This window comes from Nocardiopsis sp. NPDC049922 (assembly GCF_040660275.1).
In the GTDB taxonomy this organism is placed as follows: domain Bacteria; phylum Actinomycetota; class Actinomycetes; order Streptosporangiales; family Streptosporangiaceae; genus Nocardiopsis.
In genome coordinates this window covers 513,629-571,299 of the sequence record NZ_JBFAME010000002.1, presented here as the reverse complement: position 1 = coordinate 571,299, position 57,671 = coordinate 513,629, and the positions used below count along the sequence as shown (strand labels likewise).

The window sequence follows — 57,671 nt, the reverse complement described above, 5'->3', positions numbered from 1 at the left end:
CGCCGTTCTTCTCCGGGCTCGCGTAGTACACGCGCGGGTACCAGCGCCGCAGCAGCTCCTTGATGGAGGACACGTCGACCATCCGGTAGTGCAGGAAGTCGTCGATGCGTTTCATGTCACGGGCCAGGAAGGTGCGGTCCGTCGCGATCGAGTTGCCGCAGAGCGGGGCCTTGCGCGGCTCCGTCACGTAGCGGCGGATGTGTTCGAGGACCCGGTTCTCGGCCTCCTCGAGGGACACGCCCTTGTCCAGCTCCGCCAGGAGGCCCGAGGTGGTGTGCATGTCCCGGACGAAGTCGCCCATCTGGTCCAGCGCGGCCTGCGGGGGTTTGACGACGACGTCCACACCCTCGTCGAGGATGTTCAACTCGCCATCCGTGACCAGGCACGCCACCTCGATCAGCGCGTCGCTCTCGAGGTCGAGCCCCGTCATCTCGCAGTCGATCCACACCAGACAGTCGTTCATAACGGCCAGCTTAGGCCGTGTCGGGAGTGCCGGGGATGGCGAAGGGCGGCCGGACCCGGGTGGTTCGACCGCCCCTGGCGTCCTTCAGAACCAGACGAACTGGCCTGGGAAGCCGACGGCGAAGATCTGGTACATCCAGTCGTACACGCCCCCCAGTTGGAGGTAGGCGAGGACGCCGAGGGCAGCGAGGATCAGGAGGAATGTGGTGCAGCCGCACCCGCAGCCGCCCTTTTTCTTCTGCCTCGCCTGGGGCGGAGGGTGGGGGCGCTGCGGCGGCTGCTGACCGCCTCCCCCCGACCTCTTGCGCCGACCCCACCGCGGACGGCGGGGGGCGTTGCCGGGCTGCCCGCCGGGCGCACCCTGGGGCGGCGGACCGGCCATGGGGGGCTGTCCGGGCGCGGGCGGTGGGTAGGGCGGCGGCGCCTGCTGGGGGTAGCCCTGGTGCGGGCGCCCCCGGGGAGGACGGTTCGCCTGGTGCGGTGGCGGGACGGGCGGCCCCTGCGGCGGGCGCCCCGGGGTGTTCGGGGGCGCGGGCGGCGGGTATCCGGGCGGGGCGTTGTACGCGCCGGGGCGGGGAGCGTTGGGCTGCTGGTACTGGGGGTAGCCCTGTTGATACGGACCGGGCTGGGGGTAGCCGCCCTGCGGTGGGCCGTAGGGCGGCGGGGCGCCGCGTCCCTGCTGGGGGCCGGGGTAGGGCTGCTGCGGCGCGCTCGGAGCCTGCTGCTGGTACCCGTGCTGCGGGGGGTAGCCCGGATGCTGCTGGGGCGCGGCCGGAGGGTAGGCCGGTTGCGGACCCGAAGGCTGGCCGGGGTGGGGCGGGTACGCCTGCTGGGGACCGGACGGTTGGTTCTGGTACGTCGGTTCGGGGCCCGAGGGCTGGTTCGGGTGGGGCCGTTGCGGTCCGGACGGCTGGTTCTGGTCGGGCTGCTGGGGGCCCGGGGGTTCCTCGGAGCGCGGCTGCTCGGCGGGCTGCTGCGGGGCGCCCTGGCCCTCCTGCTGGGGAGCTTCGGCGGCCGGGGCCGCGGCCTGGCGCTGGGCGGCCTCCTCGGCCCGCTTCCTGGCCTCGGCCTCCTTATGGGCGCGCTCCGCTTCCTCCTGTTTGCGGCGCTGCTCGCGGCGCTCCTCGCTGAGGTCGGCCCAGCCCTCCTTGAGGCTGCCGAGGAAACGGTTGAACCGGCCGCCCTTGTGGTCGGAGGCCGGGTCGGTCTCGTCCACCGCGCCGGAGAACATCGGGTCGTTCGGGTCGAAGACCGCCGTGCGCGGCGCCTCCGCGTCCGTGCGGGGCGCCTGGGCGATCTCGTCCGGGTTGAACACGGCGGTGCGCGGGGTGTCGTCGATCCGCTGGGGGTCGAGCACCATCGTGCCCGGGGCCTCGCCGATCGCGTCGGTGATGTTCGAGGTGGGGACCTCGTCCTCGGACAGGTCGGCGGTCGGGAGTTCGTCGTCCACGGGCGGACGGGGCAGGTCGGCCGGGTCCACGCGCATGGTCGCGCCGACTCCGCTCAGGTCCGCGGTCGGGAGCTCGTCCTCGGGGGCGGTGGCGGACTGGACCCACGAGGGGTCGATGCGCATGGTGCTGGGTTCGTCGTCCACGGGGGCGGGGGTGGCGCCGTGCACCCAGGACGGATCGATCCGCATCGTGCTGGGCTCGTCGTCCACCGGCGAGGACGCGGTGGACGGGCCCAGCCGGACGGTCCCCTCGTCGCCGGTGGCGGTCTCTCCCCTGTCCGACGTCTCGGCCTCGCCCTGGAGTTCGCTCAGCGAACGCGTGTGCCGCGTCCACGCGTCGCCGTCCCACCATCTGAGCGTCTGCGCGTCGCCGTGCGGATCCGCGTACCAACCCGGCTCGATTGTTCCACCCATGGCCGACAGACTAAGGGGTCGTAGCGTCGGGAGAGACCACTGGCGTCCTGTTCGTCACCCTCGGGAGACGGCCGTCGGCTGCTGCGCGGGCGGTCGTGGTTCGGGCGGTGCGGGCACGCCGGGATCGGCGGGCGCGGAGAACAACCGCGCGCCGTCCAGCGGCCCCGGGCCCTGGGACGGTGAGCCGGGCACCTGGTCGTGGCTGAAGTGTCCGCCCCGCGACCACGCGCGCGCCAGTTCCTCGGCCGGGGCCCCTCCGTGTCCCGGAGGGCCCGCGGGCCACCGGCGCGGAACGTCCCAGGAGTCCAACCACTCCAGGATCGGCGACAGGCCGAGCATCGGCCCGCTCGTGAAGGGTTCCTCCGCACGGGAGACCACCGCCACCGCCAGGCACACGCGACCCTCGTTGCCGTGGTCGACGTGGAGCGCGTACCGGTAGGTGCGCCCCAACGGCATCCGGCTGCGGCGGGTGGCGGCCAACGACTGCACGACCTCGCCCGTCAGAGGGTTCCACACCAGGTGCACCGAACGGCCCTCCTCGACCAGCCGCCGCGCCTCCTCCTTGGCCGACCACACGTCGGGGCCGGATCCGGTCACCGTCCACACCGCGCGGGGTGCGCCCATCCCCGAGGGTCCCAGGGCGTGGCCTCCGTCGATCCGTTCGGCACCGGGCATCCACGCGTCGAACATGGCAGTTCCCCATCCGGTCGTCATGCGTCCGGCCACCGCGCGACCGGTCGGCTCCCGGTCGGGCCTGGTCCTCCACTGAGTACGCCAAGTCGACCGAGAAGTCCATAGCCTCTGTCCGCGCGGACAGGGTCATGTCACCTTCTGGTTCCCGGAACCGGTTGGGGCGGGGGCCCGCGGCCACGCGGGGGCGGCGGTGCGACGCCGACCGCCCCCGCGTGGAGGCGGCTACTCCTCCTCGCCCTCCGTGATGCGCAGCGAGAACGCCTGGAGGAAGATCTCCCCGATCTCGGTCGGGTCCTCCGTCATGTAGGCGGCCCCGCCCGTGGCGGCCGCGATCCGCTGGAGCGGCTCCAGGTTCTGCACGTCGGGTCCGAAGGCGATGGTGATGATCGGGATCGGGCGCGACGGGCTCGACATGCCCTCGATCTGGGACAGCAGATCGTCCAGCTCCAGCCCGCCCGGGTTGTCGTTGTCCCCGTCCGTGAGCATGAGGATGACGTTGGTCCGGTCGGGCCGGTAGGTGCGCGACATCTCCTGGTAGGCGGCGAGGTAGGTCTCGTACAGCGCCGTGTCCCCCTGCGGAAGCGGCGTCAGCCCCGCCAGCGCGGTGGCCAGCACGTCGCGCTGGGCGGTGCCCTGCTCGTCGGTCGCCTGGAGTTCCCGAACGGGCGCCAGCTCCGCGTAGTGGAGGTCGTTGTTGACGTTGGTGGAGAACTGCCACAGCCCCAGTTCCGAGGTGGGCGTGAACATCTGGAGTCCCTCGGTGGCCGCGGCGCTGGTCACCCGCATGCGGGTCATCCCGGTTCCGGGCACCTCGGCGAGCATGGAGCCCGAGACGTCCACGATGGTGAGCACCCGGGAGTCCATCTTCAGCTGGTTCCAGGTGCGGGTCAGCTCGGTGACCGACCCCTCGGGCGGCGTCGGCAGTTCCTGCGGGGCCCGCGCGCGGAAGCCGACGTCCTCGGTGAGCACGGAGGCGTCGATCTCCCCCTCGGGGCCGCGGAAGCCCTGGGCGAGCAGGGTGGACCGGGCCTCGTCGGAACGCACGGCGTTGCGGAACACCTCGGCGGCGCGGGTGATGTCGCTCTCCTCGCTGCGCACCACGTAGGGGTAGTCGAGGTAGTAGGTCCCGCCCTCCAGGTAGCTGGCCTGGGCGCTGGCGTCCTGGTGGGCGGCGTTGTAGCGCCACACGGCCTGCTCGGACATGACCATCACCGGCGGGGCCTCCTCGGTGCCGCCGCTGAGGGCGAGGAAGGCCGCGTCCTCGTCGGGCGAGGCGCCCTGGTGCAGCGCCTGGAGGGCCGCGGTCATGCTCGCGTTGTAGGCGTTCTCGTCCGCGCTGGCCTCCTCCAGCGCTCCGCTCAGCAGGTAGAGGGTGCCCAGTCCGGTGGAGCTGCGCGCCGGGTCGACGATGCGGACGGTCCGCTCGGCCTGCTCGCCGGGGGCGGTGGTGGGGACGACGTCCGTCCAACTGCGTTCGGCCTCGCCGTCCGTGAGTTCGGCGAGTTCGGCGATGACGAGCGGGGAGCGGGCGACCGACGTTCCGGTCTCGGTGATGACGGCGTCGCCGGACTGGTTCCGCACCAGCCGCGGCCACACGGAGGAGTCCGGGATCCACACGTCGGAGTCGGTGTCGCCCATGGTCGCGCCCGCGCCGGTGATGCCGAAGGCGACGTTGGCGGAGTCGACCTGGCGGATCTCGGCGGTCACGCACCGCCCGTCCACGGTGTTCTCCTGGGCGTTGAACTCCGTGGTGAGGGTGTCCAGGGCGGGCGCGAGTTCGGGGCTGACCGCCACGTCGAGCTCGATGTCCGAACCACGGCAGCCGTCGGCCTGGTCGAACATGTACACGCCCGCCACGGCCAGGCCGACCACGATCACCAGTGCGGCGGCCAGGGCGGCGAAGGCTCCGCCGCGCCCGCGACGGCGCCGGTTCCGGCGACGGTCGGGCTCTTCTGCGTATCTTCCGCGGTGACGTCCCACAGCTTTCCTCACGGGGGTGGTGTACGGACGGGGGTCGGGGTCGGCGACTGGTACGGGTCGCACACGCCCGGTGTCCGATGTGTCCGGACCGACCGGGTGTTACTGGTCGGAACAGTACTCAACCGGTCAGGTCGGGCGGCGGGCCGTCTCGGGCGGTCCGGTTCGGTCCCGGAGGTGCGTGTTCGGTGTGATCGGGGTCGCTGTTCCGGTCAGGCTGGGGGAATTCGGGTGGATCGGACGCGCTGGTGTGCCCGGGTTCGGGCGGACCGAAAAGTCCATCCGATACATAATCGCAACCGGTCCGCGTCCGTTCGGAACCAGAACGCGGGCCGGATGGTCAGTTGTCGCAGTTGGGAACGCACAACCGCCGGGAGATCGAACTCAGGAAGATGTCTCCGATCTCGTCGGGGTCGTCGGTCACGAACAGGGACCCGCTCGTGGCGGCCGCGATCTGGCGCAGCTCCGCCTCCTCGGCCTGCGCACCGAAGGCGATGATGAACATGCTGACCGGGCGCTCCGGGTCGAACCGGTCCTGCAACGCCGCGACGAGCTCCGCGTGCGAGATCTCGCTCGAACCGTCGTCCCGTCCGGCGGTGAGCAGGATGACGCTGTTGATCTTGTCCTCGTGGTAGTCGTCCCGCACCAGGTCGTAGGCGTCCAGGATGTTGTCGTACAGCCGGGACTCCCCGCCGCGCACCGCGATTCCCTCGGCGACGTCGATGAGCTCCTGGCGCCGCGTGGTGTCTCTCTCTCCGTCCGAGTCGCCCAGCCGGCGCATCCCGGCGGCCTCGTCGCGACCCTGGTCGCCGTACTCGTCCGACATCAGCCACAGACCCATGTCGGTCTCGTCGGGGAACAGGGACAGCCCCAGCAGAGCGGCCTGTTGGGCGACCTCCATCCGACTGGGCCCGCCGTTGAGGTCCGCGGCCATGTTCGCGGAGGTGTCGGCCAGCACCAGGGAGCGGCTCGGCATCGACAGCCGGTTCCAGTCGGTGACGGAGGCGAGCAGGGCGTCCCCGGTCAGGTCGTCGTGTGTCGCCGGATCCTCGGGGACGTCCCAGGGCTGCGCGGCCAGGACGGGCGGGGCGTTGCCCCGCGGGTCACGGAAGCCCAGGTCGCGCAGGCGCGTACGGTGCGCCTCCCCGCCCAGCACCGCGTACAGGTCGGCGGCGGCCGACCGGAGCGCGGGGTCGTCGGTGGCGGTGACGTACGGGTAGTCGAGGCTGACCGTGCCCTCCTCCGGGTAGAGGGCCGCCAACTCCGGAGCCGAGGCGGAGCGTTCGTCGTTGTAGGACGCGACCGCCTGTTCGGGGACCACGATCACCGGGTCCACGCGCTGGTCGGCGGCGGGCGAACCGGTGAAGAAGGTCGCCAGGTCGATCTCGCCGAACGCGCTGTCGAGCTGGACGTCGCGGACGAAGTCGGTCATCGCGGTGTCGGCGTCGTCACCGGTGCCCAGGAGGCGGCGGACCGCGTGCATGACGGTCATGCCGTCGGCGCCGCGGTTGGGGTCGACCATGACCAGGGGGCGGTCGGGTTCGCGCTCGCCGGGAAGGACGAGCTCCCAACCGGCGTCCCCGGGCTCCGGCAGCCCCTCGGTGCCCACGGGTGCGGCCAGGACCACCGGCGAACTGGCGAGCGAGGGCGGATCGGTCTCGATGGTGTGCGTGCCGCCCGCGGAGACCCGCGCGAGCTCGACCCACACGGAGGACTCGGGCACCCACACGTGCGGGGCGATGGTGGAGTCACCGCGCTGACCGCCGGACAGCGCGGACATGATGCGGTGCGGGGCGATCTCGTCGACCTGCGCGTACACGCAGTCGTCCCCGTAGCTGGGCTCGCGGTCGTTGAACTCGGTGGCCGCCTCGCGCAGGACGGGAGCGATGCTCTGGGTCGCGGACACGCGCAGGTACCGGACGTCGCCGCAGCCGAGCGCGTCCAGCCCCACCGGGACCGCGATCGCGGCGACGGCGATGAGCGCGACGGCGATGACGGTGAACCCCAGCGGAGACCAGACCGCCCTGCGGGCGGTGGACTCGGTCGGCGCGGGGAATCGGTGGCGTCCACTGGGCAACGGGCTTCTCCGGGGAGTGTCAGGGCGCGGCTCTCCGACGGGGGCGCCGGTGCGCCCGGCGGGTCGAGGTTCGGCACGGCGCCGTGCCGCCGGGACACCCGTGTGAGGAGTGCGAACCATCGTGGGGCGGGCGGCGTCTCACCGGACGAGTCACGAACGACCAGCCACATGTGGCGAACCTGTCTTCATCAGGACCTTACTCGTTGGTAATAGGAGTGCGAAAGAGGTCGGTCGCCGACCACGGGACGACCATCGACGCGAGACGTCCGGTCGGCCGACGGTGATCCCTTTGTTACCGTGCTCTCCGCAGAAGTACTCCGCTCCCACGGATAGGCTGGGGCCTCTCCCGTACCCCGCGGCGGCCCCCTTCCCGCATCCGTGCCGCGGACGTCCGTGTGACCACCGACCCCCGAGGGTTAAGGCATGTCCCAGAAGCACCGAGACCATCGGAACCGAGGCACGCTCGGCACCGCCCTGCTCGCCGGCGCCTGCTGCGCGGGCGCGGTGGCCTACGCCCTGCTCGCGGGCCCGGCGCTGCTGCCCGCGGAGGACGTGCAGGCGACCGCGGCCATGACCCCGGACCTGGTCGGCCCGGTCGCGGAGGACACCGAGCAGACCGTCGAGACCGGCCCGGTCGGACAGTTGCGCATCCAGGTCAGCGACCGCGACCGCGCGTGGGTGCGCACCCTCGACTGCACCGGAGACCTGGAGGGGGACCCCGAGGCCTGCTCCGCGCTGGCCCAGGTCGCGGCGGGGCTGGACGAGGTCTCCGAGGGGCTGTTCACCGAGGTGCGTGAGGGAATGGTGTGCACCGACCAGGTGTACGGCCCGCAGCACGCCACGATCGCGGGCACCTGGGAGGGGCAGGAGATCGAGACGACGCTGTCGCGGACCGGCTCCTGCGAGGAGGCGCGCTGGCAGCGGCTGCGCCCCCTGACCGAGCGGCTCGGCTGAGGCGGTTCCACCGGCCCCCCGAACGCGGGGAGCTGGGATCATGGTGTCCATGAGCGTCATCAGGATCACCGACCCCGCCGACCCCCGTCTGGCCGACTACACCCGGCTGCGTGACGTCAACCTGCGCCGCCACCTGGAGGCCGAGCACGGGCTGTTCATGGCCGAGGGCGAGAAGGTGATCCGTCGCGCGGCCTCCGCCGGGTTCGAGCCCCGCAGCTTCCTGCTCACCGAGCGGCGGGCCGAGGCGCTCGACGACGTGGTGGCCGTCGGCGCCGCCCCGCTCTACGTGGTCAGTGAGGACACCGCCCACCGGCTCGTCGGGTTCGACCTGCACAGGGGGGCGCTCGCCGCCTTCCACCGCCGTCCCCTGCCCGACCTCGACGACGTCCTGGCGAAGGCGCGCACCATCGTCGTGTTGGAGGACCTGGTGGACCACACCAACGTGGGCGCCATCTTCCGCAGCGCCGCCGGTCTGGGCGTCGACGCCGTGGTCCTGGCGCCGCGCTGCGCCGACCCCCTGTACCGGCGGTCCGTCAAGGTGTCGATGGGCGCGGTCCTCACCCTTCCGTACACGCGGTTGGACGACTGGTACGGCGGTCTGGACACGCTGCGGGAGGCCGGTTTCCACCTCATGGCCCTCACCCCCGGGGAGGGCTCCCTGCCGCTGCGCGACGCGATGGCCGCCCTGGAGCCCGCGGACCGGGTCGGGCTGCTCCTGGGGACCGAGGGGGACGGGCTCTCGTCGCGCTGGCTCGAGCGGGCCACGGCGCGCGTGCACATCCCGATGGCGGACCGGGACGTGGACTCGCTCAACGTCACCGCCGCGGCCGCCATCGCCTGCTACGAGCTGGTGCGGTCTCCGAGGTGACCCGATCGGACCCGCGCGGGCCAGGCTAGGGTGGCGCCTGACACGGACCTCACGGCGTGTTCCCAGGAGTGCGCCCACGCCACTCCGTGGGGCGCGCCGCAGCTGAGCGGAGGGAGCAGCCACATGGGCGGCCGAGCACTCGTGCAGTGGGAGCAGAACCGGACGAACGCCCCCGATCCACGGGGTGTGGACCTGTACGCGGGAGGGGCGGCGCCGGAGTCCGGCCTGGAGGAGGTGGCCTTCTACCAGGTGCCGTACACGCCCTCCACCCAGGGCGCCGACGCGCGTCTGGACATCATCGCGCGGATGCCCGCCCTGGAGGTCGTCCAGCTCCTGTCCTCGGGGTACGAGCACGTCCTGCCCTTCGTCCCGGACCACGTGACGCTGTGCAACGGGCGTGGGCTGCACGACGCCAGCACCGCCGAACACGCCCTCGCCCTGATCCTGGCGGCCCAGCGCGACCTGCCCCGATGGGCGATCGACCAGGGGGACCACCGCTGGGCGCCGGTTCCGCAGCGCTCGCTGGCCGACTCCCGTGTGATGATCATCGGCTACGGCAGCATCGGGAAGGCGGTGGAGAGCCGCCTGCTCCCCTTCGAGACCGAGGTCGTCCGGGTGGCCAGCCGTGCCCGTCCCGACGAGGACGTGCACGGCGTCGACGCACTGCACGCCCTGCTGCCCGGTGTGGACGTCGTCGTTCTCGTCACGCCGCTCACCGAGCGCACGCGCGGCCTGTTCGGCGCACGGGAGTTCGCCCTCCTGCGGGACGACGCGCTCGTGGTCAACGTGGGGCGCGGCCCGGTGCTCGACACCGGGGCCCTGCTGGCGCAGAACGGCCGTGTGCGGGCCGCTCTGGACGTCACCGACCCGGAACCGCTCCCGGCCGACCACCCGCTGTGGGACGCGCCGGGTGTCTTCCTCACACCGCACGTCGCGGGCGGGTCGTCCGCCTTCTACCCCCGCGCGCGTGCCTTCCTGGACCAGCAGCTGGCCCGCTGGGCCAAGGGCGAGCCGCTCGCGAACATCGTCCGCCCGGCGCGCTGATCCTCCCGGTATGGGGTCATTGTCGGTATCGCGGGCCACACTGGACGTATGCGGATAGCTTTGGTCGCCGACGGCGAGGGCGGCGGTTGGCTCCAGGAGCTGGGGGACACCTCCGGTCCGGTCCGCCGTGTCACCGACCTCGCCGACGCCGTCCGCGGCGCCGAGCACGCCCGCCCCGAACCACCGCGCTGGGTGTGGTCCGCGAGTGAGGACGTCTACCCCGACCTGGTCGGCGCCGGGGTGCGCGTGGCGCGCTGCCACGACGTCGCGCTGACCGAGGCGCTCCTCCTCGGGTACCACGGGCGCCACGACGAGGCGCACTCCCTGGGCGCCGCCTGGGCCCGGCTGCACGGCCGCCCCGTCCCCGACGACCCGGTGCGCCCGTTGGGGGAGGGCACCACCGCCCAGCCCGCCCTGTTCGAGGCCGACCGCTCGACCCTGCCCCCGGGCACCGACCGCCTGGCCGCCCTGGTCGAGGTCCACCAGGACCAGCGGCGCCGCACCGCCGAACTGCCGGATCCGCCTCGGATGCGGCTGCTGACCGCGGTGGAGTCGGCGGGCGGTCTGGCCGCGGCGGAGATGAGCCACGACGGACTGCCCTGGCGGCCCGACGTCCACGACGCGATCCTCACCGAGCTGCTCGGCCCCCGGCCCCCGGCCGGGCAGCGGCCCCGCGTCCTCGCCGAGCTGGCCGCCCGCATCAACGACGCCGTCGGCCGCGAGGTCAACCCGGACTCGCCCACCCAGGTGCTCCGGGCGATGGCGTGGATCGGCCACCCCGTCGAGTCGACCCGCTCCTGGGTGCTGGAACGCGTCGACCATCCGGTGGTCCCCCTGCTCCTCCGTTACAAGGAGCTCTCCCGTCTGCACTCCGCCAACGGGTGGGCCTGGCTGGACACCTGGGTGCGCGAGCGCCCCGGCCCGCACGGCGAACGGCTCGGCCGCTTCCACCCCGACTACGTGGTCGGCGGCGTCGTCTCCGGCCGGTGGGCCACCCGTGGCGGCGGCGCCCTCCAGATCCCCAAGGCCGTGCGCGGGGCGGTGCGGGCCGATCCGGGGTGGGTGCTCGTGCGCGCCGACGCCGGTCAGCTCGAACCCCGTGTCCTGGCGGCCGTGTCCGGGGACGACGCCCTGGCTGCCGCGGCGGCGGAGGACGACCTGTACGCCCGGCTGGCCGACCAGGTCGGCGGGGTCCGCGAACGCGCCAAGATCGGCATGCTCGCGGCCATGTACGGCCAGACCTCCGGCGACGCCGCGCCGCTGCTGAGCACCATGCGCCGCCTCTACCCCCGGGCCCTGGAGTACGTGGACCAGGCGGCCCGCACCGGTGAGAACGGCGGGACCGTCCGTTCGTGGCTGGGGCGCACCTCGCCCGCGCCGCCGTCGTGGTCGTCCGTCGTGTCCGCTCCCGGCGGCGACCGCCGCCGTCGCGCCCACGGCCGTTTCACCCGCAACTTCGTCGTGCAGGCCACGGCGGCGGAGTGGGCGCTCGTCCTGCTGGCGGCGCTGCGGCAACGCCTGCCGTCCCTGCCGGAGGGCGCAGGGATCGTCTTCTTCGTGCACGACGAGGTCGTCCTCCACGTCCCCCGCTCCATGGCGGAGGAGACCCTCCAGGCCCTCGCCGACGCGGAGACCCGCACCCGGATCACCCTGTTCGGGGACACTCCGGTCCGATTCCCCCTGGACACGGTCGTCACGGACGACTACGCACGACACTGACGGAAACGGGACACGCGGCGTTGCCTGTCCGCTACCGGACGGCGTGGACTTCTTGCAAACTTGCCCCGCTACGCCCATTCTTGGACGCGGACGTATCGTCAGCCCGCTGCCCAGGGGTGCCCCAGCCCCTTCCGGCGGTACATCGGAAAGGGTGAGATCCCCCCGTGCGGAGCCGTTTCAGATCATGTGCGGGAACCACGGCCGCGTTCGCGGTCGCCTTCACCGCCCTCGGGGCGGCCCCCGCGTGGGCGGAGCCGGTCGTGGAGGACCGGCCGCCCGTCACCGACCAGTTCGCCAGCGGCGACCAGAGCCCCAGTGGCGTCGACCCGAGCGACAGCACCCCCGCACCCGACGTCGCCGACGCCGACGCGCTGGGACGTGACGCCCGCGTCGCCCCCTTCCGGGAGGCGCGCAGCGTCGAGTACTTCGCCGTGGCCCGCGAGAGCCTGCCCCGCGAGGTGGTCAGGGCGGTCCGCGACATCGAGGGCGTCGAACACGTCGTGACGGTGGACGCCGCGCGCGTCGGGATCGACGGAGAACCCACCTCCGTGCTCGGCGTCAACCCCTCGACCTTCCGCAACCACGCCCCCGCCCCGTCGGCGGAGTCGGACGAGATCTGGCAGGGCGTCGCCGAGGGCCGCATCGCGCTGTCGAACGCGGTCGGCACCGAGCGCGACCTCGAGCTGGGCAGCGAGGTCGGCGTCGCGGGCGGCCGCGGCCGGGTGGACCTGGAGGTGTGGACGCACGCCACCTCCGGCATCGCCGGGATCGACGCCCTCGTCTCCCGCGACCGCGCCGCCGAACTGGGGATGCCCGAGGGCAACGCGCTGCTCGTGTCCGCCCCCGACGCCGACCTGTGGGCGTTGTACGACGCCCTGTCGGACACCCTGGGCGAGGACGTCTCCCTCCAACTGGTCGCCGACGCCGACGCGCCGGCCGAGCCCGGCGAGACCGTGCCCTCCTCGGTCATCGAGCGGGTCATCGCCAACGCGGAGAGCCAGATCGGTGTGCCCTACGTGTGGGGCGGCGAGACCCCCGAGGGCGGCTTCGACTGCTCGGGGCTGCTCCAGTGGGCCTTCCGCGAGGCGGGGGTGGACATCCCCCGAGTCACGCATGACCAGTGGAACGCCGGGGAGCGCGTCGACTTCGAGGACGCCCAGCGCGGCGACCTGCTCTTCTGGCGCTCGGACCCGACCGCGCCCGACTACATCTCGCACGTGGCCATCTACCTGGGCGACGGCATGATGCTGGAGGCGCCGCGGACCGGTCTGGACGTGCGGGTGACCGAGGTGCGGACGGCGAAGTTCGCGGGCGTGGTGCGCGTGCGGACCTGACGCCGTGCGGCCTTCCTCGTCGGAGCACGAGAGCGGGCCGTGGTGCCACCGCGCTGGTGGCACCACGGCCCGCTCGTCTCTCCTTGCCCGAAGAACCCAGCCGGGAGGGGAAGGCAGGCCTCGGTTCAGGAGGGGGACAGGGCCGTCGCTGAGGGAGGGGGAGACAGCGCACGCACCCTGTTTTCGGTGGTATTGAGTTCTGACGGGACACACGACCGGTCGACACCGGGGTCCCGTCGCACAGGGTCTACATAAGCAGTGCCCGGGCGATTTGGCAAGGGGATCCGACCAGCCGGGATCACCCTTCGGACAGGCGCTGACGACACGTCGTTCGGAAACCGCCCGGGTGTTCGGCGACGTTCCCCTCGTGTTCAACTCCTCCCGCGGCGGTCGACTCCGCCGGCGGTCGACCCGGTCGGTGACCACCACTCGCCGGGTTCGCCCCGTGACGTTCAGCGGCCGGCCGCGTACCCCTGGGACGCGCGGGCGTCGGCGGCGGCACGCAGCTCGCCCGAGTCCGGGTCGCGCGCCACGGCGGCCAGACGGCCGAGCGTCCAGGGGCGGGCCACCTCGACCCGGTGCCCCCGGCGAAGCAGCTCGGCGATGACGTCCTCGCCGACGCCCGGTTCGACGATCAGGTGGCCCGGGACGGTCTCCCGCGGGTGGAAGGAGCTCGGGAAGGCGTTCGTGTGGAACATCGGGGTGTCCAGGGCCTCCTGGAGGTCGTCGACGCCGTGGAGGATCCGCAGCAGGGCGGTGAGCGTCCACTGGTCCTGCTGGTCGCCGCCGGGCGTGCCGATCGCCAGGACCGCCTGCCCGTCCTGCCGGGTCACGAGCGTGGGGGACAGGGTGGTGCGCGGGCGCTTGCGGGGCGCGAGCGCGTTGGGTGAGGCGGGGTCGAGCCAGAACATCTGCGCCCGGGTGCCGAGCGGGAAGCCCAGGGCGGGGATGACCGGGGAGCTGGAGAGCCAGCCGCCGCTGGGCGTCGCCGAGACCATGTTGCCGTGCGCGTCGACCACGTCCACGTGGCAGGTGTCACCGCGCAGGTCGGCGGGCGTGGCGCCGGTGGAGCCGACCGTGGGTTCGCCGGTGGTGCGGTCGGCGGGGACCGCACCGGGTGTGTGCACGGGCGGCTCGAAGGGGGTGCGTCCCGCGACCGGTCCGGGGCGCGGCGTCAGGCTCGCCCGCGCGTCGTCGACGAGGCCCGCGAGCCGCGCGGTGTGGTCGGCGCCCAGGAGCTCCTTGAGGGGGACGTCGACGTGGTCGGGGTCGCCGTACCAGGCCTCGCGGTCGGCGAAGGCGAGCTTGGCGGCCTCGGTGACGCGGTGCACGAACTCGGCGCTGACCCCCTCCCGCACGTCGTGGCCCGTGCCCAGCGCCTCGGCGATCCGCAACTGCTGGAGCAGGACCGGCCCCTGCCCCCAGGGGCCGGTCTTGTGCACGGTGTGCGCGCCGTGCGCGACGCTCACCGGTTCCTCGTAGGCGGCGCTCCAGTCGGCCATGTCCTGGGCGGTGAGCAGGGCCTGGCGGGGCACGCCGGAGCCGTCGGGCACGGGCGTCGAGAGGAACTCGCCCACGGCCTCGGCGACGAACCCCCGCGACCAGGCGCGTCGGGCCGCCTCGACCTGGGCCTCCCGGTCGGCCCCCGCGCGCTCGGCCTCGGTGACGACGCGGCGGTAGGTGGCGGCGAGGGCGGGGTTGCGCAGACGGGTGCCGGGTCTGGGCGCGGAGCCGCCGGGGAGGTACACCTCGGCCGACCCGGGCCAGTGCCGGGAGAAGACCGGGGCGAGGGCGGCGACGGTCTCGCCGATGCGCTCCAGGACGGGGTAGCCGCGCTCGGCCAGGCCGATGGCGTGGTCGAGGACGTCGCGCACGTTCATGGTGCCGTGGTCGCGGAGGAGCAGCATCCAGGCGTCGAAGGAGCCGGGGACGGTGGCGGCCAGCACCCCGTCGCCCGGGATGAGGTCCATGCCGGCGAAGGCGTCGACGGTGGCGGCCGCGGGTGCGACGCCCTGTCCGCACAGCACGCGCGGGGAGCCTCCGACGGCCTGGAAGATCACCGGGACCTCGCCGCCGGGGCCGTTGAGGTGGGGTTCGACGACCTGGAGGGTGAAGCCCGCGGCGACCGCCGCGTCGAAGGCGTTGCCGCCGCGTTCGAGTACCGACATGCCGGTGGCGCTGGCGAGCCAGTGCGTGGAGGCGACCATCCCGAAGTCGCCGCGGAGCTGGGGGCGCGTGGTGAAACCGGGCATGGCTCTCCTCGGAGGTCGGGGACGGCGATCCGGCGCGGCGACGCGCGGGGGTAGGGTCGCGCGCCGCACCGGTGCGGCCGTGGTCACCGGGGCTGACCGTCGATGCGACCGTATCCCACGAGAGTGCTCCGCGGAGCGTTGTCCACAGGCCAGGTTGTCCACAGGCCAGAACGCACCGTGCCCGGTTGTCCACAGGCCGATGGCCCGAGGCTGGCGTCACGCCCCACCCCCGGGCCACCATTGATTCGGGGGACCCCGCCTCCCCGACCGCTTCGTGCTGCCCGGCCGAACGCCCCGCGCCCCGCGCGACCGGGCACGCGCCTCGGGCAGCCATCCCACAGGTCACCTCGGGCGGTCATGTTCCCCGCAGGCCCCGCGAGTCACAGCCCTTGGTCGCGTTCTGCGGTCCCACACAGCACCCCCGATCGGTCGCGTCCCGTGGTTCCACACGGAACGCCCCGATCACGTCACCGGGATCATCCACGGGCCACGTTCCCGGATACGTCCTGCGGTCACCCCACGGGTCGCCTCGCACGGTGACGTCCCGCGGTGGTGTCGCTCGGACACCGCCACGGGTCACGCCGACCGCGTCAAGGGGTCTCGATCTCGAAGGCCCACGGCAGGGAGTTCCACAGCTCCTCCCACTCGGCGTCGTCCATGGGATCGAGGCCACCCACCCCGCCGAGGCCGGGCGCGAGCGTCTCGCTGGTGACGGTCACCTCGTCCATGCCCTCGGTCGCGTTCTCCTCGGCCTCCCGCACGAGCTGGGCGATCAGGTCAGCGATCTGCGTGAGCACGGACTCCACCTCGGAGCGCTCCACCGCGAGGCTGTCGGCGCAGTGGTCGGTCGCCGCGTTCTTCTCGTCCTCGGTGCTGTGGTACCAGACGGTGGCGAGCAGCTGGTCCCGCTCCCGGCCGGTCAGCTGGTCGCGGGTCAGCGGCTGCTCGACGCCCTCGCCCGGCGCGCGGCCGGTCCCCTCCCGGTCGGTGTCGTCGTACTCGAAGACCACGAACTCGTCGATCAGGCACTGCTTGACGCGTCGTGCGCCGGCACCCTCGGGCAGTTCGGACTCGGCGCCCACCCCCTCGGCGGTGTCGCCCTCGGCCGTCCCGGTGTCCTGCTCGGCGCTCTCCTCAGCCTCTTCAGCCGCTTCCTCAGCCGCTTCCTCGACCTCCTCAGCCGCCTCCTCAGCCGCTTCCTCGGCTTCCTCAGCCGCCTCCTCAGCCGCCGCCTCGGCCTCCTCAGCCGCCTCCTCGGGCGCGGCCACGATCGACGCCTCGGTCACCTCGAACGCGTCGCTCTCCGAAGTCTGTTCAGCGGCCTCGTCGCTCTCCGCGGACTCCTGCACCTCCGCTGTCACGCCCTCGGCCGTCTCGGTGTCCTGCTCGGCGGTCTCCTCGGACCCCTCGGCCTCCCCGGTCTCGCTCGCCTCACCGGCCTCACCGGCCCCGTCCTCGGCGTCCCCCTCCTGGGCGTCGCCCTCGGTCTCCTCCTCGACGTCCGTCTCGGTCAACTCGACCACCGACTCGGCCATCCGCCGGAGCTCGTCACCGTCCCAGCGCTCGGGCCGCAGGTGGGTGGCGACCGCCACCCCCGGCTCGACCATCCAGAACATGTCGCCCGTCGACTCGGAGACGTAGGCCTCGCGCTGGAGGTCACCCGACCCCTCCACGCGCTCCAGCCCCCGTTCGGGCAGGTGGGCGTACCGCAGTTCCCGCAGGTCCTCCAGCTTCTGGACCTGCTCCGAGCGCAGGACCATCACCCGCCCGTAGAGCTGGTCGGGTCCCTGCACCCAGGAGATCTGCGACTGGCTGTTGCCCCGCCGGTCCAACAGCGAGGAGGCGTTGATCCCGAATCTGTCCAGCCCGGGTGGCAGGTATCCGATCTCGAACCCGTCGAGCTTGTACGAGGAGACCGCCTGTTCGACCATCGGCCAGTTCATCACCCGCGGGTCCTTGTCGTCCGCCGCCACCGCCGGCCCCGCGAGGCCTGTCAGCCCGGTGGTCGAGAGCGTGGCGGCGCCCAGGAGCGCGACCCACCTCGTGTGGTGCTTGCGCATCGTCGTTCCTTCCCATCGACTACTGCTAGTGATGGTTTCAGGACTCTATGTGATTCACAGGGGGCTCTCCAGTCAAAACCGGCACATGACGTAATTCATGCGCTTCTTTGGGTGAAAGCGCGGGAAGGGTGTGACCTGCCTTGCACCAGATGATGGGTCGCCCATTACCCGACGCTCCGCGCACGGTCACCGGACGGTTACCATTCGCACTCACTCTGAGGAAGCAATCGGCCAGTCCACGCGAACTTGGGAGGTCCGGTGCGCCGCATCGGAATCGTCGTCGGAGCCGCTTCACTTCTCGTCACCGCCGGCGCCGGAGTCTCGGTCGGGGCGCCCGCCCCCGACGCCACGGGGTTCCGCACCGCCGAACCCGTCGCCGTCCAACACCCCGTCTTCGAGCGCCCGCTGATCGCCGTCGCCCACCGCGGCGCGTCGGGGCACGCACCGGAGAACACCCTCGCCGCCATCGACCGCGCCCACGAACTGGGCGCCGTGACCGTCGAGGTCGACGTCCAGCTGACCGCGGACGGCGAACCCGTGATCCTGCACGACACGACCCTGGAGCGGACCACCGACGTCGAGGACGTCTTCCCCGACCGCGCGCCCTACCGGGTCGCGGACTTCACCATGGAGGAGATCCGCGGGCTCGACGCCGGGTCCTGGTACGACGCCGAGTTCGCGGGCGAGCCCGTCCCCACGCTGGGCGAGGCGCTCGACCGCATGGAGGAGCACGGCCTCAACCTCCTGCTCGAACTCAAGGAGCCCGCGCTCTACCCCGGTCTGGAGCGCGCGGTCGCCGACGAGCTGGCCGCCCGCCGCGGCCACTGGTTCCGGCGCACGCCGCCCTGGCGTCCCCGCCGCCTGGTCGTCCAGAGCTTCGACTGGGGGTCCGTCCGCGAGTCCAAGGACCTGCTGCCCTCGGTGCCGCACGGTCTGCTGGGCGTGGTCCCCGAGGACCGGATCGCCGAGTACGACTGGGCCCACATGATCAACCCCAACCACCGGCGCATCGACGCCGACTACGTGGAGCGCGTCCACGACGCCGGATTGGAGATCATGCCGTACACGATCAACGACCGCGCCGTCATGGACGCCACGCTGGAGCTGGGCGTCGACGGCTTCATCACCGACTTCCCGGAGGTCGGCCGCGAGGCCATCGACGAATACGAGCGCCGCGAGCGCCGCGAGCGCCGCGAGCGCACGACGATCACGCCGCCCGGGTTCCCGATCGTCACCGGAGGCTGACACCCGCCCGTCCGCGCGCGCGGACGCCGGTGGGAGGATCGGACCGACCGACACCCGGCCCCGCCCCGGTCACGGCCCCCTGGGTCGCGTTCCGGGGCGGGGCCCAGCGCGCAGGAGGCGTGGACCGACCGTGACCGACCGGCTCGACATTCCCCGTGAGCACATCGACTGGCGGACCAAGGGGCTGTGGTGGACGGGCGACCCCGTCACCCTGGAGGAGTTCGCCGCCCGGCGGTTCGACCTCTTCACCGGACCGTTCACCTGGCCGCTCATGGTCCTGCGCTCCTCCGCGCTGGACCGCAACATCGCCGCGCTCGCCGCGTTCTCCGAGCGGCACGGCCTCCCGCTGGCCCCGCACGGCAAGACGTCCATGGCGCCGGCGCTGATCCAGCGCCAGCTGGACGCGGGCGCCTGGGGCATCACCGCCGCCACCGCCAACCAGGTCCTGGACTACCGCCGGTTCGGGGTCCGCCGGATCATCCTCGCCAACGAACTCCTCGACCGGCGGGTGCTGCGCTGGGTCGCCGACGAACTCGACCGCGACCCCGACTTCGACCTCCTGTTCTACGCCGACTCCGCCGAGGGCGTGACCGCCGCCGCGGAGGCCCTCGCCGACCGCCCGACCGGTCGCCCCCTGCGCGTGCTGGTCGAGCGCGGCGTCCCCGGCGGACGCACCGGCTGCCGGACCCGCGAGGACCTGCTCGCCGTGGCCCGCGCCGTCGCCGCCGCCCCCGGCCTGGACCTCGCCGGTGTGGCGGGCTACGAGGGGCCCCTGGGGGACGACGCCGACGCCGTGCGCGCGTTCCTGCGCGACCTGAGCGGCGACGCGGCCGCCCTCGCCGCCGAGCACGGCCTGGAGCGGCCGGTGCTGACGGTGGGCGGCAGCGCGTGGTTCGACCTGGTCGCCGAGGAGATCGGCGGCCGCGAGGACGTCCTGCCGATCCTGCGCAGCGGCGCCTACGTCGCCCACGACGACGGCCTCTACCGGCGCACCACCCCCTACCGCCGCCTCCCCGAGGGCCCCGACTCCCTGGAGGGCGCGCTGGAGCTGTGGGCGCAGGTCGTCTCCGCACCGGAGGAGGGACGGGCCATCGCCGCCCTGGGCCGCCGCGAGGCCAACCACGACCAGGGCTTCCCGGTCCCCCGTGCGCTGCGGCGCGCCGACGGCACGACCGTGCGGGCCACGGGCGTCGAGGTCACCGGCCTCAACGACCACCACGCCTACCTGCGGGTCCCGCCCGAGCTGGACGTGCGACCGGGCGACCTGGTCTCCTTCGGGATCTCCCACCCGTGCACGGCCTTCGACCGCTGGCAGGTGATCCCCGTCGTGGACGACCGGGACACGGTCGTGGACGTCGTCGCCACCTACTTCTGACCGTCGCGCCTCACCAGCCCCGGACGCCGGGCCGCGTCTGCCACGGGCGCGGCCCCTCCAACGGCCGGTACTCCACCCCGGCCGCCTCCAGCCGCTCCAGGTGCCGCCGCAGCCGCGGCTCGAACTCGGCGTAGTCGCGCTCCCCGGACGACCACACCTGCTCGGCGAAGGCGCTCGCGCGCGGGAACACCATGTAGTCCAGCCCGCGGGGCGTGTCGATGTGCTCGGTCCACACGTTGACCTGGGCGCCCAGCACGTGGCGCGCCTCGTCCTCGGTGAGCCCCTCGGGCACGGGCTCGGCCGTGTAGACGTCCTCGGCGCGCAGCAGCGTGCCCACCGGGACCGGTTCGTCGGGGGAGTCCGACTGCTTGTAGTCGAGGTAGGACGTGGCGGTCGGGGCCATGACCACGTCGTGCCCGGCGCGGGCCGCGGCCACGCCGCCCTCCTGGCCGCGCCAGGACATCACCGTCGCGCCCGGGGCGAGCCCCCCTTCCAGGATCTCGTCCCACCCGACCAGCCTGCGCCCCCGCCGGGTCAGGTGCTCGTCGAGCCGCCGGATGAACCAGCTCTGGAGCTCGTCCTCGTCGGCCAGCCCCTCCTCGCGGATCCGGCGCTGGGCGGACTCGCTCCCCTTCCACTGCGTCTTGGGGCACTCGTCGCCGCCCACGTGCACGTAGGTGCTGGGGAAGAGTTCCAGCAGCTCGTCGAACACGTTCTCGTAGAACTCCAGCACGCCGTCGGTGACGCCCAGGACCTCGTCGAAGATCCCCCACCGGGTCCCGACCGGGATCGCCCCGCTCTCGCCCAGCTCGGGGTAGGCGTGGATGGCGGCCTGGGAGTGTCCGGGGACGTCGATCTCCGGGACGACCGTGATGTGGCGGGCCGCCGCGTGGGCGACGATCTCGCGGATGTCGTCCTGGGTGTAGAACCCGCCGTGGGGACGCCCGTCGAACACCGGCGGCTCGCCCGCCCCGACCTGGCTCTCGGTACGCCAGGACCCGGCCTCGGTCAGCCTCGGGTACCGCCGGATCTCGATCCGCCACCCCTGGTCGTCGGTCAGGTGCAGGTGGAGGACGTTGAGCTTGTGCATGGCCAGCAGGTCGACGAACCTCAGGACCTCGCGCTTGGGCACGAAGTGCCGCGCCACGTCCAGCATCACGCCGCGCCACCGGAACCGCGGCGCGTCGGTGACGCGCACGGCGGGCAGGGTCCACGCGACCCCGTCCAGCGGTGCGGCGCGGTAGGCCTCGGCGGGCAGCAGCTGGCGCAGGGTCTGGGCGCCGTAGAACACCCCGGCCGCGTCGTGGCCGACGACGATGGCGCCCTCCTCGTCCACGATCAACCGGTAGCCCTCCGGGCCGAGCCCCGCTCCCGGGTCCACGCTGAGTCGGATCCGCGCGTCGTCCTCGTCTCCGGCCTGCAGGGGGAGGCCAGTGGACGCGCCGAGTTCACGCTGGAGCCACGCGCGTGTTCCCCGGGCCTCGGGGTCGGCGGACACCCTGGTGGCCGTGGTGAGTGTGAATCCGCCGGAGTCACCCGGGTCCGCCTGGTCGGGACGGGGGACGAGTGGCCGGTCGTCGAGGCGGGGGGAGGAAGTGTCAGGCACGGGCAGGTGCTCCTATCCGGTCTAGACCAATACCGGACATCCTGCCATGAGCGGGCCTCGGGACGCACCCCGGTCCGACGGAGCGACGACGCGGCGCGCCCGGTTCGCGGCCGTGTCCTGGACACCCGATACGCAGTCTTGACCGGTCCGATCCCTTAGGGCTCCCCGTCGCGCGGCACAGGTAGGAACAGGTGCCCCGACCTGGCTCGGAGCGTCGGTGGCGGGCGCGGGAGGTGATGCGGGACCCCTGATCCGGGGTGGGGCGAGCACCACCGCCGGACGGGGGCTGTCGGTATCGCCAACGCCGGCCGCCCGTCCGTAGCGTGAGAGCCACATCCGGAGCCGGCGAAGGGACGGGACCGAGTGTCAGGGGATGCGGCGATGCGGTCACGGCACGGAGCCTCGGCGTCAGCCACCCGGCGGTGGTGGTGATGGTGTGGTCCGTCCTCATCGCCGTGGCGGGGGCCTTCACCCTGGCACTCGGCTCGGCGCTCCAGGAGCGCGACGCCGTCCGGGCACCGGGGGAGAAGGTCGCCAGGGCCGGGTTCCTCCTCCACCTGCTGCGCCAGCCCCGGTGGCTGGTCGGCAGCGGTGCGGCGATCCTCGGCGCCTCCCTGCACCTCGTGGCGCTCAGCGGCGCCCCGCTCACCATCATCCAGCCGATCGGGGTCACCGGCCTGCTCTTCGCCATCGTCCTGTCGGCCCTGTTCAACCACCAGAGGGTCAGTGCCTGGCAGGTCACCGCCGGGGTGGCCGTCATGGTCGGCCTGGTCGGCCTCCTGTGGCTGTTCCCGCACGGCACCGAGACGCCCGTCATGCGGGTGGGGACGGCGCTGGCGCTGGCGGGCGCCACCCTCGGTCTCGGCCTGGCCGTGTACCTCACCGCGCACTGGACGCCCAGCGGTGCGCGTGCCCTGCTCCTGGCCCTGGCGGGCGGAGCGGCCATGGGCACCACGTCCGGGTTGGCCCGCGTGATCGCCGCCAACACCGTCGACGACTGGACGAACCTGTTCGGCTGGCTGACCCCGCTCGCCGTGCTCACGGCGGTCTTCGGCGCCCTGCTCATGCAGAACGCCTACCGGACCGGCCACTTCGCGGCGGCCTACGCGACGCTCCTCATCACCGACCCCGTCGTCGGCGTGGGGATCGGCGCCTTCCTGCTGGGGGAGGGGGTCCCCGAGACCACCGCCGCCCAGGCCGCGGCCGCGGCCTTCGCCGCCCTGGCGATCGCCGGAACCATCGCCCTGGCCCGGACCCGGCACCGCAACCCCGAGGCCCGGGAGGCCGGGGGCCCGGCGCCGTCCGACGCCCGTACCCGTACCCGTTGAAGGAGATCCCATGGCCAAGACCGACCGTGTGCTGCGCGTGCTCATCGCCACGGACACGTACCCGCCCGACGTCAACGGCGCCGGGTACTTCACCCACCGGTTGGCCGAGGGGCTGGCGGGGCGCGGACACCGCGTCCACGTGATCTGCCCCTCCGACCACGGGGACCCGTACGTGACCGTCAACGGCGGAGTGACCGAGCACCGGCTGCGGTCGTCCCCCATCCCGCTCCAGGAGTCGATGCGCATGGCGGTCCCGCTGGGCATCGGCGGGCACACGGCGCGGCTCGTGGCGCGCCTGGATCCGGACGTCGTCCACGTGCAGAGCCACTTCCCGGTCAGCCGGACCGCGCTCCGCAGGGGCCGCGCGGCGGGTGTGCCGGTGGTGCTCACCAACCACTTCATGCCGGACAACCTGTACGCCCACGCCCACCTGCCGCAGGGTGTGCACACGGTGGCCGGTTCGATCGCCTGGCGCGACATGGTGCGCGTGGCGTCCGCCGCCGACCACGTGACCACGCCGACGCCGCGGGCGGCCCGGCTGCTGCGGGAGAAGGGCTTCGCCCGGGCGGTGGAGGCCATCTCCTGCGGGATCGACCTGGAGCGCTTCCACCCCCGTGACGAGGACAGGGCGGCCGCGCGCGCCCGGTTCGGCCTGCCCGACCGCGACACGGTCGTCTTCGTGGGGCGGCTCGACGTGGAGAAGCGCGTCGACGACACCGTCCGCGCCCTGGCGCGCGTGGTGCCGGAGCGCGACGCGCAGTTGGTCCTGGCGGGCACCGGCCAGCGTGAGCTGGAGCTGCGCGCGCTCGCGGCCGAACTCGGGATCGCCGACCGCGTGCGTTTCCTCGGTTTCGTCCCGGACGAGGACCTGCCGCTGGTCTACGCCACCGGGGACGTCTTCGCGATCGCCGGCGTGGCCGAGCTCCAGAGCATCGCGACGCTGGAGGCGATGTCCAGCGGGCTGCCGGTCCTGGCGGCCGACGCGATGGCCCTGCCGCACCTGGTCGAGGAGGGCCGCAACGGGTTCCTCTTCCCTCCGGGCGACGTGGACGTGCTGGCCGACCGTCTGCGGACGGTCCTGGGGCCCGACGGCCGACGCCGTGCGATGGGTGGGGCGAGCCGGGAGATGGCGCTGCGGCACGACCACCGCCGGTCCCTGGAGCGTTTCGAGTCCGTCTACGCGAGCCTCGGCGCGACCGCGCCCACGCCGGTGCGCGTGGAGCGGGTGGTGGCCGCCTGATCCGCGGACGTCAACGGTTGATGTCCGTTATGTCACTTTCCGCATTCTTTGCGCGGTGGCTCGTGAACTCGGGTCTCATCAGGAAATACCTGACGATGTGTGGTTCGAGGGCATCAGCGGACGAGTCGGGGTCGGCCGACTCGTTCGCGTCGGCAACGCGACGGAGGGCCTCACCGATCGGCTGATCAGGGCTGAACGGGAGGCCCACACCCACGAGCGCGACATGTCCGAGTTCGAGCGAGAACGCATCGACCTGGAGCACCGGGTGGTGCGGATGGAGGCCGAACTCGAAGCCCTGCGCAGGAGGAGACTCGAGGCCTACGCGCGCTGGTGGCACGCCCGGGACGACCGCGACCGCGCCCTCCACGTCTGCCGGAGGCTGCGGCGGCGCATCAGTCGGACGCGCCGCCGGCGGTGGGGCGGCTGACCGTGCTCCGCCCCGCACGGGGGCGGGGCCCGCACGCACGTTCCGTGCCCGGGGTCACGCGTCCCGCGCGGACTCGCGAACGGTCGGGCCCGTCCGTGACAGGTGCTCCCCGACCTCGGCCGCCGCGTCCCGCAGCGCCGCCAGAGTGACCTGTACGGCCGGGCGCCGCAGCGTCGCCGGACGCAGGACCGCGTACACGTGCCGCACGGGCGCCGAGTCGGGCAGGCGCCGGTAGACCAGACCGGCCGGGGCCCCCACCATGGCCAGCGCGGGGACGGCCGCGATGCCGACGCCACGGGAGACCAGGCTCAGGATGGTCCCCAGCCCCTCGAACTCCCAGGCCGCGCCCGGCAGGCCGCCCACCTCCGCCAGCAGCCGGTCCGTGCCGTACCGCGACCGCTCCCCCGCGGGGGCCACGATCCACGACTCGCCGAGCAGGCGCTCCAGCTCCAGGGGTTCGTCCGGATCCGTCAACCGGTGGCCCTCGGGCACCGCCAGCACCAGCGGGTCGCGCAGCAGGTGGACGTGGCGCAGTCCGCTCTCCGGCCCGCGTCCGGGGTGCTGTCCGGTCCAGTCGTCGACCAGGGCGACGTCCACCTCGCGTGAGCGCACCTTCTGCGTGCCCGTGGACTGCGTCGTCTGCCGCAGCACCAGCTGCATGTTCTCGTGCGCGCGCAGGGCGGGGGCGAGCAGCGGGGCGAAGGCCACGGCCGCCGTCGGGAACGCCGTCACGGTCACCACGCCGATCGCGACGTCGGCCTGCTCGGCCAGGACCGCCTCGGTGGCCTCCACCAGGGCCAGGATCTCCTCGGCCTGGGTGACCAGGAGCCGTCCGGCGTCGGTCAGCTCGGCGCCCCGGGCCGAACGGTCGAGGAGCGCCACCCCCGTCTCCCGTTCGAGGGTCGCCAGTTGCTGTGACACGGCCGAGGGCGTGTAGCCCAGCGCGGTGGCCGTGGCCGCGATCGTGCCGCGTGCGCTGAACTCGCGGAGGAGCTGGAGCCGTCGAAGATCGAGCATAAGCTCAGCTTACGCTCACCATCGAAAAGACTCGCTTGTGCTGATGGAAGTACGCAGGCATGCTGGACAGTGACAGACCGTGACCCCATGGTGCGGTCAAGCGCCAGAACATGAGCCGGAGATGAGTCATCGATGACCGTCACTGTGTCCGCGACCCTCGCCGTCAACGAAGCCCTCGCCGAGAAGCGACGCCAGGGCCTGAGCGTCCTGCCGCTCGGCTTCGGTGAGGCCGGGCTCCCGGTTCACCCGGTGATGAGGGACCAACTCTCCGCCGGCAACGGCGCCAACGCCTACGGACCGGTCGCCGGGACCGCCGCCCTGCGCGAGGCGGCCGCCGGGTACTGGGCGCGGCGCGGGCTCGCGACCGACCCCGGCCTGGTCATCGCCGGCCCCGGCAGCAAGCCCCTGCTGTACAGCCTCCTGCTGGAGATCGGCGGGGACACGGCCATCGCGGCGCCCAGCTGGGTGAGCTACGCGGCACAGAGCCGCCTGGTCGGCCAGCGGCCGCTCATGGTCCCGACGGCCACGGGCGAGGGCGGTGTGCCCCAGCCCGACCTGCTGCACGCCGCCGTCACCGGAGCGCGGGAACAGGGCCGCACCGTCAACGCCGTCATCGTCACCCTGCCGGACAACCCCACCGGCACCGTGGCCGGGCCGGACACGGTACGCCGCCTGGCCGAGGTGGCCCGCGAACTCGACCTCGTCGTCATCTCCGACGAGATCTACCGCGACCTCGTCCACCCCGCCGCGTCCGGCGAGGCGCCGACCGAGGTGCGCAGCCCGGCCGAGTTCGCGCCCGAGCGCACCGTCGTCTCCACCGGGCTCAGCAAGAACCTGGCCCTGGGCGGCTGGCGGATCGGCGTCCTGCGCCTGCCCGACTCCGAGATCGGGCACCGCCTGCGCGGCGGACTGCTCGGCCTGGCCAGCGAGATCTGGTCGAGCCCCTCCGCGCCCGTCCAGGCGGCCGCCGCGCACGCCTTCACCGAGCCCGCCGAACTCGTCGACCACATCGACCGCAGCCGCCGCCTGCACGGCCTCGTCGCCCGCGCCGTCACGGACACGTTCGTCCGCGCGGGAGCCGCGGTCGCCGCCCCGCGAGCGGCGTTCTACCTCTACCCGGACTTCGAACCGCACCGCGAACGGCTGGCCGCCGCGCACGGCGTGACCACCGGGCCGGAGCTGACCGGTCTGCTCCTGGACCGGTACGGCATGGGGGTCCTGCCCGCCGTCGAGTTCGGCGAGGGGACCGAGGCCCTGCGGATGCGGGTCGCCACCAGCCTGCTCTACGGCGACACCGAGGAGCGCCGCTACGCCGCGCTCGCCGCCACGGACCCGCTGGCCCTGCCCTGGATCCGTGCGCACCTCGACCGCCTGGAGGAGGTGCTCGGGTCGCTGCTCGACAGCGAGCCGGCCCCGACGGTGTCCGAACGCCAGGACGGCGCCGAGCCCCTGTACTGCTGAGGATCCGGACCGTGCCCGTCACGTGAAGGGGGCGAGACGGCCGTGTCCCGCCGGCCTCCCCCGGACGAGTTCCGGGGGAGGCCCGCTTCTGGGTCCTCCCGCCCTCCCGGCGACGCCCGCCGGGCCCGGGCGGCGCGCCTCAGGCGGAGCCCGGAAAGGTGCGCGACAGGGGACCGTGCCGGAGCCCCCGTGCGTCGGCGGCGGGGCGGGCCTCGGCCTGGCGGGCCAGCTCCTGGCTCGGCGTGATCACCGACCGGTAGTGCTCGACCAACTGGGCGCCCACCGCCTCCCAGGTGCGGTGCGCCACCGACGGGCGCGCCGCGGCCGCCATCCGTTCCCGCACCTGGCGGTTGTGCGCCAGGCGCCCCACCGCCACCCGCAGCTCGCGCACGGAGTCGGGGTCGTACAGCAGGCCGTTGTGCTCGGGGAGGACCAGGTCCACGGGGCCCCCGGAGTTCGGGGCCACCGCCGGCACCCCCGACGCGAGCGCCTCCTGGACCGCCTGGCAGAAGGTCTCGTCGGCGCCCGTGTGCACGAACACGTCCATCGACGCGTACAGGCGCGAGAGGTCGTCCCCGGTCCGCTGCCCGGTGAAGACCGCGTCGGGCAGGCGGCGGCGCAGGCGGGCGCGCTCGGGGCCGTCCCCCACGACCACGAGCCTGACCCCGCGCAGCTTCGCCGCGTGGGTCAACAGATCGACCCGCTTGTCCTTGGCCAGGCGCCCGACGTAGCCGACGATGGTCTCGCCCCCGGGCGCCAGCCGGCGACGCAGCTCCTCGTCGCGGTGCTCGGGGGAGAAGCGCGCGGTGTCCACCCCGCGCTGCCACAGGTCCAGTCGCGGGAACCCGTGGTCGGCCAGGGACTCCATGGTGGCCGTGGACGGCACCAGGGTGCGGTCGACGGCCGAGTGCACCCGGCGCAGCAGCGGCCACACCGCCTCGCCGCCGGGCAGCCCGTACCGTCCGGCGAACCCGGCCAGGTCGGTCTGGAACACGGCCACGGTCGGCAGCGCCCACCGGCGGGCGGCCTCGACGGCCGCGAGACCGAGCAGGGCGGGCGAGGCCAGATGCACGACGTCGGGGGCGAAGGCGCGGATGGCGGCGGTCATCGTGCGCCGGGCGGGCAGCCCGACGGCGAAGTCCCGGTAGAAGGGCAGGGGCAGTGAGGGCAGGCGGACGACGGGGAAGCCCGCGTAGGAGTTCGGCCCGTGGCCCGGGGCCAGGATGACGGCCTGGTGGCCCTCGGCGGCGAGGAGGTCGGCGACGCGGCACACGGAGTTGGTCACGCCGTTGACCTGTGGGAGGAAGGACTCGGTCACGATCGCCACACGCAACGGCCGAGCGGGTCGCTCCGCCGGAGTCAGTCCGTTCAGGGCATCGGTCGGGGACATTCGCAAGGCTCCCAACACAGGGGGGATGTCTGGTTCCGACGCTAGGTTCGGGGGGTGAACCGAGATCGGGCCCCCGGGGAACCGAAGCCGAAGGTCAGGGGTGGTTTCGCCGAGCACGCGGTGACGCGGGTCGTGCGACCGCGTGGCCAACCGGTGGCCCGACGATGGATAGGATCGCCTTCCGTAGCCGCAGTACAACCCTAGGGAGTCGTTCGGTGACCCTCGTGGAATGGGCGGAGCTGGTCCGCGCCGAGCTGGACCTGACCGGGGACGGACCCGTCGAGAAGGCGGACGTCGACCGCGTCCTCGACCTGGCCAGGGACGCCGCCCACTCCGTGGCGCGCCCCGCGGCGCCGCTCACCACGTACCTGCTCGGCATCGCGGTGGGACGGGGAGCGGATCCCGACGCCGCCGCGGCGGCCCTCAGCAGACTCGCTCTGGCGCAGGCCGACGGCGCCGCGGACGCCTGATGACGCCGATCCCGTGTCGCCGCAACGGTTGCGACGGTCGACCGTGACGCGATCGTGACGAACCGCTGCAAACCTGACACCACCTCTCCGGGTGTCCCGGCCTGGTGGGCACCGTTCACTCGGGAAGGCCGCCCCGCCGACCGCGGGCACACGACCATCCCCCGGTACCTGATCGTGAATAGGGAGATCCCCGCATGGATCACATCCTCGACATGGCCGCGCAGGTCAGCAGCATCATCTGGGGGCCGTACGTCCTCATCCCGTTGCTGCTCGGCGTCGGCGTCTTCCTGACCGTCCGGTTGCGGCTGCTCCAGCTCCTCCGGCTGCCCCACGCCCTGTGGCTGGCCTTCGTCCGCCGTAAGGAGGACGCGTCCGTCGAGGGCGACATCTCCCACTACCAGGCCCTGAGCACCGCGCTGGCCGCCACCGTCGGTGTCGGCAACATCGCGGGCGCCGCGCTCGCCATCGGACTGGGCGGCCCCGGCGCGCTGTTCTGGATGTGGATCGTCGGCTTCTTCGGCATGGCGACCAAGTACAGCGAGGCGCTGCTCGGCGTCATGTTCCGCCGCACCGACGCCAAGGGCGAGCAGAGCGGCGGCCCGATGTACTACCTCAAGTACGGTCTGCCGGGCGGGCTCGGCACCACGCTGGGCGTGGCCTTCGCGGTGTTCGGCGCCGTCGCGGCCTTCGGCATCGGCAACGGCACCCAGGCCAACGCCGTCTCGCAGCAGATCACCAACATCACGCCGCTCGAACCGTGGATGGTGGGCCTGCTCCTGATGGTGCTCGCGGGCGCCGTCATCCTCGGCGGCATCAGGAGCATCGGCCGCGTGGCCTCCGCCCTCGTCCCGCTGATGATCATCGCCTACATCGGCATCGCCCTGCTCATCCTCATCGTGAACTGGGCGAGCATCGGCCCGGCGCTCGCGCTCGTGGTGACCGACGCGTTCACGGGGACCGCCCCGGCCGGCGGATTCGCCGGAGCGGGCGTCATGATGGCCATCCAGCTGGGATTCGCCCGCGGCATCTTCTCCAACGAGTCGGGCCTGGGCACCGGCGCCATCGCCGCGGCGGCCGCCAAGACCCGGCAGCCGGTCCGCCAGGCGATGGTCTCCATGACCCAGACGTTCATCGACACGATCATCGTCGTCACGATGACGTGCCTGGTCATCATCACGACCGGGGTCTGGCAGGGCGAGAACAGCGGCGACGGCTCGCTGCTGACCACCGACGCCATGACCACGGGGCTCGGCATGATCAGCCCGGGGCTGGCCCCGGTGGGCAGCTACGTCGTGGCGATCGCCGTCGCGGTGTTCGCCTTCACCACGCTGCTCGGCTGGGCGTACTACGGCGAGCGGTGCGTGGAGTTCCTCGGCGGACGCCGCCTCGTCCTCCCGTACCGACTGGTGTTCATCGCGGTCATCTACGTCGGGTCGGTCGCCGCGCTGGACTCGGTGTGGCTGTTCAGCGACATCGCCAACGGCCTCATGGCGCTGCCCAACCTCATCGGTCTGCTGCTGCTGTCGCCGGTCGTGGTGGCGGAGACCCGGAAGTTCTTCTCCCACCCGGACTGGAAGAACCCGGACGCCCTCATGGAGGACGTCAGCAAGTAGCGCTCACCCCGCTGGGGTGGACGTGACGAGGGGGACCGCGCCGGGCGCGGTCCCCCTGCGTGTGTGCCCGTCAGCGGCGACGGGCCGTTACCGCCACTGGTGGCCGGGCCGCTACCACCACTGGTGGAAGTGGTGCACCGGGCCCTGGCCGCCGCCCGCGTCGATCTCGTCGGCGCGCCGGATCGCCTCGGTCAGGTACGCCTTGGCGTCCGCGACCGCGCTGGCCGTGTCGGGGCGCTGCGGCAGGAGCGCGGCGATCGAGGAGGAGAGCGTGCAGCCCGTGCCGTGCGTGTTGCGGGTGGCCACCCGGGGGGCCCGGAACTCGACCGGCTCGGCGTCCCGGGAGACGAGGACGTCGACGCTCTCGTCCCCGGCCAGGTGGCCGCCCTTGAGCAGGACCCGGCGCGGACCCAGGTCCAGCAGGCGTTCGGCCTGGGCGCGCATCGTCGCCAGGTCGGCGGCCTCCGCCTCGCCCAGCAGGTCGGCGGCCTCGGGCAGGTTCGGCGTGACCAGGTCCGCGCGCGGCAGCAGGAGCGTGCGCAGGGCCTTGACCGCGGAGGTCTCCAGCAGCCGGTCACCGCTCTTGGCGACCATCACCGGGTCCACCACCACGTTCGGCAGCTCGTGGCGGGTGATGGCGTCCGCGACCGCCTCGGTGATCTCCGCGGTGGCGAGCATCCCCACCTTGACCGCGTGGATCGTGGCGTCGTCGAACAGCGTGTCCATCTGCTGGACCACGAACTCCACCGGGACCCCGTGGACGCCCGTCACCCCGCGGGTGGACTGCGCGGTCAACGCGGCGATCACGGTCATCCCGAACGTGCCGTGCGCGGAGAACGCCTTGAGGTCCGCCTGGATCCCGGCGCCCCCGCTGGGGTCGCTTCCGGCGATGGACACGATGTTGTACGCGCTCATGGGCGTCCCTTCGCTAGTACGAACCAGGGCGTGTGCCGCGGACACATACCCTGCTGCGCGACGGGCGGCATCCACGACACACGCCCTGGAGCAGGTTCGACGGGTCTGTTCTCAGCCGGGGACATCCCCCGGCACCCCGCGCCGTCGGGGCGGCGTCGCCCCTGACGTGGATCCGTGTACCCCGACCCTAGTGGACCGGGGTGGAGTGGTGCTCGTGGGCGGTCCCGGTCTGCGCCTTCTTACGCTTCTCGTAGACGATGGCGGCCAGCACGACGAGGAAGCCGACCACCATGAGGGTCACCGTCAGCGGGACCTCGGTGGGGGGCAGGATCTCGCGGTCCTCGGTCTGCCACGGCCACAGGGCGCGCAGCGACCCCGCCATGAGGCCGGTCAGGACGACGAGGGTGATGTGGTGGTAGTTCTCCAGGAGGAACTGGAGGAGCTTGACGAACAGGGACAGGCCGGTGACCGCCCCCAGCGCGAAGGCCCCGATGTAGAGGAGGTCGAGGTTCTCCAGCGCGTCCTTGGTGGGCACGTACAGGCCGACCGTGACCAGGATGAACGAACCCGACACCCCCGGCAGGACGAGGGCGCAGATGGCCACGGCGGCGACGAGGAAGACGACCGCGGGGTGGGCGGGCAGGTTCGCTCCGGGCAGTCCGGTCAGTGAGAAGGCCACGGCCGCGAAGACCAGGGCGACCAGGTAGTGCCAGGCCCGCCACGGCTTGCCGGACCCGGAGTAGGGCACCCACAGGCAGGCGAGCACCAGCCCGAAGAAGACCGCGTAGGCGTACTGCGTGTGCTCCTCGACCAGCGGTGCGATGAGGAGCAGGGCCAGCACGAGGGCGCAGGCCATGCCGATGAGCGCCGGGACCAGCACGCTCCAGTCCACGAGGCGGAACTGCTCCTGGGCGCGTTCCCTGCCGCGGCCGCGCGGGACGTCGGTGACGTAGCGCTTGATGCCGCTGACCATGTGGCCGGCGCCGCCGATCAGCTTGTCGTAGAGGCCGACGATGAGCGCGACCGTGCCGCCGCTGATCCCGGGCAGGGCCTCCGAGGTGCCCACGGCCCCGCCGCGCACGGCGTTGAAGATGAAGGAGCCTACTGACTTGGCCATATGGGTTGTGGGGCGCGTGCCCGGATGCTCCGGGAGGGGGCGCGCCGTCCTCCGTTCTGGTGCTGTCACCGTACCCACCCTCGACCGGGTGGAGGTGGCGTGAAGGGACTGTCTCGCGGGGTCCTGGACCCGACCGGCGCCCGGTACGGCGTGCCGGTCCCCAGGAGGGTTCGCCGGGTGGTCCGGAACCGGGGACGGGGGGACTCGGGCTGTCCGGGCGTGGTCAGTCTAGCGGCGCGGGTGGCGGTCCGGACCGCCTGTGACAGGCCTGAAACGGGGTTTCGGCTGGGTATGACGGCTTTGACTCAGAGGCCGAAATGAGGTGTGTCCGACCACGGGGTGTGGACGTCCGCGCCGGGAGGGCGCCGACCCTCCCTCCGCGCCCCGCGGACCGGTCAGAGCATCGCGTGTTCGGAGGCGCCGGTGTCCTTCCCCGCGCCGCTTCGCGCGACCGAGGCCGCCCATCGGTAGTCCTGCTTGCCGACCGCCGTCCGCCGCACACTGTCCACGACGTGCACGCTGCGCGGCACCTTGAATCCGGCCAGCCGTCCCCGGCAGTGCGCGCGCAGTTCGGCCACGCCCAGCTCGGCGTCCGCGGCCAGGGACACCAGGGCGGTCACCCGCTGGCCGAGCCGCTCGTCCGGGGCGGGCACGACGATCGCGTCCTCGACCAGGGGATGCGCCTTGAGCACCGCCTCGACCTCCTCGGGGTAGACCTTCTCCCCGGCGGTGTTGATGACGACGCTGCCCCTGCCCAGGAGCATCACCGACCCGTCCCGCGCGCGGGTCCCGTAGTCGCCGGACAGGGCCCAGCGCCGTCCGTCGGGGTCGATGGGGAAGGTCCGCGCGGTGGCGATCGGGTCGTTGTAGTACCCGAGCGGGATGCGTCCGGTCCTCGCGATGCGCCCGACCCGCCGTGAGCCCGGGCTCAGCGGACGCAGGGCGTCGTCCAGCACGGCGATGCTGCCGCCCATGGTGAAGCTGCGGCCGTCGCCGGTCCCCTCGGAGTCGGCCTCCTCGGGCGGGGTCGCCGAACCGCACACACCGGTCTCCGACCCCCCGTAGGCGTCGGCCAGGGCGACGTCCTCGCGCCAGGCCCGCCAGAGGGCGCGCACGGACGGGGTGAGCGGGGTGCCGCCGGAGCGCACCGAGGTCAGCTCGGGGCACATCCCCGGTTCGGTGAGCAGGTGCCGGGCGAGCGGGCGGGCCATCGCGTCCCCGACCAGCTGCACCACGTGGACGCCCTCGCGGTGCGCCAGTTCCACCACGCGGTCGGGGTGGAAGCTGCGGTCGGTGGAGAGCACCACGCGCTTGCCGCACAGCATCATGCTCAGCGCGTTCCACTGCCCGGCGGCGTGCATCAGCGGCCCCAGCACCAGCATGCGCTGGGGGAAGCACCGCCGGGCGCGCTCCGCGACGTCCTCGGGGGTGCGGGCGCGGGGTTCGTCCGGGGCCCGGCGTTCCAGGGCGGCGCGGAAGATGTCCGCCTGCCGCCACAGCACACCCTTCGGGTAGCCGGTGGTGCCGCCCGTGTAGAGGAGGTAGTGGTCGTCCCCCGATGTCGGGGGCAGGGTGGCGGCGTCGGCGGACGCGGCGGCCAGCGCCCGCTCGTAGTCGGTTCCGTCGAGGTCGGCGTCGCGCACGCCGCCGTCCTCGATCAGCAGCACGTGGCGCAGGCGGGGCAGGTCGGGGCGGACCGCGGTGACCTTGGCGGCCAGGGAGTCCTCCGCGATGAGCGCGACCGCGTGGGAGTCCGACAGCACGTGCCGCAGCTCGCCCGCGACGTACCGGTAGTTCACGTTCACCGGGACCGCGCCCGCGCGCAGCACCCCGATGAAGGACTCCATCCACTCGGCCCGGTTGAACGCCAGGATCGCCACGTGTTCCCCGGGCCGCACGCCCGTCTCCACCAGGTGGGTGGCCAGGCGCAGGGAGCGGTCGAGCAGGGTCCGGTAGGTGAGGCGGCGGGGGCCCGCGACGAGCGCGACGCGGTCGGGTACCGCCTCGGTCACGGCGGTGAGGAGGCGGGGGAGGGAGAAGGGGGCGTCGGGGGACGCTGGGGTGGGCACGCCGGACCTCCCTGGAACGGATCTCGGGCCGACCTCGGCCGGACGTCCACGCGACGCCCCGACCGCCGCGGCGGGATGGCTGATGAGCCGACCGTACCCCGCGGGGAGGAGGTCGATCGCGGTCGGGGCTGTGGAGCGCGTCACCTGGGAACTCGGCTCAGGTCACGTCGCGTGTCGAGGCCCCCGCTCAGTGGGCTCGGCGCGCGGCGCGGGTCCGGGTTTCGGGCCTGGGGCCGGCACTGTGATCTGCCTTACCTCTTGTGTGCTCACCGGATGATCTGCTCAACTCTTGGGGACCTCCGCCTCAGGGCTCTACCGGGCCTGATGGTGGGTATCTACTGTCTGACATCGGTCAATGGTGATCGGAGCGGCTAGATGAGCGACACCCGCAACATGGGGCAGCAGGACTCCGCCGGAAACCCCGGCGGACAGGCACTCTCCAGTGAGGAGCACATCGCGCTCGCGCGGGCACGGTCCGCGCACAACTACTCACCCCTTCCCGTCGTGATCGCCGAGGGGCGCGGAGCATGGGTGACCGACGTGGAGGGACGCCGGTACCTGGACTGTCTGGCCGGATACTCGGCCATGAACTTCGGCCACCACAATCCCGACCTGCTCGCCGCGGCGCACCGGCAGCTGGACCGGGTGACCCTGACCAGCCGGGCCTTCTACAACGACCAGTTCGGCCCCTGGGTGAGCGCCCTGGCCGACATGGTCGGCAAGGAGAAGGTCCTGCCGATGAACACCGGCGCCGAGGCGGTGGAGACCGGCATCAAGGTCGCCCGCAAGTGGGCCTACGAGGTCAAGGGCGTCGCCGAGAACCAGGCCACCATCGTCGTGGCGGGCGCCAACTTCCACGGGCGCACCACCACCGTCATCTCCTTCTCCTCCGACCCCGAGGCGAGGACGGGCTTCGGACCGTACACGCCGGGCTTCCGGTCGGTGCCGTACGGGGACGCGAAGGCGATCGAGGAGGCGATCGACGAGACCACCGCGGCCGTGCTCATCGAGCCGGTGCAGGGCGAGGCGGGTGTGATCGTCCCCCCGCAGGACTACCTGCCGCGCGTCCGCGAGATCTGCGACCGCAACCGCGTGCTGTTCATCGCCGACGAGGTCCAGGCGGGTCTGGGCCGGACCGGTACCATCCGGGCGTGCGAGCACAGCGGAGTGGTGCCGGACGCCTACCTGTTCGGCAAGGCGCTGGGCGGCGGAATCCTGCCGGTCTCGGCCATGGTCGCCGACGAGGACGTGCTCGGCGTCATCCAGCCGGGCCAGCACGGCAGCACGTTCGGGGGCAATCCGCTCGCCGGGGCGGTGGGCAGCACCGTCGTCAGGATGCTGACCGAGGGGCCGTACCTGGAGAACGCGCGCCGACTGGGTGAGGTGCTCAGCCGCCGCCTGAAGGAGTTCGTGGGCGACGGAGTGGTCTCGGCGCGCAGCATCGGGCTGTGGGCGGGGATCGACGTCGACCCGGCTCTGGGCACGGGCAAGGAGCTGTGCCAGCGGCTGGCCGAGCACGGCGTCCTGGTCAAGGACACCCACGGCTCCACGGTGCGGATGTCGCCTCCGTTGGTGATCACCGAGGAGGACCTCAACTGGGGTCTGGACCGGTTCGGTGAGGTGCTCGCCGAGCTCAGGGCGCGCGCGTGACGGAGCGCGCGCCGGCGTAGGACCGATCGGCCGGGGACGGCGCCCCCTCTCCGGGGCGCCGTCCCCGTGGCCGGGTTCGGAGCACTACTCCTCGACCCGCGCCTCGGCGTCTTCGACGGTCTCCCCGTCCTCGGGGGAGGCCGAGGCGTCGGGGCGGTCGAGCGGGCCGCCGAGCTCGGTGGCGAGGAGGTCCTCGTTCACGGTGTCCAGGGTCTCCCGCGCCACGTACAGCGCCCGCTCGGGGCCCTCCTCGATCTGGAGGCGCACGCGTTCGGCGATGGACAGCTGCCCCTGCGCGGTGGGGTGGAAGCTCGCGCGGTCCACGCGCATCCCCTCGCCGAGGCGGCCGAGGACGATCCCGTTCAGCCACGCGTCCTCGGCGCTGACCTCGTACCCGTTGAACGCGGAGAAGACGTTGACGTACTCGACGCTGCCCGCGCCCCGGCCGCCGTAGATCCCTCCGTCGACCTCGTAGACGACGTCGCGGATCCGCTCGTTGAACCGCTCGCCGACCGAGTTCAGCCAGGTCTGGTCGTCCGTGGTCAGGGTGTAGTACATGCTCGGCGGCTCCTCGGGGAACAGCCGCGGGTAGCCGAGCACGAGGATCCGGGCGTCGGGGGCGCGGTCGCGGATCTCGGTGAGGATCTCGGTCAGGGTCTCCTCGAACCGGTCCATCCGCCCGGCGATCTCCTCCTCCTGCGCGGTGCACACACCGTTCTCCAGGAGCGGCATCCGCACGATGCAGGTGCGCAGGACGGGGATGAACCCCAGGTCGTTGCCGCCGATGCCGAGGGTGACCAGCGAGGTGTGCTCGGTGACCCGTTCGATCTGCGACTCGGGGGTGCCGATCTCGGAGAGCATGTCCGCGCCCTTGTGGCTGCTGCACGCGTGGAAGGCGAGCGATCCGGCGAAGGAGAACTCCTCCTCGATCACCCTGGGGTAGGCGTGCGCCGAGCGCCAGCAGCCGCCCGGTTCGGCCGTGGCGGGGTCGTAGTCCCCGGCGCCGTCGCCCGAGGAGTAGGAGTCGCCCAGCGCCACGTAGTTCCCCCACAGGGCGGCCTCGCGGGGCTCCATCCGGAGCCGCCAGTCGATCTCCTCGTCCTCGGTGATCGGCGGCAGCTCCTCGGTCGGGCACACCCCGCCGGTGCCCAGGCACCACAGGCGGAGCAGCCCGTCCCGCCCCGCCGGGACGACCAGGGTGACCACCAGGGCCACGACCAGGACGGCGGCGGTGACGAGGACGGCCCGCGCGCGGCGCCGACGCCGGGTGCCGCGCGGCCGTGGCACGGCGCCGTCGGGCCCGGAGCCCGGGGGATCGGTGTTCGGGGGGCGGGTGGGGTCGGTTTCCGGGGGAACGGGGGTCGACTGGGTGTCATCGGGGGCTGACAAGGCCGCTTCCGCCTCCCATCTCCGGACGGGTCCTGTGCCAACGCCAGACTACCCGGGGCGGTTCCGCGCGATCACGTCCACGACGTGTCGCACCTGTGCGTCGGTGAGCGTGGCCCGCGCGGTCAGCCGCAACCGTGACCGGCCGTCCGGCACCGACGGCGGACGGAAGCACCCCACGCGCACGCCCGCCTCCAGGCAGGCGCCGCGCCAGGCCACCGCCTGCTCCGGCGAGGGAGCCAGGACCGACACGACGGCCGCGTCCGGCGTGCTGGCCTCCAGCCCCCGCTCGCGCAGCCCCTCGGCCAGGTCGAGGGCGCGGGCGCGCACCGCCTCGGCCCGGTCGGGCTCGTCGCGCAGCACCCGCAGCGCCGCCAGCGCGGCGCCCACCGAGGCGGGGGCGAGCCCCGTGTCGAAGACGAACGTGCGCGCGGTCTCCACCAGGTGGCGGATCACCCGCCGCGATCCCAACACCGCGCCGCCCTGCGCGCCGAGGGACTTGGACAGCGTCACGGACACCACCACGTCCTCCGCGCCGTCCAGACCGGCGAGGGCGGCGGAGCCACGGCCGCCGGGTCCCACGACGCCGAGCCCGTGCGCGTCGTCCAGCAGCAGGGCGGCGCCGTGCGCGCGGGCGGTGCGGGCCAGCGCGGCGACGTCGGTGAGGTCGCCGTCCACCGAGAACACGGTGTCGCTCAGGACCAGCGCGCGCGCGTGCGCGTCGGCCAGGGCCGCGGCGGCGTGGTCGGGGCAGGCGTGCTCGAACAGCGCGACGCGCGCCCCGGAGACGCGGGCCAGCCGGGTGGCGTCGATGAGGGAGGCGTGGTTGTGGCGGTCGCACACCACCAGGGGAGCGGGGTCGCCGTCGGGGTCGGGGGCGGCCAGCGTGGTGACCATCGCGAGGTTGGCCGCGTACCCGGAGGAGAAGACCAGCGCCGCCTCGGTCCCGTAGAAGTCGGCGAGTTCGCGCTCCAGCTCCCCGTGGAGCTCGGTGTCCCCCGTGACCAGGCGTGACCCACCCGCTCCGGCGCCCCAGACGTGGGCGGCCTCGGCGGCGGCCCCCACCACCTCGGGGTGCAGCATCAGCCCCAGGTAGTCGTTGCCCGCGAGGTCGAGGAGGTCGTCGCAGAGGGTCCTCGGCACCGTGCGGCGGGTCAGCCCGGCCTCGGCCCTGCGCTTCGCCGCGCCGTCCAGCCACGCGAAGGGGTCGCTCACGCGCTGACCGCGCCCGGACCGCTTCGTGCCGGTGGCGCGCAGGGGCCAGGGGCGCGGGGGGACGGCGACGGTGGCGTTCGCGGGGCGTTCCATACGCGCGGGGGTCCTCCTCTGGTCGGAGCCGGCGCCCGGGAACCGGGGTCGGACCGGGCGGGCGGGCGCGCTCGGCGCGGCGTGCCACGCGGGTGGCGGACGAGCCTCACCCGGGCGGATCGACACGTGGCTGGACCGACCCAGCGGCGGCCAATCCCGCTGGGTCGGTCCGGTCCATGTGTGCCAGGGAGGCGCCTTTAGACTCTGCCGGTCGCCGGGTGGGCGCGTCACCCGTGAAAGCCCACAAACTTCGGCGTGGAATCCTGGTAGGACCACACGGGACCCCGCCGGTCCGGGCCGTGAACAATGGGTCGGCGCGACGGTCCGACGCCCACATCCACGTAGGGAGGAAGGGGCCCGACCCCGGCCCCGAGACACATCCATGACCTCCACCGATCACACGCGCCCCCGGCTCCCGGTCGAGCCCGGCAGGGTCAGCGACCTGGACGGCGCCCATCTGTGGCACCCCTACACGACCGTGCCCGCGGCCGACCGGCCGTACGTGGTCACGGACGCCGAGGGGGTGCGGCTGACACTGTGGTCGCAGGACGGCGCCCACGAGGTGGTCGACGGGATGTCCTCGTGGTGGTCGGCGATCCACGGGTACCGCCACCCGCGACTGGACGCCGCCGCGCGCGACCAGCTGGCGTCCTTCAGCCACGTCATGTTCGGCGGGCTGACGCACGCCCCGGCCGCCGAGCTGGGGGAGGCGCTGGTACGGATCACCCCCGAGGGGCTGGACCACGTGTTCCTGGCCGACTCGGGTTCGGTGTCGGTCGAGGTCGCGATGAAGATGTGCCTCCAGTACCACCGTTCGACCGGGAGCCCGCGGCGGCGCCGGTTCCTCACCTGGCGCGGCGGCTACCACGGGGACACCTTCCACGCGATGAGCGCCTGCGACCCGGACGGCGGGATGCACGCCCTGTGGGGGGACGTGCTCCCGGCGCAGGTGTTCGCGCCCGCGCCGCCCGCCGGGTTCGACGCTGAGCCCGACCCCGCGTACGTGGCCGGGTTCGAGGCCCTGGCCCGTGAGCACGCCGACGAGCTCGCCGCGATCATCGTCGAACCCGTGGTCCAGGGCGCGGGCGGGATGCGCTTCCACCACCCCGGCTACCTGCGGGAGCTGCGCCGGATCGCCGACGGGTTCGGGCTGCTGCTGGTCTTCGACGAGATCGCCACGGGCCTCGGCCGCACGGGCGAGCTGTTCGCGGCCGACCACGCGGGTGTGACGCCCGACGTCATGTGCCTGGGCAAGGCGTTGACCGGGGGGTACATGACGCTCGCCGCGACGCTGTGCACGGCGCGGGTCGCGCGGGGGATCGCGGAGGGCGAGGTCCCGGTGCTCGCGCACGGGCCCACGTTCATGGGCAACCCGCTGGCCTGCGCCACCGCGCTGGCGTCGGTGGAACTCCTGACCGAGGGGGACTGGAGGGGCGACGTGGCGCGCGTGGAGGCGGGCCTGCGGGAGGGCCTGACCCCGGCGACGCGGCTGCCCGGCGTGCGCGAGGTGCGGGTGCTGGGCGCGATCGGGGTGATCGAACTGGACGCGCCGGTGCGCGTGCGGGAGGCGACCCGGGCGGCGGTGGCGGAGGGGGTGTGGCTGCGGCCGTTCCGCAACCACGTGTACGCCATGCCGCCCTACGTGAGCACGGCGGACGACGTGGCCCGGATCGCCGCCGGGATGGTCGCCGCCGCCGAGGCGTCCCTGGGGGAGCGATGAGCGTTCTGGTGGTGACCGGTACCGGCACCGAGGTCGGCAAGACGGTCGTCACGGCCGCCGTCGCGGCGCTGGCGCGGGACGCGGGGCAGCGCGTGGCCGTGGTCAAGCCCGCCCAGACCGGTGTGGGGTCCGGCGAGCCCGGGGACGCGGACGAGGTCGCGCGGCTCGTGCCGGGGGTGACCGCCGTGGAGCTGGTGCGCTACCCCGATCCGCTCGCCCCGGCGACCGCGGCCGCGCGGTGCGGTGCGGCGCCGCTGGACGCGGGTCGGGTGGTCGACACCGTGAACGAGCTCGACCGCGACCACGACCTGGTCCTGGTGGAGGGCGCGGGCGGGCTGCTGGTGCGGCTCAACCGCGAGGGGCGGACGCTGGCCGACGTGGCGATGGACCTGCCCGCCCCGGTGCTCGTGGTGGCCCGTCCCGACCTGGGCACGCTCAACGCGACGGCGCTGACGGCCGAGGCCCTGCGCGCGCGTGGGCTGGCCCCGGCCGGAGTGGTCGTGGGCGCGTGGCCGGGCCGCCCCGACCTCGCCATGCGGTGCAACCTCACCGATCTGCCGACGATGGGGGCGGGCGGCCTGGTGGGCGCCCTGCCCGAGGGGAGCGGGCGGCTGACCGCGCCGGAGTTCGCGGCCGTGGCCCGTCGGAGCCTGGCCCCCTCCCTGGGCGGGACGTGGGACGCGGCCGCGGTGGTGGCCCGATGGTCGACGGGCGCACCGGCCGGGGCGTAGGAAAACGGATGGCCGATCGGCCCGGCCGCGCCTACCGTCGGCCGTATGGCTGACGAGTGCTTCGGACATCCGCGGCTCGCCGCGGTCTACGACCCCCTCGACCCCGACCGCGGTGACCTCGACGCCTACGTCCGGTTGGCGGAGGAGTTCGGGGCGCGCCGGGTCCTCGACGTCGGCTGCGGGACGGGCGTCCTGGCGCTCCTGCTGGCCGACCGCGGCGTGGACGTCGTCGGCGTCGATCCGGCCCGGGCGTCCCTCGACGTCGCCCGGGCCAAACCGGGGGCCGGGCGGGTGCGGTGGATCCACGGTGACGTGACGGCGCTGCCCCCGCTGACGGTCGACCTCGTGACGATGACCGCGAACGTCGCCCAGGCCATCGTCGACCCGGGGGCGTGGCGGACGACGCTGTGCGGGGCCCACGACGCGCTGGTTCCCGGCGGGCGGCTGGTGTTCGAGACCCGGGATCCGGCCGCGCGCGCCTGGGAGGGGTGGAACCGTGCGGCCACGCACCGGGTGACGAGGATCCCCGGGATCGGCGCCGTCGAGAGCTGGGTCGAGCTGGTGGAGGTCCGGCCGCCTCTGGTGACCTTCCGGTGGACCTACGTGTTCGCCGCGGACGGGGAGGTGGTGGCGTCGGATTCGACGCTGCGGTTCCGCGAGCGGCGGGAGGTCGAGGCGGACCTGGCCGCCCACGGCTTCGTGGTGGAGGACGTCCGTGACGCGCCCGACCGGCCGGGGAGGGAGTTGGTGTTCCTGGCCCGGCGTGCGGAGGCGCCACGGGACTGAGCCGGGACGGCTCCGGGGTCCGCGGTCCACTCCGGGCCGCTCACCACTCCACCTCGGACAGCGGCGTGGTCTGCCGCACTCCGGCCCGGATCTCGTCGGCGATCCGGGCCGCTTCGGCGTCGTCCCGTTCCTCGATCAGTTCTTCGTCGTGCTTGACCCACGCGGCGGTCAGGCTGGGACGGGCACCGGGGAGCGCAGGGTGAAGGCCCGCGCGCCGGGGCCGTGCTCCCGCAGGTGGACGGCGCGCCGCTCGGCCTCGTCGGCGGTCACCCCCGCGGCCCCCTCAGCGGACCACCACAGCGTCCGTTCCACCGTGGGGAACACCCCGGTCGCCGCACGGAAGGACAGCAGGTCCGGGTGTGCGGCGTGCACGAAGGAGCGCAGGTCGGTCGGGGACCGCCAGAGCGCCACCACCCGGCGGTGGCCGTCCGAGCGGTCGACATGGACCTCGCCCAGATAGCCCGGACTGCCCTGCGCCCGGTCCCTCAGGGTCGCGACGAGCGTGTCCAGGGCCCGGCCGTCACCTGACGGCACACCCAGGCGGAGGCTCTCCACCAGGACCGGGCCCTCGGGGAGGCGGATCGCGCGGACGTCGGACGCCCGGGTGTGCTGGTGCGGGATCGTGTGCGGGACGACGGATGGCATCGGGACTCCCCCATGAATGGTCTGGAATGAAAGGGTCCACTTTGGTCCTGGTGGCCTGGTGGACTGTGATGCCAGTATCGGTGGTGCGGGAGGCACCCGACAGATCCAATGGAGCGGAAAATGGACTCTTCTCGTCAGGTGGACACGCTCGTGGACCGGCTCGGCGCCTGGGCCTCCGAGTCCGGTCCGCTCTACCAGCGGCTCGCGGGCGCGCTGCGCGGCCTCGTCACCGAGGGCACGCTCGTCGCGGGGGAGCGGCTGCCGTCCGAACGGGCGCTCGCCACCGCCCTGCGGATCAGCCGCACCACGGTGGTGTCCGCCTACGACGCCCTGCGCTCCGAGGGCATCCTGGACAGCAGACAGGGCAGCGGCACCAGGGTCAGCGCCAGCGTCGGCCCCGTGCGCTCGGACGGGTGGGCGTCCGGCACGGTGGCCAACCCCATATACCAGAACCTCCTGCGCGACACCCCGCGCGTCATCTCCGTCGCCTGCCTGCGCACCCCGGCGTTGGAGGTCGTGGAGGAGGCAGTCCGCGAGGTCGTCGACCGCGACCTGCCCGCGCTCATGGTCGAGGACACCTACCACCCCCGCGGGCTCCCCGTGCTGCGCCGCGCCCTCGCCGACCGCTACACCGACCAGGGGCTGCCGACCACACCCGACCAGATCGTCGTCACCACCGGGGCCCACCAGGCGGTCTCCCTCGTCGCCCAGCTCTACCTGCGCGAGGGCTCACCGGTGGTCGCCGAGGACCCGGGCTTCGCGGGCTGCCTCGACCTCATGCGCGACCGGGGCGCCCACTTCCTCCCCGTCCGCATCGACGGCCAGGGCATCGACCCGATGCGCGTGCGCCGCGCGATCACCGAGCACTCCCCGCACCTGATCTACGTCATGCCCTCGTACCACAACCCCACCGGCACGCTCACGTCCGCGGCCCGCCGCCGTGAGCTGGGGGAGATGGCCGCCCGGTACGGCGTCCCCCTCCTGGAGGACAGCGCCTACACCGGGATCCGCGCCGAGGACGAGCCGCCGCCGATCGCCGCCTTCGCGCCGCGCGGGGCCGAGATCATCACCGTCGACTCGCTGAGCAAGGTCGGGTGGGCGGGGCTCCGGCTCGGCTGGCTGCGGGCGCCCACCGAGATCGCCATGCGGCTCAGCCGCCGCAAGGTCCTGGCGGACCTCGGCAGCCCCCTCCTGGAGCAGGCGGTCGCCGTGCGCCTGCTGCCCCACTACGACCGTCTCGCCGCGGCACGCTCCGCCCAGCTGACCCGGGCACTGGACCACATGGAGAAGCTGCTGCGCGAGTCCATGCCCTCGTGGGAGTGGCGGCGTCCCGCCGGGGGAGCCGCCCTGTGGGTGCGCCTGCCCGGCGTCAACGCCCGTGAGTTCGCCCAGGTCGCGCTCTGCCACGACGTGGAGCTGGTCCCCGGGCCGATGATGTCCTCCAGCGACGACGACCGTTTCTCCGAGTACTTCCGCCTGCCCTTCGCCTACGACGAGGCCACCAGCGAGGAGCTGGTCTGGCGGCTCAGCCAGGCGTGGCGCGAGCTGGACCGCCACGGGCCGGTCGTGGACGACCCGGTACGCCTCGTGGTCTGAGCCCGGAGCCGCGGCCCGGGCCCGACCCCCGGCCCGGAACGGAGCGAGGGCGGCACCCCCGGTCGGGATGGTGCCGCCCCCCGCTGTGCCCGCGGCGCCCGCCGTCTCCGGCCGGGCACGGCGTGCGACCCTGCTCGGACCTAGAAGGAGACCTCGCGGGCCTTGGCGAAGCGCTGCTGGACGTCGGCCCAGTTGACGACGTTCCAGAAGGCCTTCACGTAGTCCGCCTTCACGTTCTTGTACTGCAGGTAGAAGGCGTGCTCCCACATGTCCAGCATCAGCAGCGGGGTGGTGCTGTGCGGGATGTTGGCCTGCTGGTCGTACAGCTGCTCGATGATGAGGCGCTGGCCCAGCGGCTCGTAGGCGAGGATCGCCCAGCCCGAGCCCTGGATGGTGTTGGCCGCCGCGCCGAAGTGGGCCCGGAAGGCGTCGAAGGAGCCGAACTGGTCGTCGATCGCGGCGCCCAGCTCGCCCTCGGGCTTGTCGCCACCGTCGGCGGACAGGTTCTGCCAGAAGATCGAGTGGTTGACGTGCCCGCCGAGGTGGAAGGCGAGGTTCTTCTCCAGCATGGGGATGGTGCCGAAGTTGCCGGACTCCCGGGCCTCCGCCATCTGCTCCAGCGCGGTGTTCGCACCGGCCACGTAGGCGGCGTGGTGCTTGGAGTGGTGGAGCTCCATGATCTGGCCCGAGATCCACGGCTCCAGGGCCGCGTAGTCGTAGGAGAGTTCGGGCAGCGTGTATGGCGCAGACATCTCTGACGCACCTTTCCAAAGACGCGATTCGTCGTGTTCACCAGCGATGGGATCGCTAGGCAGCAAGCTATCAGCCAGGGCGCCGGGGGCCCGATGTCGCTCTGTCTACACACCGGGGCGGGAATAAACCGGGTCCTGGCTGAGAAACGTGGGCGGCCGGTCGTCACTGACCGTGGGTGTGCGGTCGCCGGGGCGTGAGACGGTGGCTGGTGCCCCGGGAGCGTGGCCGCCCCTCGTGCGTTACCCGGAAGCCGCGTGGTCGAATCATCACATCTTGGGGTGATTTCTCGCGCGTTGTCGCACGCCGGTGGTCATCTCCGTCCCCCCGCCGTGCGGCCCCTCGGCGAAAACGGGATCCAGGGTTGGCCCCGCGTTCTCCCGCCATTCACCGGAGCGGTGTCACGGAGAGCGACAATGCCACGTCGAAACCGCATTCCCGAACCCGCCGTGTGCCCCGTTCGGTTGACATCTCCCACTTGTCTTCAAGGGTCCTCTCACCCATGTCCGTCACCATTCCCGGGGCCCCCGCCACCGTGTCCCCGGTCCCCTCCGTCTCCACCCGGTCCACCGTGCGCACGGGGGCCGGATTCCGCCCCGAGATCGAGGGTCTGCGCGCCGTCGCCGTGGTCCTCGTGGCCGTCTACCACGTCTGGTTCGGCCGTGTCTCCGGCGGAGTCGACGTCTTCCTGCTGCTCACGGGGTTCCTCATCACCGGATCCCTGGTCCGGTCCCTGGAGCGCGACGGGCGCGTCGCCTTCGTCGCCTTCTGGTCGCGACTGGCCGGCCGACTCACCCCGGCCGCGCTGACCGTCCTGGCGGGAACCCTCGTGGCGACCTTCCTGTGGCTGCCGGGCTCGCGCTGGTCCGACATCCTCCGCGAGGTGCGCGCGGCCGCCCTCTACCACGAGAACTGGGCGCTGGCCGCCGCCTCCGTGGACTACCTCGCCCGTGAGGCCGCCCCCAGCCCGGTCCAGCACTTCTGGTCGCTGTCCATCCAGGGGCAGTTCTACGTCGTGTGGCCGCTCCTCCTCGCCCTGACCGCGCTGGTGGCGGCCCGCGTCCGGCTGCCCCTGCGGACGGCGCTCCTGACCGTCGTCGCGACCGTCTTCGCCGTCTCGCTCGGCTACTCGGTGTGGATCACCGGGACCAACCAGGCCTGGGCCTACTTCGACTCCGGCGCCCGCGCGTGGGAGCTGGCCCTGGGGGCCGTCCTCGCCCTGGTCGTCACCCGGGTACGCCTGCCCGTCGCGGTGCGCGTGCCCATGGGCTGGACCGGACTGGCCGTCCTCGTCGCCTGCGGGGCGGTGCTGCCCGTGGCCACGCTCTTCCCCGGGTACGTGGCGCTCGTGCCCACCGGCGCCGCCGTCCTGGTGATCCTCGCGGGGACGACCGGCAGCCCGTTCGGCGCCGACCGCCTGCTCACGTGGCGGCCCCTCGTGCGGCTGGGCTCGCTGTCCTACGCGTTCTACCTCTGGCACTGGCCGGTCCTCGTCTGCTATCTGCACCTGACCGACCGCGGCCTGGCCGACCTCGCCGGCGGGTCGCTCGTCCTGGCCCTGTCCCTGGTGCTGGCCTGGCTGACCTCGCGCCTGGTGGAGGACGGCGCCCGGAGACTCACCCGGGCGCCGCGCCGCGCCACGCCCGCCTGGTCCCTCGGTGTGGCGGCCGCCTTCCTCGTCCCGGTCCTGGCCGTGTCGGCGTCGTGGTCCGCGCACATCGCACGGGAGCAGCGGGTCCGCGCGGAGCAGGCCGCCGAGGAGGTCTCGGAACCCGCCAGGTACCCCGGGGCCCTCGTGCTCAGCGACGAACGATCGGTCCATCCCGTCCCGAACCTGCCCGTCCTGCCCGATCCCGCCGACGCGCGGGCCGACCTGTCCTCCCACCACACCGACGGGTGCCACGTGGGCCTCACCTCCACGGAGCTGGTGGTGTGCGAGCGGGGTCCGGCCGACGCCGAGCGCACCCTGGCGATCGTCGGCGCCTCGCGTACCGCCCACTGGTACCCGGCCGTGGCCACCGCGGCGGCCCGGCAGGGCTGGCGGCTGGTGTCCTTCACCAAGAGCGGCTGCCAGTTCAGCGCCGACGTGCCCATGCGCGACGGCGCCGTGTTCACCGAGTGCCAGGAGTGGGACGCCCTGGCGATGGAGGAACTGGAACGGCTGCGGCCCGACGCCGTGCTCACGTCCTCCACCCGCGCCGCCCCGGGGAACGAGCGGGTGCCCCCGGGCTTCGTGGAGCGCTGGAGGCGGCTGGAGGAGCTGGGGATCGACGTCGTGGGCCTGCGCGACCTGCCGCGCCGCGACTACGCGGGGGCCGAGTGCGTCGAGAGCCGCCCCCTCGGCGAGTGCACCTCGCCGGCCTCCTACAGCCAGGCGGCCGCCGATCCCGCCGCCCGGACCGACCTGCCCGACAACGTCCGCGTGTTCGACCTGACCGCGTACGTGTGCCCGGAGGGAGCCTGCGACGCGGTCGTCGGCAACATGCTGGTCTTCTGGGACCGCACCCACATGACCGCCACCTACTCCCGCACCCTCGCGCCGATGATGGAGGAGGGGCTGCTGGAGGCCACCGGATGGTGATACCGGGCCTCGCCGGAGAATTCCAGACTTCGGCTGGGAGGGGCTTCGGTGATTGCCGGGTGAACAAACGGAGAATTGCTCCTATTTCGCGTTTCGATTCCCCCTCGGACCGGACCGGGCATTCCACCGAACGGTTAGTGTCACAACCGTCATCCGACCTTTTCCCACCTAGGCTGGGAGAACGATCGGCACCGGTCGTTTCGCGCGGCACACCGCCCTCGCGGACCCCCCGTACATCCCCCAGACCGTGTCAGAAACCCGTGGAGGTCGACACCATGCGCCTGCTCCGCCGCCGCCCGATCCGGATCCTCGCCGCCGTGTTCGCCGTGGCGACAGCGGCCACCCTGGTGGTGTTGGGGGTGTTCGGCCTGGTCACCGTGGCCGAGGCGGTCCTCCTCACCGGGATGGTCGGGCTCGGGGGCCTGGTCTGCGTCCTGGGCCTCGGACTGATCCGCCTCCGCCGTTCCGTGCTGGCGCTGCCCGCCGAGGTGGCGTCGCACACGCACACGGTCACCGAGGCGTTGGGCCGGGACCGGCTGGAGCTCACCGCCGCTCTGGACGAGATCCGCGCGCGGGTCGACCGGGTGCACGAGCACGCCCTGCCCAAGGTCTCCCGGGAGATCCGCCACGCCGTCACCGTCCAGGGGCGCAACGACTACGAGCAGCAGGTCGCCTGGACCGAACTGCGCGAGAACCTCGACACCGCCGCCTTCATGCCGCCCCTGCGCGGCTGGGCGGCCTCCCCGGACGTGCTGCGCGTGCTGGTCCGACAGATCGACCTCCTGCGTCCCGACCTCGTCGTGGAGTTCGGCAGCGGCGCCTCCAGCGTCTGGCTGGGGTACGCGCTGCGGCGGGCGGGCGGCGGTCGGCTCGTGGCCGTCGAGCACGACGCGCGGTACGCCGAGCTGAGCCGCGAGCTGGTCGCCGCGCACGGTCTCGACGACATGATCGAGATCCGCCACGCCCCCCTCACCGAGGTCGAGTCGGTGGAGGTCGTGGCCGGGGACGAGACCGTCCGGACCGCCGATCGCTGGTACGACGCCTCGGTCCTGGCCGACCTGGACGGGATCGGCCTGGTGTTCGTCGACGGCCCGCCGCAGGCCACCGGCCGCCACGCCCGTTACCCGGCCGTGCCCGCGGTGCTCCCTCACTGCACCGAGGACGCGGTCATCGTCTTGGACGACGCCGACCGCCCCGACGAGCGGGCCATCGGCGACCGCTGGCTCGCCGAACACCCCGAACTCCAGCGCACCGAGGAGCACACGGAGAAGGGCGCGCACGTGTTCAGCCGCAAGGGCGCCTGATTCCGCCGCCCACCGCCCTCACCGGATCCCCCTTTCCACCGTTCACCGATCCCGAGGTCAGCCGATGATCACCACCGCTCTCCGGAAGGCCCTGCGCATGCGCGGCCGCGAACCCGCCGTGCTGTGCCACACGGGCGCGCACGAGACCGCGCGCGCTCCGCTGGCCCGCCTGCCGCTCGGGCCCGGGGACCGTCTCGTGGACCTGGACGCGCACCCGATGGGCGAGCCGGTCCGCGAGGGTGACCCGGAGCAGGAGGTCGGGCTGGTCGCGGTCGTCGCGGCCACCCCCACCGACCTGAACCGGTCGCTCACGGTGAGCACCCATCTGCCCCGCGCCGTGCACGTGGTCGTCGCCCTCATGACCACGCCGGGGCACCAGGACCCGCCGCTCCCCGCCTCCCCCGGCATGGGCCAGTGGCGCGACCTCCAGGAGATGCGCGTCCGCCGGTTCGACCAGCGCGGCTGGCTCTGCGAGCTGTTCTTCCCCAACGCCGTCGACACCGCGCAGGTGCTCGACGCCGTCATGCGGGGGACCCGTGGGCGGCGCCGCGGCCCCGCCCTCGCCCCCGTGGCCGTCCTCAACGGACCCGAGGCCGCGCTGTGGCGCCCGGGCGACACGGGTTCCAGCGGGGTCGAGGCGGCCGGGCCCGTCCCGCTGCGCCGGGTGACCCCGTACGGCGACGTCGCGCTGCGGGTGTCCGCCGACCGCGCCCCCGGGTGGGAGGACGCCAACGTCCCCGTCCTGGACCGGGCCGTCACCGGCGCCGACGCGTGGTCCTCGATCGTCGAGGACGCCGGGCACGGCCGTGCCCGGCGGGTCAACGCGGCCGCGGCGGCGCCGTCGGAGGCGCGCGTGCACGCCGTCGCGCCGATCGACGAGACCACCGTCAACCCCGTCGGGTTCACCAAGTCCGCGGACGGCCCCTTGGGCGACCTCACCGTGCACGGCGACCGCGCCGTCGTCCGCGAGGGGAGGAAGGACCTCGTCACGGTGGGCGCCGACGGGACGGTCACCGACGTCGACCTGGCGCGGCTGCGGCACCTGCGCGGTGTGCGCGTGGACTGGTCGGGGCACACCGGGCCCAGCGCGGCCGTTCGCGCGGTGGCCTCGCTCGCCGCCGGCGGGGTCCCCCTGGTCGGCGGCCCCGTTCCGACCTGGGCCGCAGGACTGGGCGACCCGCTGACCGACCTGGTCAGCGGGGCCGAGGAGGCGGACCTGTCCGACCAGCTGCGGCGCGAGGAGTACAGCGTGCGGCTGCGCCGCGCGGCCCTGCGCACGCACGGGCACCGCGCCCGGTGGCGCGCGCTCGCCGCCCAGGCGGGCGTCCCGCTGCCCCCGGAGCCGACGGTGTCGGTCATCCTGTGCACGCGGCGTCCGGAGATGGTCGGCTTCGCGCTCGCGCAGATCGCCCGGCAGCGCGGGGTGGACGTCGAGGTCGTGCTGACGCTGCACGGCTTCCCGGCGTCCCTGCCCGAGGTCGCCCCGGCGGTGGCCGAGTTCCGGGCCACCGGCATCCCCCTGATCGTGCACGAGGCCGACGCCGACCAGATCTTCGGCACCGTGCTCAACGACGCCGTCGCCCGGACCTCCGGCGACCTCGTCTCCAAGTGGGACGACGACGACTGGTACGGCCCCGACCACCTGGCCGACCTGGTGCTGGCGCGCACCTACTCGGGCGCCGAGCTGGTCGGCGTCGGACAGGACTTCGTCTACCTCCAGGAGCTGGACGTGATGGTCTGGCGCAGCCGCAGGTCCGAGGCCAACACCCGCTTCATCGCCGGGGGCACCGTCCTCACCGACCGCGCGGTCCTGGAGGAGACCGGCGGCTTCCGGCCGCTGCCCCGGGCGATCGACACCCAACTGCTCATCGCCGTCATCCGAGGCGGCGGACGCATCTACCGCGCCCACGGACTCGGGTACGTCCTCCGCCGCACCGGCGGCGGGCACACGTGGTCCGAGGACATGGGCTTCTTCCTGCACGACCACACCCAACAGTGGTTCGGCTGGCGTCCGAGCGCCCTCCTGGAGGGCGAACCGTCGCCTCTCGGCCAGCCCGCCACCGAGTACACGGGGGGACTCCGTTGACCACGCTGGACACCGGCCTGGGGCCGGACGCCGACGCACCCGGAGCCGGGGACGGCCCGCCGCGGGGGGAACTGGACTTCGCGAACCAGCCGCGCCTGACGCGCAACGACTACTCGCCGCTCGAACCGCCGGCCCTGGGCGCGTGGACGCCGACCCTGTCGGTCAGCGTCGTGATCCCCGCGCACGGGAACCCGGAGAAGCTGGCGCTGGTCCTGGCCGCCCTGGCGGGGCAGAGCTACCCCGCGCACCTGACGGAGGTGGTGGTGGTCGACGACGGCAGTCCGGAGCCGCTCGTCCTGCCCGAGGCGCGCCCCGAGAACACGCGCCTGATCACCTCCGCCGCCGGGGGCTGGGGGTCCGCGCACGCGGTCAACACCGGTGTGGCCGCCTCCTCCGGCCAGGTCATCCTGCGACTGGACGCGGACATGCTCGTGTACCGCGAGCACGTGGAGTCGCAGATGCGCTGGCACCACCTCGTCGACTACGGGGTGGCCATGGGGCACAAGCTCTTCGTCGACTTCGACCCCGCCGCCATGACGCCCGAGCACGTCCGCCGCGAGGTCGCCGAGGGCCGCGCCGACACCCTGTTCGACCGTGCGAGCGCCGATCCGCACTGGGTGGAGAAGCCGATCGCCGACCACGACCGGCTGCGCGGGGCCGACCACCAGTCCTACCGGGTGTTCACCGGTGCGACGGGGTCGCTGCACCGGAGCCTGTTCGAGGCGGCCGGGGGCATGGACGCCGACATGGTGCTGGGCGGCGACACCGAGTTCGCCTACCGCGTGTCCCAGCAGGGTGCCGTCTTCATCCCGGACCTGGACACGAGCAGCTGGCACCTGGGCCGATCCCAGATGCAGACCCGCCGCGACGCGGGCATGCGGTACCGGTCGCCGTACGTGGCCAACCGCGTCCCCGACTTCCGTCTGCGCCGCAAGCGCCCCGACCGCGTGTGGGAGGTGCCCTTCGCCGACGTGGTCCTGGACGTGGACGGCCACACCCTGGAGGACGTCGACGCCACCGCCTCCGCCCTGCTCGACGGGACCACGCCCGACATCCGCCTGTGGCTGCGCGGTCCCTGGAGCGCGCTGACCGACGGCCGGCGCTCCCCGCTGGACGAGGAGCGTCTGGACCTGCGCCTGATCCGGGAGACGTTCCGGGGCGACCCCCGGGTGCACCTCACCGAGGAGGAACCCGACACCGATCACCGGGTTCCGTTCGCCCTGCGCGTTCCCGTGGGACCGAAGCTGACGTCGACCGTCGTGGCCGACCTGGTGGAGATCCTGAACAAGCGCCGGATCGGCCTGCTGGGCGCGCCGCTGCCCGGCGCGACCCGGGCCGACGACGGGGTGCTGCGGCTGGAACGCGCCACCGCCTTCCTCCGGGCGCGTCACCTGGCCCCCGAGGCGACCGGCAAGGAGCTGGACCACCTCGTCGAGGAGCTGCACGGCACGCACTGGATGCCCGGTGAGGAGTTCGTCGTCCCCACCGACGACGACTCGCCCGCGCCCCAGCGGCCGGAGAAGCTCCGCGCCGAACTGGACCGCGCGCTGGCGGACGTCGAGCGGCTGCGGGCACGGGCCAAGCGGGCCGAACGCAAGCTGCGCTGGTTCACCCCGGGGCTGACGGGGCGGGTCCTGCGCAAGCTCGCCCGCTGACACTCCGCCGCGGCCGCCTCGGGGAGGCCGTTCCACCCGGCCGTCACCGCGATGCGCGGTGACGGCCGGGTTCGTGTGTTCACGGGCCTTCCCGGGTGATCCGCCCACCCGCCGACACACATCCGCGATCCTGGCATAAAGTGACAATCTTGTTACTCTGAGTCTCGTGGTTGACACGCGTACGGCGGCCCGCCGCCGCGCCATCCGTGGAACACCCGAGGTCGCCCGATGATCCGCTCCCTCATCCGCCAGGCCCTGCGCGTGCGCGGCGACGAACCCGCCGTGCTGTGCCGCGTCGGCCGCCGGAACCGGACCCTGGACGACCTCGACCGGCTCCGGCTCCGCCCGACCGACCGCGTCGTGGACCTGGACGGCCACCCGATGGGCGAGCCCCTGGGGCCGCACGGCGTGACCGGGAGCCCCGGACCCTCCCAAGGCGTGGGCCTGGTGGCCGTGGTCGCCGCGAGCTACACCGACCTGCGCCGCGCCGTGACCGTGGCGGCCCACCTTCCCCGCGCCGCGCACGTCGTCGTGGCCGTGACCGACACCCCCGCGCCGCACCGGCCGCCGATACCGCGCCCTCCGGGCCTCGGCGACTGGCACGGCCTCCACGAGCTGCGGGTCGTCCGGGCCGGGCGAACCGGGTGGGCCTGCTCGCTCTTCGCCCCCGACGGCATCGACGTGCGCACGGTCCTGGCCGGTGTCTTCGACGGGACCGGGGGACGGCGGCGGGCCGTACCGCCCCCGCCGCGGGCCGCGCTGCACGGACGCGGGGCCCAGGTCTGGCGCCCGGGCGACACCTCGGCGTCGGGGATCGCGGAGACCGGCCCCGTTCCCCGGATGCGGGTCACGCCGCGCGCCGACCTCGCCCTTCGCGTGCGCGGGGAGGAGGAACCGCCGGAGTGGGAGGACCCGACCGTCCCCGCCGCGGAGCGCCGGGAGCCGGGAACGGGAGGACCGCGACGGCTCACCGCGCGCGACCCCGACCCCGTCCACCAGGTGGCCCCGGTCGACGAACTCACCGTCAACCCCGTCGGGTTCACGCTGGACGCGGGCGGCCCTCTGGGGGAGCTGACCCGGGTCGACGGGCACACCGCCGTCGTTGAGGGGCGGTTCGAGGCGGTGCGGGTCCCGCCGGACGGGACGGTCACCGACGTCGACCTGGCGCGGCTGCGGCACCTGCGCGGTGTGCGCGTGGACTGGGCCGGACTCCTCGACCGCGACGCGGCCGTGCGGGCGGTGGCCTCCCTGGCCGCGGGCGGCGTGCCCGTGGTCGGCGGTCCCGTTCCGCCCTGGGCCGCGGGGCTGGGCGAACCGTTGACCGGACTCCTGGCCGGCGCCGACGAGGCGGACCTGGCGGACCGGCTGCGGCGCGAGGAGCACAGCGTTCGGCTGCGCCGTGCCGCTCTGCGCACCCACGGGCTCCGTGCGCGGTGGCGCGCTCTGGCGACGGCCGCGGGGATCCCGGTCCGCCCGGAGCCCCGGGTGTCCGTGGTCCTGTGCACGCGGCGTCCGGAGATGGTCGGGTCCGCGCTCGCGCAGATCGCCCGGCAGCGCGGGGTGGACGTCGAGGTCGTGCTGACGCCGCACGGCTTCCCGGCGTCCCTGCCCGAGGTCGCGGCCGCGCTCGCCGACGCCCGTCTGGTCGGCCTCTCCGTCCAGGTGCACGAGGCCGCCGCCGACCGGCTCTTCGGCGTGGTCTTCGACGACGCGGTCCGCCGCGCGTCCGGCGACCTGGTGGCCAAGTGGGACGACGACGACTGGTACGGCCCCGACCACCTGGGCGACCTCCTGTTGGCACGGGAGTACGCCCGGGCGGACGTCGTCGCGGTCGGGCCGGAGTTCGTCTACCTCCAGGAGGTGGACACGACACTGCGCCGGGCGCGGTCGACGGAGACGGTCACGCGGTCCGTCGCGGGCAGCACCCTGCTCGCCGACCGGGCGGTGCTCGACGACGCGGGCGGGTTCCGTCCCCTGCCGCGCGCGATCGACACCCAGATGCTCGTGGCCGCCGAGCACGCCGGCGCCCGCGTCTACCGCACGCACGGACTGGGGTTCGTCATCCGGCGGACGGCCGACGGGCACACCTGGGCCGAGGACCTGACGTACTTCCTGGACAAGCAGACCGAACAGTGGTCCGGATGGCGGCCGAGCGCGCTGCTGGAGGGCGAGCCCGAACCCCTGGGCCTCCGGGCGGGGACCACGCGACACGTGGGGGGACGACGGTGACCACGTCAGACAGGGCCCGCTGGACGGACGCGGAACCCGGCGCCGGGACGGAACGCGTGCCGGCGGAGGCCGGGGCGGCCACCGGCGCCGCCGACCAGCCGTGGTTGACGCGCAACGACTTCTCGCCGCTCGAACCGCCGGCCCTGGGCGCGTGGACGCCGACGCTCTCGGTGAGCGTGGTGATCCCCGCGCATGGTGAGCCGGAGCGGCTGGCGCTGGTGCTGGCGTCCCTGGCGGGGCAGAGCTATCCGGCGCACCTGACGGAGGTGGTGGTGGTCGACGACGGCAGTCCGGAGCCGCTCGTCCTGCCCGAGGTGCGCCCCGAGAACACGCGGCTGGCCACGTCGGCGCCGGGCGGTTGGGGGTCGGCGCACGCGGTCAACACCGGTGTGGCGGTCTCGTCGGGGGAGGTGGTGCTGCGGCTGGACGCGGACATGCTCGTGTACCGCGAGCACGTGGAGTCGCAGATGCGCTGGCACCACCTGGTGGACTACGGCGTGGCCATGGGGCACAAGCTCTTCGTCGACTTCGTCCCCGGCGCGCTGTCCCCGGAGCACGTGTACCGGGAGGTGCGCGGGGGGCGTGCCGACACGCTGTTCGACCGGGCGGAGGCCGACCCGCACTGGGTGGAGCGGGTCATCGACCGCGACGACGGGCTGAGGGGCGCCGACCACCGTGCCTACCGGGTGTTCGTCGGCGCGACGGGGTCGCTGCACCGCAGCCTGTTCGAGGCGGCGGGCGGTATGGACGCCGGCATGGTGTTGGGGGGCGACACCGAGTTCGGCTACCGGTTGTCCCAGCAGGGCGCGGTCTTCGTCCCCGACCTGGACACGAGCTCCTGGCACCTGGGCCGCTCGCAGATGCAGACCCGCCGTGACGCGGGCAGGCGGTTCCGGGAGCCGTACGTGGCCAACCGGGTCCCCGACTTCCAGCCGCGCCGCAGACGGCCCGGGCACGCGTGGGAGGTGCCCTTCGCCGACGTGGTCGTGGACGCCGACGGCCACACGCTGGAGGAGGTCGCCGCCACGGTCCACGGACTGTTGGACGGCGGCACCCCGGACATCCGGGTGTGGCTGTGCGGCGCGTGGAGCGCGCTCGGGGAGGGCCGGCGCTCCCCGCTGGACGAGGAGCGTCTGGACCTGCGGCTGGTGCGGGAGACGTTCCGGGGCGAGCCCCGCGTCCGCTTCGTGGAGGGGCCGCCCGAACCCGATCCGCGCGTCCCCTTCCGTCTGGTGGTCCCGGCGGGTGCCCACCCGTCGCGGACGTGTGTGGAACGGCTGGTCACGGCCGCCGACACCCAGGGCGCGGGTCTTCTGCGCACGCCGTTGCCCGGTACGGCACGGGCGGGGGCGGGGCAGGTGCGCCTGGAACGGCACTGCGCGTTCGCCCGGGCTCGCCGCCTGGTGCCCGGGGCGGCCGGGGCCGCGCTCGACGACGTCGTGGACCGGGTCTACGGCAGCCACTGGGCCGCGCCGACGGGGATCCTCGTGGAGGGGGCGGACACCTCGGCCGACCGGCCGACCGAGGAGGAGCTGCGGCGCGACCTGGAGCGGGCACGCGCCGAGGCGGAACGGCTGCGGGCCAGGGCGCGGCGGGCCGAACGCAAGCTGAGGTGGTTCACGCCGGGGCTCGGGCGGCGGATCCTGCGCAGGATCGTGCGCTGAGGCCGCCGTGCCCGCCGTGCCCGCCGTTCCGGCGGTCCTACGGGACCCAGAGGCCCAGGGAGTCGGCCACGAGCGCGGGCCGCTCCTGGCCCTCGATCTCCACGGTGTGGGAGAGGGTGACGAGCATGCCCTTGGGGGTCTCCCGCACGTCGGACAGGACGATCCCGTCCCGGATGCGCGAGCCCACCGTGACGGGTTGGAGGAAGCGCACCCGGTTGAGGCCGTAGTTGATGGACATGCGGGGCTTGCGGGTCACCGTGACGATGTGCTGGACGAAGTAGGCGAGCATCGACAGCGACAGGTATCCGTGGGCGATGGTGGCGCCGAACGGGCCCGCGGCGGCGCGCTCCCGGTCGACGTGGATCCACTGGTGGTCGCCGGTCGCGTCGGCGAACAGGTCGACGCGGTCCTGGTCGATCTCGATCCAGTCGGTGTGGCCGAGGTGCTCGCCGCTGGCGGCGGCCACCTCGTCGATGTCGGCGAAAACGCGCACGACGCCTCCTGGCGGTCGGGTCCGGCGGTTGGGGGACCGGACGGTGCGGCCACTCTACCGAACGACGTTCGGTTATGGGGTGGCGGCGTCCGAGTGGCCGGGCCCGCGCGGGCGCTCCACCCGGCGCGTCCCGCGCCCCTCACGGCGGTCCACCGTGAGCTCGCGCACCCCGTGGGCGTCCACCAGGACCGCGTGGGTCGTGCGTTCGGCCACCGTCGCCCGGTCCACGCCGTGCCCCAGACCGCACTCCGTCAACGGCACCGGGAGCACCCCGTCGTGCGCACGCACCGGAGGAACCACCAGGTCACGACCCCGGGACCCGGCGGGAGGAGCCTCCACTGGCAGCGTGGCGCCGGACAGCGACGCCAGCGCGACGGTCGCCGCGCGGCCCACACCCGTCACGGCGGAGGAACCGCACCAGACCCGCCAGCCCGCGTCCACGGCCCGGTCCACGGCACGACGGGCGGACGTCAGCCCGCCCAGTCGGGACGGGTCCACGTTCACGGCGCC

43 protein-coding genes (2 of these 43 running past the window's edge) are annotated in these 57,671 nt (G+C 73.5%); 24 read left to right on the top strand and 19 right to left on the bottom strand.

Annotated features, from left to right (window positions below):
• The 5 genes from orn to AB0I72_RS06640 all read right to left on the bottom strand — a co-directional run.
• Positions 1-463, bottom strand: partial view of an oligoribonuclease gene (orn, locus tag AB0I72_RS06660; protein ID WP_358563720.1) — the 5' portion only. It extends 188 nt beyond the left edge of the window; 463 of the gene's 651 nt are visible here — the first part of the coding sequence; the start codon lies at positions 461-463; the stop codon falls past the left edge of the window.
• 84 nt (positions 464-547) lie between these two features.
• Positions 548-2,326 (bottom strand): hypothetical protein, encoded by a 1,779-nt coding sequence (locus AB0I72_RS06655; protein WP_358563718.1) that lies wholly within the window; start codon positions 2,324-2,326, stop codon positions 548-550.
• 54 nt (positions 2,327-2,380) lie between these two features.
• Positions 2,381-3,016, bottom strand: a complete 636-nt coding sequence (locus AB0I72_RS06650) for a hypothetical protein (RefSeq protein WP_358563716.1) — start codon at positions 3,014-3,016, stop codon at positions 2,381-2,383.
• A gap of 225 nt (positions 3,017-3,241) precedes the next feature.
• Complete coding sequence (locus AB0I72_RS06645) at positions 3,242-4,999, bottom strand: substrate-binding domain-containing protein (protein ID WP_358563714.1); 1,758 nt, start codon at positions 4,997-4,999, stop codon at positions 3,242-3,244.
• Positions 5,000-5,336: 337 nt separating this feature from the next.
• Positions 5,337-7,073, bottom strand: coding sequence for a substrate-binding domain-containing protein (locus tag AB0I72_RS06640; RefSeq protein ID WP_358563712.1), 1,737 nt, complete (start codon positions 7,071-7,073; stop codon positions 5,337-5,339).
• 423 nt (positions 7,074-7,496) lie between these two features.
• Between AB0I72_RS06640 and AB0I72_RS06635 the strand changes: the two genes are divergently transcribed.
• The 5 genes from AB0I72_RS06635 to AB0I72_RS06615 all read left to right on the top strand — a co-directional run bounded on the left by AB0I72_RS06635 (position 7,497) and on the right by AB0I72_RS06615 (position 12,992).
• Positions 7,497-8,027, top strand: a complete 531-nt coding sequence (locus AB0I72_RS06635; protein ID WP_358563710.1) for a hypothetical protein — start codon at positions 7,497-7,499, stop codon at positions 8,025-8,027.
• Between the two features lie 49 nt (positions 8,028-8,076).
• Entirely contained in the window at positions 8,077-8,895 is an 819-nt protein-coding gene (locus AB0I72_RS06630; protein WP_358563709.1) for an RNA methyltransferase, read from the top strand.
• A 123-nt stretch (positions 8,896-9,018) separates the two neighbouring features.
• Positions 9,019-9,939, top strand: coding sequence for a 2-hydroxyacid dehydrogenase (locus AB0I72_RS06625; protein ID WP_358563707.1), 921 nt, complete (start codon positions 9,019-9,021; stop codon positions 9,937-9,939).
• A 48-nt stretch (positions 9,940-9,987) separates the two neighbouring features.
• Positions 9,988-11,658 carry a bifunctional 3'-5' exonuclease/DNA polymerase gene (locus AB0I72_RS06620; protein ID WP_358563705.1) on the top strand — a complete coding sequence of 557 codons (1,671 nt, stop codon included), beginning with the start codon at positions 9,988-9,990 and terminating at the stop codon, positions 11,656-11,658.
• Between the two features lie 164 nt (positions 11,659-11,822).
• A complete protein-coding gene (locus AB0I72_RS06615) occupies positions 11,823-12,992 on the top strand; it encodes a C40 family peptidase (RefSeq protein WP_358563703.1) in 1,170 nt (389 codons plus the stop codon).
• Positions 12,993-13,444: 452 nt separating this feature from the next.
• On the opposite strand, the gene AB0I72_RS06610 is transcribed toward AB0I72_RS06615, so the two are convergent.
• Together AB0I72_RS06610 and AB0I72_RS06605 are read right to left on the bottom strand one after the other, a co-directional pair.
• Positions 13,445-15,244 (bottom strand): gamma-glutamyltransferase family protein, encoded by a 1,800-nt coding sequence (locus AB0I72_RS06610; RefSeq protein WP_358563701.1) that lies wholly within the window; start codon positions 15,242-15,244, stop codon positions 13,445-13,447.
• 590 nt (positions 15,245-15,834) lie between these two features.
• Positions 15,835-17,304, bottom strand: coding sequence for a hypothetical protein (locus AB0I72_RS06605; protein WP_358563699.1), 1,470 nt, complete (start codon positions 17,302-17,304; stop codon positions 15,835-15,837).
• Positions 17,305-17,562: 258 nt separating this feature from the next.
• Here AB0I72_RS06605 and AB0I72_RS06600 point away from each other — a divergent pair, with 258 nt between their 5' ends.
• Both AB0I72_RS06600 and AB0I72_RS06595 read left to right on the top strand, forming a co-directional pair.
• Positions 17,563-18,549 carry a glycerophosphodiester phosphodiesterase family protein gene (locus AB0I72_RS06600; protein WP_358563697.1) on the top strand — a complete coding sequence of 329 codons (987 nt, stop codon included), beginning with the start codon at positions 17,563-17,565 and terminating at the stop codon, positions 18,547-18,549.
• A gap of 130 nt (positions 18,550-18,679) precedes the next feature.
• Positions 18,680-19,924, top strand: a complete 1,245-nt coding sequence (locus AB0I72_RS06595) for an alanine racemase (RefSeq protein WP_358563695.1) — start codon at positions 18,680-18,682, stop codon at positions 19,922-19,924.
• 10 nt (positions 19,925-19,934) lie between these two features.
• Here AB0I72_RS06595 and AB0I72_RS06590 read toward each other — a convergent pair whose 3' ends face one another.
• Positions 19,935-21,530, bottom strand: coding sequence for a beta-N-acetylhexosaminidase (locus tag AB0I72_RS06590; RefSeq protein ID WP_358563693.1), 1,596 nt, complete (start codon positions 21,528-21,530; stop codon positions 19,935-19,937).
• 431 nt (positions 21,531-21,961) lie between these two features.
• Here AB0I72_RS06590 and AB0I72_RS06585 point away from each other — a divergent pair, with 431 nt between their 5' ends.
• From AB0I72_RS06585 to AB0I72_RS06575, 3 genes are all read left to right on the top strand, one after another.
• On the top strand, positions 21,962-22,858 hold the full coding sequence (locus AB0I72_RS06585) for a DMT family transporter (RefSeq protein ID WP_358563691.1): 897 nt from the start codon (positions 21,962-21,964) through the stop codon (positions 22,856-22,858).
• A gap of 10 nt (positions 22,859-22,868) precedes the next feature.
• On the top strand, positions 22,869-24,098 hold the full coding sequence (locus tag AB0I72_RS06580; protein WP_358563689.1) for a glycosyltransferase: 1,230 nt from the start codon (positions 22,869-22,871) through the stop codon (positions 24,096-24,098).
• A 97-nt stretch (positions 24,099-24,195) separates the two neighbouring features.
• Positions 24,196-24,525 (top strand): hypothetical protein, encoded by a 330-nt coding sequence (locus AB0I72_RS06575; RefSeq protein WP_358563687.1) that lies wholly within the window; start codon positions 24,196-24,198, stop codon positions 24,523-24,525.
• 54 nt (positions 24,526-24,579) lie between these two features.
• Here AB0I72_RS06575 and AB0I72_RS06570 read toward each other — a convergent pair whose 3' ends face one another.
• On the bottom strand, positions 24,580-25,542 hold the full coding sequence (locus tag AB0I72_RS06570) for a LysR family transcriptional regulator (protein WP_358563685.1): 963 nt from the start codon (positions 25,540-25,542) through the stop codon (positions 24,580-24,582).
• 132 nt (positions 25,543-25,674) lie between these two features.
• On the opposite strand from AB0I72_RS06570, the gene AB0I72_RS06565 reads away from it, so the two are divergent.
• Positions 25,675-27,003: a pyridoxal phosphate-dependent aminotransferase gene (locus tag AB0I72_RS06565; RefSeq protein ID WP_358563683.1), complete on the top strand. Its 1,329-nt coding sequence runs from the start codon at positions 25,675-25,677 to the stop codon at positions 27,001-27,003.
• Between the two features lie 139 nt (positions 27,004-27,142).
• Here the strand turns inward: AB0I72_RS06565 and AB0I72_RS06560 are convergent, their stop codons facing one another.
• Positions 27,143-28,393, bottom strand: a complete 1,251-nt coding sequence (locus tag AB0I72_RS06560) for a glycosyltransferase family 1 protein (protein WP_358563681.1) — start codon at positions 28,391-28,393, stop codon at positions 27,143-27,145.
• Between the two features lie 215 nt (positions 28,394-28,608).
• Here AB0I72_RS06560 and AB0I72_RS06555 point away from each other — a divergent pair, with 215 nt between their 5' ends.
• Both AB0I72_RS06555 and AB0I72_RS06550 read left to right on the top strand, forming a co-directional pair.
• Positions 28,609-28,863 (top strand): DUF6457 domain-containing protein, encoded by a 255-nt coding sequence (locus AB0I72_RS06555; protein WP_358563679.1) that lies wholly within the window; start codon positions 28,609-28,611, stop codon positions 28,861-28,863.
• A gap of 194 nt (positions 28,864-29,057) precedes the next feature.
• Complete coding sequence (locus tag AB0I72_RS06550; RefSeq protein WP_358563677.1) at positions 29,058-30,476, top strand: amino acid carrier protein; 1,419 nt, start codon at positions 29,058-29,060, stop codon at positions 30,474-30,476.
• A gap of 111 nt (positions 30,477-30,587) precedes the next feature.
• On the opposite strand, the gene thiD is transcribed toward AB0I72_RS06550, so the two are convergent.
• The 3 genes from thiD to AB0I72_RS06535 all read right to left on the bottom strand — a co-directional run bounded on the left by thiD (position 30,588) and on the right by AB0I72_RS06535 (position 34,577).
• Entirely contained in the window at positions 30,588-31,391 is an 804-nt protein-coding gene (gene thiD / locus AB0I72_RS06545; protein ID WP_358563675.1) for a bifunctional hydroxymethylpyrimidine kinase/phosphomethylpyrimidine kinase, read from the bottom strand.
• Positions 31,392-31,578: 187 nt separating this feature from the next.
• Entirely contained in the window at positions 31,579-32,508 is a 930-nt protein-coding gene (locus AB0I72_RS06540) for a DUF368 domain-containing protein (RefSeq protein WP_358563673.1), read from the bottom strand.
• A gap of 395 nt (positions 32,509-32,903) precedes the next feature.
• A complete protein-coding gene (locus AB0I72_RS06535; protein ID WP_358563671.1) occupies positions 32,904-34,577 on the bottom strand; it encodes an acyl-CoA synthetase in 1,674 nt (557 codons plus the stop codon).
• A gap of 375 nt (positions 34,578-34,952) precedes the next feature.
• Between AB0I72_RS06535 and rocD the strand changes: the two genes are divergently transcribed.
• A complete protein-coding gene (gene rocD / locus AB0I72_RS06530; RefSeq protein WP_358563669.1) occupies positions 34,953-36,227 on the top strand; it encodes an ornithine--oxo-acid transaminase in 1,275 nt (424 codons plus the stop codon).
• An 84-nt stretch (positions 36,228-36,311) separates the two neighbouring features.
• Here the strand turns inward: rocD and AB0I72_RS06525 are convergent, their stop codons facing one another.
• Complete coding sequence (locus tag AB0I72_RS06525; RefSeq protein ID WP_358563667.1) at positions 36,312-37,616, bottom strand: SGNH/GDSL hydrolase family protein; 1,305 nt, start codon at positions 37,614-37,616, stop codon at positions 36,312-36,314.
• A gap of 48 nt (positions 37,617-37,664) precedes the next feature.
• Positions 37,665-38,921: an 8-amino-7-oxononanoate synthase gene (locus AB0I72_RS06520; RefSeq protein ID WP_358563665.1), complete on the bottom strand. Its 1,257-nt coding sequence runs from the start codon at positions 38,919-38,921 to the stop codon at positions 37,665-37,667.
• A gap of 382 nt (positions 38,922-39,303) precedes the next feature.
• Between AB0I72_RS06520 and AB0I72_RS06515 the strand changes: the two genes are divergently transcribed.
• The 3 genes from AB0I72_RS06515 to AB0I72_RS06505 are packed head-to-tail and all read left to right on the top strand — an operon-like array spanning position 39,304 to position 42,158.
• Positions 39,304-40,641, top strand: coding sequence for an adenosylmethionine--8-amino-7-oxononanoate transaminase (locus AB0I72_RS06515; protein WP_358563663.1), 1,338 nt, complete (start codon positions 39,304-39,306; stop codon positions 40,639-40,641).
• Positions 40,638-41,372, top strand: a complete 735-nt coding sequence (gene bioD / locus AB0I72_RS06510) for a dethiobiotin synthase (protein ID WP_358563661.1) — start codon at positions 40,638-40,640, stop codon at positions 41,370-41,372. The genes AB0I72_RS06515 and bioD overlap by 4 nt, the downstream gene beginning before the upstream one ends.
• 45 nt (positions 41,373-41,417) lie before the next feature.
• Positions 41,418-42,158, top strand: a complete 741-nt coding sequence (locus AB0I72_RS06505; protein WP_358563659.1) for a class I SAM-dependent methyltransferase — start codon at positions 41,418-41,420, stop codon at positions 42,156-42,158.
• A 168-nt stretch (positions 42,159-42,326) separates the two neighbouring features.
• Here AB0I72_RS06505 and AB0I72_RS06500 read toward each other — a convergent pair whose 3' ends face one another.
• Positions 42,327-42,803 (bottom strand): DUF3291 domain-containing protein, encoded by a 477-nt coding sequence (locus AB0I72_RS06500; RefSeq protein ID WP_358563657.1) that lies wholly within the window; start codon positions 42,801-42,803, stop codon positions 42,327-42,329.
• 120 nt (positions 42,804-42,923) lie between these two features.
• Here AB0I72_RS06500 and AB0I72_RS06495 point away from each other — a divergent pair, with 120 nt between their 5' ends.
• Positions 42,924-44,399 carry a PLP-dependent aminotransferase family protein gene (locus tag AB0I72_RS06495; protein WP_358563655.1) on the top strand — a complete coding sequence of 492 codons (1,476 nt, stop codon included), beginning with the start codon at positions 42,924-42,926 and terminating at the stop codon, positions 44,397-44,399.
• Between the two features lie 140 nt (positions 44,400-44,539).
• Here the strand turns inward: AB0I72_RS06495 and AB0I72_RS06490 are convergent, their stop codons facing one another.
• Complete coding sequence (locus AB0I72_RS06490) at positions 44,540-45,151, bottom strand: superoxide dismutase (protein WP_358563653.1); 612 nt, start codon at positions 45,149-45,151, stop codon at positions 44,540-44,542.
• A gap of 500 nt (positions 45,152-45,651) precedes the next feature.
• Here AB0I72_RS06490 and AB0I72_RS06485 point away from each other — a divergent pair, with 500 nt between their 5' ends.
• From AB0I72_RS06485 to AB0I72_RS06460, 6 genes are all read left to right on the top strand, one after another.
• Positions 45,652-47,730, top strand: a complete 2,079-nt coding sequence (locus tag AB0I72_RS06485; protein WP_358563651.1) for an acyltransferase family protein — start codon at positions 45,652-45,654, stop codon at positions 47,728-47,730.
• 275 nt (positions 47,731-48,005) lie between these two features.
• On the top strand, positions 48,006-49,034 hold the full coding sequence (locus AB0I72_RS06480; RefSeq protein WP_358563781.1) for a class I SAM-dependent methyltransferase: 1,029 nt from the start codon (positions 48,006-48,008) through the stop codon (positions 49,032-49,034).
• Positions 49,035-49,098: 64 nt separating this feature from the next.
• Entirely contained in the window at positions 49,099-51,120 is a 2,022-nt protein-coding gene (locus tag AB0I72_RS06475; protein WP_358563649.1) for a glycosyltransferase family 2 protein, read from the top strand.
• Positions 51,121-51,125: 5 nt separating this feature from the next.
• Positions 51,126-52,775, top strand: a complete 1,650-nt coding sequence (locus AB0I72_RS06470; protein WP_358563779.1) for a glycosyltransferase — start codon at positions 51,126-51,128, stop codon at positions 52,773-52,775.
• Positions 52,776-53,003: 228 nt separating this feature from the next.
• Positions 53,004-55,004: a glycosyltransferase gene (locus AB0I72_RS06465; RefSeq protein ID WP_358563647.1), complete on the top strand. Its 2,001-nt coding sequence runs from the start codon at positions 53,004-53,006 to the stop codon at positions 55,002-55,004.
• A gap of 56 nt (positions 55,005-55,060) precedes the next feature.
• Entirely contained in the window at positions 55,061-56,668 is a 1,608-nt protein-coding gene (locus AB0I72_RS06460; RefSeq protein WP_358563778.1) for a glycosyltransferase, read from the top strand.
• 37 nt (positions 56,669-56,705) lie between these two features.
• Here the strand turns inward: AB0I72_RS06460 and AB0I72_RS06455 are convergent, their stop codons facing one another.
• The gene (locus tag AB0I72_RS06455) at positions 56,706-57,161 is read right to left on the bottom strand and encodes a MaoC family dehydratase (protein WP_358563645.1); all 456 of its coding nucleotides are present in this window, start codon (positions 57,159-57,161) and stop codon (positions 56,706-56,708) included.
• A 72-nt stretch (positions 57,162-57,233) separates the two neighbouring features.
• Positions 57,234-57,671, bottom strand: the final stretch of a protein-coding gene (locus tag AB0I72_RS06450) for an enolase C-terminal domain-like protein (protein ID WP_358563643.1). Its footprint extends 753 nt past the window's final position; only the last 438 of its 1,191 coding nucleotides appear in the window; its start codon lies off the right edge, out of view; the stop codon is at positions 57,234-57,236.

Bases quoted from the DNA above. Each gene is read 5' to 3' on its own strand.
- AB0I72_RS06630 (WP_358563709.1), top strand. From the start codon at position 8,077: ATGAGCGTCATCAGGATCACCGACCCCGCCGACCCCCGTCTGGCCGAC.
- AB0I72_RS06505 (WP_358563659.1), top strand. From the start codon at position 41,418: ATGGCTGACGAGTGCTTCGGACATCCGCGGCTCGCCGCGGTCTACGAC.
- AB0I72_RS06570 (WP_358563685.1), bottom strand. From the start codon at position 25,542: ATGCTCGATCTTCGACGGCTCCAGCTCCTCCGCGAGTTCAGCGCACGC.
- AB0I72_RS06550 (WP_358563677.1), top strand. From the start codon at position 29,058: ATGGATCACATCCTCGACATGGCCGCGCAGGTCAGCAGCATCATCTGG.
- bioD (WP_358563661.1), top strand. From the start codon at position 40,638: ATGAGCGTTCTGGTGGTGACCGGTACCGGCACCGAGGTCGGCAAGACG.
- AB0I72_RS06520 (WP_358563665.1), bottom strand. From the start codon at position 38,921: ATGGAACGCCCCGCGAACGCCACCGTCGCCGTCCCCCCGCGCCCCTGG.
- AB0I72_RS06655 (WP_358563718.1), bottom strand. From the start codon at position 2,326: ATGGGTGGAACAATCGAGCCGGGTTGGTACGCGGATCCGCACGGCGAC.
- AB0I72_RS06585 (WP_358563691.1), top strand. From the start codon at position 21,962: ATGGTGTGGTCCGTCCTCATCGCCGTGGCGGGGGCCTTCACCCTGGCA.
- AB0I72_RS06490 (WP_358563653.1), bottom strand. From the start codon at position 45,151: ATGTCTGCGCCATACACGCTGCCCGAACTCTCCTACGACTACGCGGCC.
- AB0I72_RS06475 (WP_358563649.1), top strand. From the start codon at position 49,099: ATGATCACCACCGCTCTCCGGAAGGCCCTGCGCATGCGCGGCCGCGAA.
- AB0I72_RS06635 (WP_358563710.1), top strand. From the start codon at position 7,497: ATGTCCCAGAAGCACCGAGACCATCGGAACCGAGGCACGCTCGGCACC.
- AB0I72_RS06540 (WP_358563673.1), bottom strand. From the start codon at position 32,508: ATGGCCAAGTCAGTAGGCTCCTTCATCTTCAACGCCGTGCGCGGCGGG.
- AB0I72_RS06650 (WP_358563716.1), bottom strand. From the start codon at position 3,016: ATGTTCGACGCGTGGATGCCCGGTGCCGAACGGATCGACGGAGGCCAC.
- AB0I72_RS06620 (WP_358563705.1), top strand. From the start codon at position 9,988: ATGCGGATAGCTTTGGTCGCCGACGGCGAGGGCGGCGGTTGGCTCCAG.
- AB0I72_RS06580 (WP_358563689.1), top strand. From the start codon at position 22,869: ATGGCCAAGACCGACCGTGTGCTGCGCGTGCTCATCGCCACGGACACG.
- AB0I72_RS06610 (WP_358563701.1), bottom strand. From the start codon at position 15,244: ATGCCCGGTTTCACCACGCGCCCCCAGCTCCGCGGCGACTTCGGGATG.
- AB0I72_RS06480 (WP_358563781.1), top strand. From the start codon at position 48,006: ATGCGCCTGCTCCGCCGCCGCCCGATCCGGATCCTCGCCGCCGTGTTC.
- rocD (WP_358563669.1), top strand. From the start codon at position 34,953: ATGAGCGACACCCGCAACATGGGGCAGCAGGACTCCGCCGGAAACCCC.
- AB0I72_RS06605 (WP_358563699.1), bottom strand. From the start codon at position 17,304: ATGCGCAAGCACCACACGAGGTGGGTCGCGCTCCTGGGCGCCGCCACG.
- AB0I72_RS06565 (WP_358563683.1), top strand. From the start codon at position 25,675: ATGACCGTCACTGTGTCCGCGACCCTCGCCGTCAACGAAGCCCTCGCC.
- AB0I72_RS06465 (WP_358563647.1), top strand. From the start codon at position 53,004: ATGATCCGCTCCCTCATCCGCCAGGCCCTGCGCGTGCGCGGCGACGAA.
- AB0I72_RS06495 (WP_358563655.1), top strand. From the start codon at position 42,924: ATGGACTCTTCTCGTCAGGTGGACACGCTCGTGGACCGGCTCGGCGCC.
- AB0I72_RS06625 (WP_358563707.1), top strand. From the start codon at position 9,019: ATGGGCGGCCGAGCACTCGTGCAGTGGGAGCAGAACCGGACGAACGCC.
- AB0I72_RS06500 (WP_358563657.1), bottom strand. From the start codon at position 42,803: ATGCCATCCGTCGTCCCGCACACGATCCCGCACCAGCACACCCGGGCG.
- thiD (WP_358563675.1), bottom strand. From the start codon at position 31,391: ATGAGCGCGTACAACATCGTGTCCATCGCCGGAAGCGACCCCAGCGGG.
- AB0I72_RS06485 (WP_358563651.1), top strand. From the start codon at position 45,652: ATGTCCGTCACCATTCCCGGGGCCCCCGCCACCGTGTCCCCGGTCCCC.
- AB0I72_RS06515 (WP_358563663.1), top strand. From the start codon at position 39,304: ATGACCTCCACCGATCACACGCGCCCCCGGCTCCCGGTCGAGCCCGGC.
- AB0I72_RS06560 (WP_358563681.1), bottom strand. From the start codon at position 28,393: ATGTCCCCGACCGATGCCCTGAACGGACTGACTCCGGCGGAGCGACCC.